Origin of the sequence: Lacisediminihabitans sp. (genome assembly GCF_036569425.1) — a bacterium.
GTDB lineage: Bacteria > Actinomycetota > Actinomycetes > Actinomycetales > Microbacteriaceae > Lacisediminihabitans.
This window is the reverse complement of the sequence record NZ_DATCQQ010000091.1, coordinates 1-48,824: the sequence shown is the minus strand read 5'-3', so window position 1 is coordinate 48,824 and position 48,824 is coordinate 1. Positions and strand designations below refer to the sequence as shown.

Sequence of the window (48,824 nt, the reverse complement as noted above, 5' to 3'; positions counted from 1 at the left end):
GATGCCGAGCACCAGGGCGGCCAGCGCGGAGCGTTCGGGCAGCGGACAGCTCCTGCGGGCCCCGCCCCGGCGAACCGGGCAGAGCGCCGTGCGCAGGAGAAGCGCAAGAGCAACTAGAGCACGTTGATGGCCGCTGCCCGCCAGCGGTTATCGAGGCCCTCGAGCCGGATGGCGACCGCGCGCGTGCGCGCCCGGCCGTGCACAATCACGACCGCTTCGACGACCCCGTCACGCGGCTCGCTGATCGTCGTCGAGCCGATCGTGAACGTGGGCCGCGCCACGGCCCGCCCCCGGGCGTCCCGGGCGCGCGCCGACAGCACGACGCGCTTGAGAAGGTGCCGGTAGACGTCATCCGTCACCCAGCGGGAGATCTGTTCGAGTTCCCGGGCGCCGGACAGGATCTCGATCACGCACCGGGTGAGGTTGACGAGCAGGGGTTCGGGGTTGGGCAGCTCGGTGCGGGAGGCCGGCTGCTGACCGAAGAATTCGTCGGGCTGGAATCGCGACCGGATGACCTTGCTCGGCAGGATCTCGTGCTGCGGGCTGGTCGGGCTGCTGGCAGGGACCGCATCACTCATAGTTCGCTCCGAAACCCTGAGAGGGAATGCGGGCACCGTTGCTCTCATCCCCCATTCGGGGGTCTTCCCTTGGCAGATCACTAAAGCAGCAGGTGCGCTCGGATGTCCACGCCCCAACGCGGGGGTGTGGATAACCGGAGCCGACCCGACGGCTCGGGCGGTGTGGATAACACCGGGCCGCGTGCTGCCGGTGACGTAGCATCGCTGCAACGATCGACATCGACACCTCAGGCGGTTACCGACTATGCGCTGGGACAACCTCTTCGACGACCTGGAAGGTCAACTCGAACAGGAGCTCAGCGCCGAGGAGATCGACCTCCGGGCGGAGGAGGAACGGTTGCGCCTCGCCAGGATGAGCCTGCGCGACCGCATCGTCGCGATCCGCGAGCACGGGCAGGCCGGGCCAGGAGCGCCGATCCGACTGCTGCTCGGCGCCGGCCGGGTGGTCTCGGTGGCCCCGATGACCTTCGGGCGTGATTGGTTCTCCGCCGACCTCGTGGACGAGTCGCCTCGCCGGGTGCAGTGCATCGTGCCCCTCGCGGCGATTGCGGGCCTGCTGCTCACCCGCGACCAGGTCGCACCTAGCCTCGGGGTGGCATCCGTCGCCGAGTCGGGGAGGGGGCTCTCCGGCCGACTCGGGTTCGGCTTCGTGCTGCGCGACCTGTGCCGTCGCCGACGGGAGATCGACCTCGACATCGCGGCCGGCACGCAGCACGGCACCATCGACCGGGTGGGCCGCGACCACCTCGACCTCGCCGTGCACGATTCGGGAACCCCGCGGCGGGAGTCGGCGGTGCGGCAGTTGCGCGTCGTGCCGTTCGCTCAGGTGGAGCTAGTGCGGTTGTGATCCCTGGCGCCGGAGTCGAACGAATACTCCGGCGCGCTCGCCCACTCGGACTGGTGCCAGAGGCTCAGGCGTCTGGCCTCCTCGTATTTAGCCTCGATGTACGTCTCGAGCATCGCCCGTTCGATGCGCCAGTGGCCGTGGCCGCCGATCTTGATGGCCGGAAGCTCTCCCGAGCGCACGAGCGCGTAGGCCTGGCTCGCCGAGATGTTGAGAATCTCCGCGGTGTCGGCGAGGGTGAGGAAGCGCGCGAGGGCGCCGCCATGGCCGTTCGGGGGATCCACGCTGTTCATGCCTCGATTATGGGGGCGCGCCCACCAAGCCGACGGCGGTGTGGATAACTTTCCCGGGCACGGCGGAACGCCGTGACCATGGAGCAACGCACTGCACGATCACGAGCCGGGAGGTGGCGGATGCGCGCCCGAAGCATGTCGAAACCGCGGGAGCGCACCCCGCGGTCGTTCTGGTTCGACCCCCGGTTCGCGATCGGCATCGTGCTGGTGTTCGGGTCCGTCGCGGGGGTGTTCGCCGTCGTCTCGGCCGCCGACAGCAGCGTGCAGGTGTATGCCGCGCGGTCGGCGCTCACGCCGGGGGACCGAGTGGCCGTCGGGGACCTGAGCGTGAAGAGCGTGCGTCTCGGCGATCTGCGCGCCAAATACCTGGGAGCGGGGGAGATACCGGGATCCGGCTTCGTGGTCACCCGCGCCGTGGCGGCGGGGGAGTTGGTGCCGGCCTCCTCCGTGGGCAAGGCCTCCGGCCTGCGCGTCGCGTCGGTGGTGGTGACCGTGCGGGGAGAGCTCGCCAGGTCGATCGCCGCGGTCTCGGTGGTGGACGTGTGGTCGGCGACGGCCACCGACAACAACTCCTTCGGGCCTCCGTCGGTGCTGGTCGCGTCCGCGACCGTGGTGCGGGTGATCGAACCGAGCGGGCTCGTCGCGGACCGGGGTGGGCGCTCCGTCGAGTTGCTGGTGCCCCGGTCGAAGACCGCCAGGGTGCTCGAGGCGATCGCCAACCAGGACGCCATCTCCCTCGTGCCCGCGGGCATCCCGGCGAGGGGCTGACCGATGGTGCGCGTGGCGCTGGCCCTTCCCATCGACCTCGAGGACCGGCTGGCGGGCGAGCTGCTTCGCCACGGCCACGACGTGGTCGCCCGCTGTTCGAGCGCCGACGAACTCGCGTCAGTGCTGCACGGCGCGACCGCCGACGTGGCGATCGTTGCCGCATCGCCCCGGTACCTCAACCGCCGGCTGCTCACCGAGTCGGATGCCTCGGGCGTGCGGATCGTGGCGATGGCTGCCGCCGACGACGAGCGTCGCAACGCGGCGACGCTCGACCTGCGCGAGGTCGTGGCGGCGTCGGCGGCGTGGCCGGAGATCGAGGACGTCATGCTCGGCTCCGGGCCGACCGTCGGCGAGGCGAACGGCAGCCAGCGTCGCGGGCAGGTGGTCGCGGTCTGGGGTCCGGCCGGCTCGCCGGGGCGCACCACGCTCGCGATCGCCCTCGCCGCGGAGATCGCCGCCGAGGGGCACACGGTGGCCCTCGCCGACGTGGACACTCACAGCGGCTCGGTGGCGCCGGCCCTCGGCCTTCTCGATGAGGCGCCCGGGTTTGCCGCGGCATGCCGCCTGGCCGGGGCCGACAGTCTCACCCAGCGCGAGCTCGAGCGGATAGGCCAACGCTACCTCTCGCCGCGAGGAAGCTTCTGGGTACTCACGGGCATCGGACGCCCCAGCCGCTGGCCCGAACTATCGGCCGAGCGCGTGGTCGGCACGATCGGTGCCTGCCGCGAGTGGGTGGACTTCACCATCGTCGACACGGGGTCCAGCCTCGAGAACGACGAGGAGATCAGCAGCGACCTCTTCGCCCCTCGCCGCAACGCCGCCACGATCGCCGCCCTCCGCGAGGCGGACCAGGTGGTCGCGATCGGCTCGGCCGATCCGGTGGGCCTCTCCCGATTCCTGCGGGCCCACGTCGACCTGGTGGAGACGATCGCGACCGACCGGGTCGCGGTCGTGATGAACAAGATCCGCGCGAGCGCTATCGGGCTCAATGCGTCGTCCCAGGTGCGACAGACCCTGCAGCGATTCGGCGGTATCTCGGACCCCGCGCTTGTGCCGTACGACCGTGCGGCGCTCGACGCGGCGGTGCTCAGCGGCAGAACCCTGTGCGATGTCGCGCCGAAGTCGGCGGCGCGGGTCGCCATCCGCCAACTCGCCCGCGAACGCGTGCTTGCGAAGCCGGCGCCGGCCAGGGGGCGGTTTGGCCGCGGGGCCGACCGTCGCGGGCTGGCCGCCGGCTAGCCAGACTGGGTCATCCGGTTGGGCTCAGCGCGCTCCGAGCCAGTTCAGCAGGTCGGCCTTTCTCAGCCGCGACCAGCCCCGTTTGCCGGACTCGCGGGCTCGGGCGCGCAGCGCGACCATCGTCCACCCCGCCGAGGGCTCCCCGGTGGGTGTCGTCGCGGCCCGGGGCTTGCGCGTACGCGGCGCGACAACGCTCTTCCGGCGAGCGAGGGCCGGGCGTGACGGGGCCTTCTTCGCCGCCCCGTCCTTCGTGGCCACGGCATCCTTCTTGGCCGAGGCGGCCTTCTGGGGTGTCTTGTCCGGCTTGGCCTTCTTGCCTGGCTTGGCCTTGTTGTCCGGGTTGGCTGACTTGCCCGGCGCCTTCGCCTCCTTTGCGAGCTTCTTCGCCCACTCCTTGTCCTTTACCCGCTGGATCTTGGCGTGCTCCTTCTCGCGGGCGAGTGCGGCCTTCGACTTCTTGCTGCTCGGGATCTCGGGCTTGTCGGCCTTCGATTTCTTGTCGGCCTTGGATTTCTTGTCGGCCTTCGATGCCATGACATTCTCCTCGGGTCGGGCGCGACGCGGCCCATGGTGTCCCATTCTGCCCCGCCCCGCCCCGCAGAGGGGAGGATTTCGCCTACAACGGGCGTCGCGCCGCCCTCTCGCGGATCTCGGTCAGCCTAGGAGGAGGATGACCTCGAGCCGTCCGTCCGGTCCGGCGACGAGAAGCACGCGCGTGCCGCTCACGCCGGCCAGGGCCGCGGTGACCTGCCGGGCCGTGGGCGCCGGGGAGGGGTCGGCCCGAATCCAGAGCGAGACCGCGGCGCCGGTGGCGTCTTCGATTACGTGTCGGAGCGGCTCGGCATCCGGCCCGCCCACGAGGATCACCCGGCCGATCGAGCGCGCCGCGCGCTGCACCGCCGGCACGGCGGCGCGGTCCAGTCGCCACACCGTGAAGTGGTAGCCGGCGGCGAGCCCGGTCGCCAGGAGCAGGCCGAGCGGCGTGCGCACCCGGTCGAGGAGGCTCTGCCCGGTGACGCTGTCGAGGGTGAACTCGAAGATGCGGAAGCCGATCACGAGGAGGGTGATGAGGGCGACGACCGCGCTCGCCCCGAACACCGCGACGAGGTACACCCGGCGGCCCGTCGACGCGCTCTCGGCGGCGCTCACCCGGGATGCGGGGCGCCAGACGAACCACCAGACCGGCGCACCGACGACGAGGGCGCTGATGCCGCCGAGCAGCAGGCTGCGTGCGCCGGACTCGGTGAGCGGTGTGCCGATCGCCGCCAGAATAGAGTTGACGATCACCCCGAATCCGGATGCCGACGCGGCCAGTGCGACGCCCGACCTGACGAGGCGGCTGGCGGTGCGAGTCGCTCCGGATGCGGTCGCCACGCGGCCCCGATAGTAGGCCAAGACGAGCGCGCCCACGGAGGCCGCGGCGACGGCGGTGCCGAAACGGTCGAGAATGGCGGCCACCGGTTCCGTGCGATCGAATGCCACCCGCAGGAGCAGGAAGAGGGCGGTGGCGACACCGCCGAGGGTCAGCACGACCGCTCCGAACCCGTTGACGATCACGAGCACGACGGGGCCGAGTCCGGTCCGCCGGGAGCGCGCGTCGTCCCGCATCCAGTGCCACCACCAGATGGCGGCGCCCCCTGCGGCCCAGACGAGCGCCTGCAGGGCGGGTCGCCACCACGGATTCCCGACCACGACCGAGGCATCGAAACCGTGCACCACGGCGTCGAGCAGCGCGCCGAGGGCGGTGACGGCGCCGCCGACCCCGATCACGAGGCCGTAGAACGCACCCAGAACCGGGGCCACGCCCTCGAGCCTCGTCGGCCCCTTGTTGGCGCGGGCGGACATCCAGCGATGCCACACCCAGACCGCGCCCCAGGCGATCGCGGTGCTGAGCGCGAAGGGCTGCCAGTTGCCGCGCACGAGCGCGCTCAGGGTCTGGAGTAGTGCGGCGGTGAAGGTGATGAGAGCCACCGTGGACATGCCGGCCAGGTAGAGGCCCCAGGAGAGCGACGACCGCTCGGTGGCGAGCGCCATCCGACGCCAGAGAAGCCACCAGAGCACCGCCGCAAGCGGGCCGGAGACGAGACTGAAGGCGAGCGAGAGGGCGAGGCCGGCGACATCGTTCGAGGCAAGCCGGTAGTTGGCGGTGTCGAAGAGCCTGCCGAGAAGGCCGCTCACCCCGCTCGCAGTGATGGCGACCATGGCGAAGAGGAGGGCGAACACGATCACCCGGCGCACCGACTGCTGCGGGCCGACCGCCCCCGTCGTCGGCTGCTGCACTGTCACTGGTTTTTCCCCGCAGGGCTGCAGACAGTGAGGATGGACGGCGCGGATTCGATGAGCCAGTTGCCGCCCCGCTTCACGAGATTGAATACATCCTCGTATTCGGACTCGGAGGTGCCAAACGGGCCGTTGTCGAAGGATTGGGCGATGGAGACCCTGACGTCGGCCGAATCCGCGCGCACCGTGGTGGACACGAGCGTCACCCGGATGTTGTCGGTGAGGGTGGCGTCGAACCTCGCGCAGCCGTCCCGGGTGGCCTGCACGAGGTATCCGGCGGCCTTCTCCTCGTCGCCCTCGATGACGGCGGTCGAGTACCGCTGGACGACACCCTCGGGGCTCGACGCGTCGAGCAGTTTCGGCGCTCCGCGCGAAAACACGACCACGAGGGCGATGACCACGATGACGGCGACGACGGCAAGCACGACAATGAGGGCGCGATCGGGTCTCGCCGGGGAAGGCTCCATGCGCTCAGCCTCACGGAGTGCGACCGATAGTGCAATGGCGGGCCACCACGACGGAACCGTGGGCATTCGGCCGTAGGCTATTCAGCGTGTCGACCCTCTCTGACCTCGTGCTCGCCCAGGGACGCTCCGACGAAGCCGACGTCGAATGGCTTCACCTGCTCGTCGGCGACTGGCAGTTGCTCGCCGACCTCGCGTTCGCCGACATCGTGCTCTGGGTTCCGACGCACGAGGGCAGCTTCGTGGCGGTGGCCCACGCGCGTCCGTCCAGCTCGGCGACGCTGTTCTACCGCGACTTCGTGGGGCAGCAGATCAAGCCGGAGTGGAAGAGCCAGGTGACCGACGCCTTCGAGTCGGCTCAAATCGTGGACTCGGCGAGCCCCGACTGGTACGAGGAGACCCCGACACGAGTGCGCGCCGTACCGGTGTTGCGCAGGCTCGCGGCGACGGGAATCGAGACCACGAAGCATCCGATTGCCGTGATCAGCCGCCACACCAACCTCAGCGAGGCGCGCACGCCCAGCCGGCAGGAGCTCACGTTCAACGAGTGCGCCAACGATCTCTTCGCGATGATCTGCGCCGGCGATTTTCCCGATCTCGGTGCGCCGACCGGCCCCCGACGAGGCGCGCCCCGCGCGAACGACGGGTTGCTGCGGCTCGACGTGGACGGCACGGTCACGTTCGCGAGCCCGAACGGTCTCTCGGCGTTCAATCGCATGGGCTTCGCCGGCGAGCTCGAGGGGGAGTCTCTCGCGGAGGTAACCACGTCGCTGCTCAAAGGCCGTCTCATCATCGACGAGTCGCTGCCGCTCGTCGTGACCGGACGCGCGCCGTGGCGCACGGACATCGAGGCCAAGGGAGTCACGGTGTCGTTGCGCGCCATACCGATCCGGGATCGGGGCGAGCGCATCGGGGCGATCGTGCTGTGCCGCGACGTGACCGAGCTGCGCCACCAGGAACGCGAACTGATCACCAAGGATGCGACCATCCGGGAGATCCATCACCGGGTGAAGAACAACCTGCAGACGGTGGCCTCCCTACTGAGGATCCAGGCCCGCCGATCGCACTCGGACGAGGCCCGCGAGTCGCTCAACCAGGCGATGCGCCGGGTCGCGGCGATCGCCGTGGTGCACGACACCCTGAGCGAGGGGCTCAACCAGAACGTGGACTTCGACGTGGTATTCGACCGCGTTCTCAAGCTCATCGCCGAGGTCGCCTCGACGCACAACACCAAGGCTCACCCCACCTTCACAGGAAGCTTCGGGGTGCTGCCGAGCGAATACGCGACTCCGCTCTCCCTCGCCCTTACCGAACTCGTGACGAATGCGGTCGAACACGGCCTCGCCGGTCGCGAGGGCAACGTGGAGATCATCGCGGAGCGCACCGCCGAGACGCTGAGCGTTCAGGTGCGGGACGACGGCACCGGCCTGCCGGAGGGCAAGGTCGGCTCGGGCCTCGGAACCCAGATCGTGCGCACCCTCATCCAGGGCGAGCTCGGTGGCACGATCGACTGGCACACCATGGTGGGCAGCGGAACCGAGGTCACGATCGAGATCCCGCTCGCCTGGCTCACCAAGAGTTAGCGTTTGGCCGCTCGTGCCGCCGGATGGGCCACCGCGCGCAACATGGGCCGACACGTTGGCCCCGATTGCGCGTTGTGGCCCCGTTAGCGACCGCGCATCCGTTCTTCGCCTCGCCCAGCGCATGCGAACGCGCCACGCTTGGAGGAAGCGCGGCGCGGTCGGGTGTGTTCTAGGAGGCGCGGCGGGCGCGAGCGGCGCGGCGCTTGAGCGCGCGGCGCTCATCTTCGCTCAGGCCACCCCAGACTCCGGAATCCTGGCTGGTCTCGAGGGCGTACTGCAGGCACATTTCCGTGACGCTGCAGCGGGCGCAGACCGCCTTGGCCTTGTCGATTTGGTCGACCGCCGGACCAGTGTTTCCTACCGGGAAGAAGAGTTCGGGGTCTGCCGTGAGACAAGCGGCTTTGTCGCGCCAATCCATCGTGGGGTGCTCCTTTTGTTGCGTACACAGGGCAAGACAGCCCAATGCGAAGGTCCTGAGACCCAAGATTCGAGGGGATGAGATGAGAATTTGGGATGCGCCCCACGGCCCTGTGAGTGCAAATCAACCTCACATAGAATCTCATATTGGTTGTAGCAAATCAATAGTCGGATGGGGAAAAAAGCTGTGAGCGAACCCAGAATGTTGCGCAGGCCGCCCCTGTTGGTGCTGCTTGCCGTGGTGATCCTGCTCGAGTGCGCGCTTCTCGCGGCGGCGACCGTCTACCTCGTGGTCGAGTTGCTCACCGCGCGGGCGGACTCACTCGCGAGTGCGGTCGCGATCCTCGTTCTCACCGCCCTCGCCGCGGTCTGGCTCGGGGTGATGGGCGTGCACACGCTTCGCGGCAGGCCGTGGATCCGCGGCGGAGCCGTCGTCTGGCAGGTGCTGCAGATCGCCGTCGCCATCGGCAGCTTCCAGGGCGGCTACTTCTCCCGCGCCGACATCGGCTGGTGGCTCATCCTGCCGGCCGTGCTCGTGCTCGTGCTGCTCTTCACGCCGTCGGTCATCGCCGCGACGCGTCGCACAGAAGAGGGTTAGTCGAGCCCGAGCTTCTTGCGCAGCGACGCCACGTGGCCGGTCGCCTTCACGTTGTACAGGGGTAGCTGGATGTCGCCGGTCTCGTCGACGACGAAAGTGGACCGCAGCGTTCCGGTGACGATCTTGCCGTAGAGCGACTTCTCGCCATACGCGCCGTAGGCGTTGTGAACCGCGAGATCCGGGTCGCTCAGCAGGGGGAAGTTGAGGCCCTGCTCTGACTGGAACTTCTTGAGCGCGGGCGTCTCATCCTTAGATACCCCGAGCACCTGGTAGCCGGCGGACTTGAGCGAGTTGATGTTGTCGCGAAAGTCGCACGCCTCTGTCGTGCAGCCCGGCGTGCTCGCCGCCGGGTAGAAGTAGACGATCACTCTCTTGCCCGCGTAGTCGGCGAGGGAGACGGCCGCGCCATCCTGGTCGTTGAGGGTGAACGCCGGGGCGGTGTCGCCCGCTTCGAGCTTGACGGATGTCGACATTGATACTCCTCGAGAGGGCCGGATGGGTGCTCACAATTCTACGGATCCGCGGCGACTTCAGGACACCGCCCCGGTTCTGGCGGCATGCCGGGGCCTCGGTTGGCGAGGCTGGCCCAGGCAATGCTAATGTTGACCTTCGGCTCGCCCCTTAGCGTGCGGGCCGCGCGCACCTCTAGCTCAATTGGCAGAGCAACTGACTCTTAATCAGTGGGTTCCCGGTTCAAGTCCGGGGGGGTGCACCAAAAATCCCGATCAGGCTATGGGCTTCAATGTGGTGGCGGGCGATCATTCGGTAGCGGCCAGGATTTGGTCATGATGAGCGCCGGCCGAGCTCTCCTCTGCGCTCTACGGACTCGGCAACCTCAGCCGATCGGCCCGGCCGCGGATCCGCGCAAGTATTGGGGGCCATCGACCGCGCCGGCTGCGATCGCGATGTTCGCGTCGCTGTGACCGACAGCCCTCGGAGTGGGGCCTCGCTCCGTGGTTCGGATGGTCAGAGTCTCCCTGTCGATCGACAGCCATTGACGTGAAATCGTGCCCCTGAGGAACGCCGCGCACAGCGCCGACGGCATGATCCCGCATGTCTCAGGCCGTGGGAATGACGTCCGTAAATCAACTCGAAACAAACCAGAAGCTACCGAAACACAGAATTAACGAGTGTGAAACGGCGCAGCAACTCCGTCACACCACCATGAGAATATCGCCTGTCAATCGACAGGTATTGGATGTCTGCCCGCGGAAGGCCGTGCCCATGAGTGCCCAGGAACCACCCTCGCTCCACCCCGCTCCAATCCCGTCGACCACAAAGCTTTACCGCCAAGAACTTCACAGGGGAGTCGGCTCGTTTGCGTCGTTCGCCGCAGGATTCTCCTTCGTCTCGATTCTCACCACCGTCTTCCAGCTCTTCGGGCTGGGCTTCGGAATCGGCGGCGCCGCGTTCTTCTGGACGTGGCCCATCGTCTTCGTGGGCCAGCTGCTCGTCGCACTCAACTTCGCCCAGCTCGCCGCAAGTTGGCCGATCGCCGGGTCGATCTTCCAATGGGCGAGCCGACTCGCCGGAACCACGTTCGGCTGGTTCACCGGTTGGGTGATGATCGTCGCCCAGACCCTCACCGTCGCCGTCGCCGCGATCGCGGTACAGGCCGTGCTCCCCGCCATCTGGGCCGGATTCCAGATCGTCGGCGGACCGACCGCCGACCCCTCGCTCGCCTCTCCCACCGGAGCGCAGAATGCCGTCGTCCTTGGCATGATCCTCCTCGCGGTCACGACCACCGTTAACATCCTCAACGTGCGCATCATGGCTCTCGCAACGAGCGTCGGCGTCATGATCGAGATAGTCGGAGTGGTCGTACTGGTGACCGCGCTCATGCTTCTGCCTGAGCGGAGCCCTTCTGCTGTCTTCACTACGGTCGGTGCTGCGCCGACCAACGATCCGTACATCTGGGCGTTCCTGGCCTCGTCGCTCATGGCCGCATACGTGCTCGTCGGCTTCGACTCGGCTGGCGAGCTGGCTGAGGAGACCCACGCTCCCCGCAAGACGATTCCGAAGACGATCGTGCGCGCCGTCGTGGTCTCGGGCCTCGGCGGAGCGTTGCTGATCATCGCTGCGATTGTGGCGGCGCCGAGCCTCAGCGACGGCAGTCTCGCTTCGGGCGGTATCGCCTACGTGGTGACCGAGCGCCTTGGCCCGGTCTTCGGGAGACTGCTGCTGGTCGCCGTGGCCGTCGCGGTGTTCGCCTGCACCCTGGCTGTGCAGACTTCCGGCTCGCGGATGATGTTCTCGATGGCCAGGGAGCGTGCCCTCCCGTTCTGGCGCGCCCTGGCGAAGGTATCGTCGCGTACCGGCACCCCGATCGCCACCAGCGTCGTGGTCGGCGTGGGTGCTGCGCTCGCTCTCGCTGTCAACTTCGGACAGAGTGCGATCTTCACCGCCCTCTCGAGCTTGTGCATCGCCATGCTCTATCTGGCCTACCTCGGGGTCACGGTGCCGCTGCTCGTGCGCCGGATCACCCTGCGTGGCCAGGGATTCCCGCCCGGCGTGGATGAGGACGGCAAGCGGCTGTTCACGCTCGGACGGTGGGGGATCCCGCTGAACGTGATCGCGGTCGCCTTTCAGATCGGCATGGTCACGAACCTGGTCTGGCCGCGTGCCGAGATATACGACCTCACCGGCCACACCTGGTGGCTGCAGTGGAGCGCACTACTGTTCATCGGCGGGACGCTTGTTGCCGGCTTTCTCGTCCACCGCCGCAACCACGCCCGTGACGGCGCCATCGAACTCGGCCACCTTCCCGTCACCGCCGCGGTCACGGTGGTGACGGACGCCGCTTCGGGCGCCCCGATGGCCACGATCGCCTGACGGTTCCACCACCCGTGCCGCCCGTCGTCCGACGGGCGGCACACCAACAGAAAGCGATGGCGCCATGCCCTCGATAGCCGACGGCCACCGAACCGACAGCGTGCTGGCGGCACGCGCCGACGCCCGCGCGCAGGCTGAGCGCACAGCGGCCTACATGCCGTACCGGCCGGCGTCCTCATCCCCGTTCGTTCCGGCCGATGTCGATCCTGCCGTCTTGACGTGGGCGGAGACCGTTGCTCCCGGCGGATACACGCACAAGGTCGTCGCCCGCGGGACCCGTGTGCGCCTCGACGACCCGACCGGTCATGCCTGCGCCAACGTGATCCTCTACAACGCCCTCGAGCCGAGCGAACGGCTCAACGTCGCGGACACGATCAAGATCCCCTGGCAGGCGTACCTCGGTGCCGGCCACCCGCTGCTCTCCGGCGACGGGAGGGCGCTGGCCACCATCTCGGCCGACTCGTCCGGCCGGCACGACACCTTCTGTGGCACCAGCACGGACGAATTCACCGTCGCGAAATTCGGGTCCGCCGCCCCGGAAGGGCCGTCGCCATCCGGCCGGTCCCGTTTCATCCTCGCGGCATCCAAGCACGGCCTTACCGGTCGCGACCTCCCGCCCAGCATCTCCTTTTTCCAAGGAGTCCGCGTCGAAGCCGACGGCGCGCTGACATTCCAGGGGAGCGCCGGGGCAGGGACCCATGTCGAGCTGGTCGCCGAGATCCCCCTTCTGATCCTCATCGTGAACGTGCCCCACCCGCTCGACCCTGCGGACGATTACCTGGTCGGACCGCTCCGAGTGCACGCCTGGCCGGGGACGCCAACCGGCCCCGCCGACAGCCGGTTCACCGCCTCGCCGGAACTGAACCGCGCATACCTCAACTCGATCGATTACGCGGAGGCGCGAGGACTGTGACCACCACCACCCACAGAACCGGACCGCGCACTATCCGGACGACTGTCCCCGTCGGCGCCCGCTACACCGAAGACACGCCGCTGAACCCGGCCGGCCCTCTCGCCACTGGGCCGGTCTTCAGCGACGAGACGGTGGCCCCGCTCGCCCCGTGGTCCGCGCTGCTGCGTGCCGGCCAGACCCTCACGATCGTCGATGTCGGCGGCAACCAATCCGCGGATTTCCTCGTCTTCAACGCCCACGACACGGACGAACGCTACTCGGTGCCCGATACCCTCGCCTGGCAGGGCAACGCGTACCTCCGCGAAGGATCGGTCCTCCGCTCCAACCTCGGACGACCGCTGATGACAGTCAGCGGCAACGAGATCGACCGGCAAGACACCATCGGGGGCGCCTGCTCGAAAGAATCCAACACCCTCCGGTACGGATTTCACACCGAGCACCAGCACGGCTGCCGAGAGAACTTTCTCGCCGAGGCCGCCCGGCACGGGCTGGGCGCCCGCGACCTGGTCTCCAACATCAACTGGTTCATGAACGTGCCCATCGAAGCCGACGGCACCCTGGGCATCGTCGACGGCATCTCCGCGCCCGGCAAACGCGTCGCGGTCCGAGCCGACGTGGACGTGCTCGTCATCGTCTCCAACTGCCCCCAGATGAACAATCCGTGCAACGACTTCAACTGCACCCCCCTGCGGATGATCGTTACCGACGCTTTCCCCACCACCGGATCGGACAGTGCATGAACCCCGCCTTCGACACCCTGCTTGTCGCCAACCGGGGGGAGATCGCACGGCGCATCATCCGCTCCGCGAAGTTGCTTGGACTGCGGACCGTGGCGGTGTACTCCGACGCCGACCGCGCCGCGCCACACGTGCGGGAAGCGGACGAGGCTGTACGCCTCGGACCGGCGCCCGCCCGCGAGTCCTACCTCGACATCGACAAGATCATCGACGCATCCCGCCGTCTGGGCGCTGGCGCCATCCACCCCGGATACGGCTTTCTCTCCGAAAATCTCGACTTCGCCCGCAGGATCGAAGCCGAGGGCATCAGCTTCATCGGCCCCACCGTGAACCAGATCGCTTCCTTCGGCGAGAAGCACACCGCTCGAGAGCTCGCCGCCCTCGCGGGTGTTCCCCTGCTCGCCGGCACGGGTCTGCTGTCGTCGGCCGAAGAGGCGGTCGCCGCAGCAGACCGTATTGGACTGCCCGTCATGCTCAAAGCCACCGGCGGCGGTGGCGGCATCGGCATGCAGGCCTGCGCCACCGTGGACGAGGTGCGCGAGGCTTACGACCGCGTGGCACGACTGGGCGAGAAGAACTTCGGCTCCGCCGGGGTGTTCCTTGAACGTCTCGTCCGTCCGGCCCGCCACGTCGAAGTTCAGCTCTTCGGCGCTGGCGACGGGCGCGTCGCTGTCATCGGAGACCGGGACTGTTCCCTCCAGCGCCGCAACCAGAAGGTGATCGAGGAAGCCCCTGCCCCGGCGCTCCCGGATGCCGTGCGCCGCCAGCTGCACGAGTCCGCGCGATCCCTCGCCGCATCGGTGAACTACCGTTCCGCCGGCACCGTCGAGTTCGTCTATGACCCGATCCGCGAGGAGGCCTCGTTCCTCGAGGTGAACACGCGGCTCCAGGTGGAGCATCCGGTGACCGAAGAGGTCTACGGCGTCGATCTGGTCGCCATGATGCTCCTCCTCGCCCGCGACGGCGCGGAGGGCATCGACCCGACCGTATTCAGCGACCCGTTTGAACCCACTGGGCACGCGTTTGAAGCCCGGGTCTATGCCGAAGACCCGGACAAGAACGGCCTGCCCAGCTCCGGACTGGTCACCCAGGCGATCTTTCCCGGCTTCGGATCCCCTGCCATCAGCGGGGTACGCATCGACGGGTGGATCGAGACAGGACTGGAGGTGTCCCCCTACTACGACCCGATGCTCGCAAAGGTGATCGCCACTGCCCCCACCCGGGATGCCGCACTCGACCTGCTGCGCGAAGGGCTCGACGCCAGCCGCCTCGACGGGGTCGTCACCAACCTCGGACTCCTGCGCTCGCTCACCGACGAGACGACACTCCGCGCATCGGCCCACTCCACATCAACACTCGACGGGACGGCCGACCCTGATCCCCGCATCGACGTCGTCAACGCCGGCGCCATGACCACCGTGCAGGACATCCCCGGCCGCACCGGATACTGGCAGATCGGCGTCCCGCCGAGCGGCCCCATGGACGCAGTCTCCCTCACGGAGGCCAACCTCGCCGTCGGCAACCCGGCCGGAGCGCCCGGTCTGGAGATCACCGCCACCGGCCCCACCCTGCGGTTCAGCGCGCCGACACTGATCGCGCTCACAGGTGCGCCCGCCGACGCGACCCTCGACGGAGAAGACGTACCGATGTGGGAACCGGTCGAAGCCGCCGCGGGGAGCGTCCTCACCATCGGGACGCTGCATGGCCCGGGCCAGCGCGCCTATCTCGCCGTGCGAGGCGGCCTCGACGTACCCCTGTATTTGGGAAGCGCATCCACCTTCACCCTTGGCGGCTTCGGCGGCCACGCCGGCCGGGCGCTGCTGCCCGGGGACGTGCTGCGACCGGGATCGCCAGACTCGGACGCCGCCCACCCCGCCTTTCCTGTCGGCACTCGCCTGGGCCGCGTCGGGGGCCCCACCCCGACCGAGCGACGCCCCGCACTCACCACGACGTGGCAGATCGGCGTCACCGAAGGACCGCACGGCGCCCCGGACTTCTTCACCCGCGCCGACATGGACGTCTTCTACGCCACCGACTATGAAGTGCACTACAACTCCGCCCGCACCGGCGTGCGCCTCAACGGCCCCCGGCCGGAATGGGCGCGCGAGGACGGCGGAGAGGCGGGCCTCCACCCGTCCAACATCCACGACAACCCCTACGCGGTCGGTGCGATCGACTTCACCGGCGACACCCCGATCATCCTCGGCCCGGACGGTCCCAGCCTCGGCGGCTTCGTCTGCCCCGCCGTCGTCGGCAGCGGCGAGCTCTGGAAACTCGGGCAGCTCCGCCCCGGCGACACCATCCGCTTCGTCCCGGTCCGCGAGGCGGACGCCGCCGACCTCGTCCACACTCGCGCATCGCTCACTGTCCTCAGCTCTGGGGGTGATGGCGACGACGGGGTCATCGAACGACTCGAGGAGAACGAGAAGCGCCCCTCGGTGACCTACCGCCGCGATGGCGACGACAACCTCCTCGTCGAATATGGCGACCTCACCCTCGACCTCGGACTGCGCATGCGCGTCCACGCGTTGATGGCGAAACTGAAGGAGGAGTCGCCCAGGGGTGTGCTCGAGCTGACGCCCGGCATCCGCTCGCTCCAGATCCACACCGACTCTTCCGAGCTGAAAGCCACCGCCCTGGCCGGGTTGCTGCGCGAAATAGAGGAGGAGATCCCGGCGACGCATGAGCTGGTCGTGCCGTCGCGCTCGGTGCGCCTCCCGCTCTCCTGGGACGACCCGGCCACGCACCTGGCCATCGAGCGGTACATGAACGGCGTGCGCGCCGACGCTCCGTGGACCCCGTCGAACATCGACTTCATCCGTCGCATCAACGGTCTCGACTCCGTCGACGACGTGCTGAGGACCGTCTTCGACGCCACGTACCTCGTGCTGGGCCTGGGCGATGTCTACCTCGGTGCGCCGGTCGCCACCCCGCTCGACCCGCGACATCGTCTCGTCACCACGAAATACAATCCCGCACGCACCTGGACCGCCGAGAACTCCGTCGGCATCGGGGGCGCCTACATGTGCATTTACGGGATGGAAGGGCCCGGCGGCTACCAGTTCGTCGGCCGCACTGTCCAGGTCTGGAACCGTTTCCGCCGCGGCGGGCTATTCCAAGACAACCCGTGGGCGCTCCGATTCTTCGACAGGATCGAGTGGTACCCCGTCGGTGCCGACGAACTGCTCGAACTCCGTGCCGAAACCGACGCTGGCCGCGGGCACTTCGAGACAGTCGATGGCACCTTCGCAATCGCCGACTACCAGCAGTTCCTCGCCGAGAATGCAGCATCCATCTCGGACTTCCGCGCCGTGCAGGCGCGCGCGTTCGGCGAAGAGAAGGACCGCTGGCGCGAATCCGGCGAGTTCGACGTGCGTCCGGACGCGAAAGAGTCGGCGCCCGCCGACGCGGTGGTGCTCGCCGAGGGAGCCACGGGGGTCTTCGCACCTTTCACTTCGACCGTCTGGCAGGTGGCGGCGGAGCCAGGACAGACGGTCAGTGCCGGCGAGAAGCTGATGTCGCTCGAGGCGATGAAGATGGAATCCTCCGTGCTCGCTTCCGTGGCCGGTGTCGTCGGGGAAATCTACGTCCGTCCCGGAGACCAGGTCGCTCCCGGCCAGATTCTCTTCTCGATCATCGGAGCCGCATCATGACCGCCCCAACCGCCGTCGACCGTGTGTGTGCAGCGTACAGGCGCATCCGGGAGGTCGACCGCCCCGAGATATGGATCAGCCTGCGAGACGAGCGCGAAGCACTCGACTGCGCCGCAGCCATCGACGCCCGCGTGGCAGTCGGCGAGAGGCTGCCCCTCGCGGGGACGGTGGCCGGCGTCAAGGACAACATCGACGTCGCCGGGATGGACACCACTGCGGCGGCTCCCAGCTTCCGCTACCGGCCGGGCGCCGACGCTACGGCGGTGCGTCGCCTGCGCGAAGCCGGGGCGATCATCATCGGCAAGACCAACCTCGACCAGTTCGCCACCGGCCTCGTCGGAACCCGCAGCCCGTACGGTGCCGTGCGCAACGCCTGGAATCCGGGCCGCATCTCCGGCGGTTCGAGCTCGGGTTCCGCTGTCGCTGTCGCCCTCGGGATCGTGGATCTCGCCCTCGGTACCGATACCGCGGGGTCTGGCCGGGTGCCGGCGGCGCTCAACGGGATTGTCGGCGTCAAGCTCACGCGGGGCCGCATCCCGGCCACGGGCGTCGTCCCGGCCTGCCGCACCTTGGATTGCGTCACCGTTCTAGCCCGGGAGATCGGCCTCGCCGGCCGTGCCGCAGAACTGCTTGCCGGCCCCGACGGCCGTGACCCGCTCGCGCGCACCGAGGCGGAGGCCGATTCCCATGCCGCGGCCTCGATGCTGCGCGCCGTCCCGCGCGTCGGTATCCCCACCGCGGAGCACCTCGCCGGACTCGCCGACGGGTGGGTCGAGGCGTTCCGCTCCGCCGTGCAGCGCCTCGTCGCGACCGGGGTCGAGATCGTCGAAGTCGACATCGCCCCGCTGCTGGAGGCAGCGACGATGTTGTACAACGGAGCGTTCGTCGCCGAGCGCTACGCCGCTGTGGGGACGCACATCGACCGGCACCGCGATCTGATCGGCACAGACCTCGATCGATCCGTCGCATCGATCGTGCTCGGCGGAGCGGAGCACACCGCCGTGGACCTGTTCAACGACCGGGAGGAGTTGGATCGACTGGCCGTGGCAGCACGGGATGCGCTCGACGGATGCGACGCGCTCCTCACGCCGACGACCACCTGGCATCCCACGTTCGAGCAACTCGCTGCCGATCCGATCGGCGGCAACAGCCGCCTGGGCCGGTACACGAACTTCGCGAATCTGCTGGACATGACGTCGATAGCCGTGCCGGCCGGTACCGTCGATGGGCTTCCGTTCGGCGTGATGTTCACCGGCCCCGCTTTCCATGATCGCGCCGTGCAGCAGCTTGCGGAACGGCTGCTGGCACCCTTCCTCGAGATCCTCGTGGTCGGCGCCCACCTCTCCGGTCAGCCGCTCAACCATCAGCTCGTCGCCGCAGGCGGTTCCTTCGGGAGGAGGGTGGCAACCAGCGCCGACTACGCCCTCTACGCCCTCGACACGACGCCAGCGAAGCCGGGTCTGCTGCGGGTCGAGTCGGGCGGCGTCGCGATCGCGGGCGAAGTGTGGTCGCTGCCCGCCGCCGGCTTCGGCAGTTTCGTGGCCGCTCTCCCCTCGCCGATGACCATCGGAAGTGTGACTCTCGCCGACGGGCAAAGCGTGCCCGGATTCCTCTGCCAGGCACTCGCTACCGTCGGCGCAGAGGACATCAGTAGCTACGGGGGCTGGCTGGCATGGAAGCGTGACTGAACCCGTTCCACCTTCCGCAGCCGCGCCGATGAGATCTCCTCAAGGAGTGAGATCATGGAATCCATGAGCTCCGTTCCGACTCCCAACAGGCCCGGTCGTCCACGCGCCAGCAACGACGTGCCGCGCTCGCCTCTGTCGTCCCGGGAGCAGATCCTGGACGCCGCTGCAGCACTGTTCTCCGAGGCAGGGTTCTCGGGGTCGTCGACCCGCGCGATCGCCGACAAGGTGGGCATTCGCCAGCAATCCCTCTATTACCACTTCGCGGGAAAAGACGAAATCCTCGCGGAACTTCTCAGCGGGTCCGTGCGCCCCAGCATCGACTTTGTGCAAGCGATCGAGGCGCGGGTTCCCGACGAGGTGAGCCCGGCGGGCGCACTGTTCGCCCTGGCCAGTATGGACGCGCGGACCCTCCGCCGGACCCCACACAACATCGGCACGCTTTACCTCCTGCCCGAGATCCAAGACCCGCGCTACGATGCCTTCCGCGAGCAGCGGGTTCTGCTGCGGGCGATCTACGGACGTCTCGGTGCCGCCGCCGCGCATGCCGACGTCGCATCGGTGATGAGCGAGGAACGAATCGGCGTCATTCTGATCCAGCTGGCCGAGGTGGTCATTCAATTGCGGCGTGACGACGACAATGCCGCTGCAGACGAGGACGACGCCACGATCGCGGCATCCTGTCTCCGAGTACTTGGGCTCTCCACCGCGGAGATCGCGGCGGCGCGTGAGGAAGCCTTCGCCGTCACGGCTGCAGCACAACGGACGCCGCAGTCTGCCTGATATCGCCGCCCTGATTTCGACGCGGAGTCCAGCGTCGAGTCCCGATGTCCCGTTCCGGGAGCGCCGCTCTCCTAAGCTCATTACGTGGCATTCCCTCAGTCGGACCGGCTTACATTCCGAAACATGACCGATGACGACCTCGACGACATGGCCGGCATGCTGGGTGATCCCGAGGTCATGACCTACTACCCGCGGCCCAAGAGTATCGCAGAGACTCGAGTCTGGATCGACTGGAACAAGGCAAACTACGAGGAATACGGCTACGGACTGTGGATCGTCGAGACCACGTCGGGCCAGTTCGTCGGCGACTGCGGTCTGACCTGGCAGGCCGTGAACGGGCGGCTCGAACTCGAGGTGGGTTATCACGTCCGGTCGGCAATGCAGGGCCGCGGCTACGCTACCGAAGCGGCCGCAGCGTGCCGCGACTTTGCCCGTGATGTTCTGAACGCCCCGCACCTGGTGGCGATCATCCACCCCGACAACGATGCCTCTCGACGCGTGGCAGAAAAGATCGGCCTCCACTTCGAGGAAGACGATCACGGCGGATCCATCGACGTGCGATCGGTGTACGGCTTAGTTCTCTGACGCCGCCCGAGGGTCCCGCACGCGCACGTCGGCGAAGATGGGGTGTGCCCGATTCCCGTGAAGTACTCGACGCCGTGGAGGAGCAGTTCCGGGCCTGGCATGCCGTGGATCCGACCTGGCCTGTGCGTTTCGTGGCCGGCCGGCCCGTGGACGGCGACTGTCTGATCCTCCTGTTCCAGTGGAATCAACTACCGGAAATCTTCGGATGCCGCATCAACCTGACTCGGTACGCGGCTTTGTTCGGACCGAGTGACGCGAAATCGCTGGCGACGAACTTCGTCACCAACGATCTTGCGGGACCTCCGGGCGAGGGGGTCTTCCTGGATGTGGACTGGGCACGCGGCCTTGTTCCGGCAAGCGATGCCGTGCGGTGGGTGTGGGTGGAACGCCACGAGCAGACCGATCCTGACGAGTAGCCGCGACTCGGATCGGAGCGTCACCGCCACGCGGCTATGACTGGGCGCCAGAGGTTGCGTCATCCTCGCCTCGTGTTAGTCCGCCACTTGCTGCAGGGCGGCTTCAGCCTCTCGCTGTCGCTGGTCGCGTTCCCAGGTCCGAAAGTGGGGCATAGCCACCAGGCAGACCAGGCCCGCTGCGATGAAGAGGCAGCCGGCGACGAAGAACGGCAGCTGGAGACCGAACAGCCCTGCGAGGCTGCCACCCAGGAATGCGCCAAGCGCTAAGCCCAGAAGGCCCAGAAGGCGACTCATCGAGTTCACCCGTCCCATGATTGCGTTCGGTGTCGCCTTGTGGCGGACCGAGGATGCGAGCACGTTCCAGACCATCGAATGGCAGATGTAGGCGGCCAACGCGATGGCGACGACGATGATGTTGCGGGAGAGCGAGATCGTGATGAATGCGGCCGCGCCCAACGACAGCGCCCCCAGAATCGACCACCCGTAACCCAGTCGTTTCTTGAGCTTTCCGGCCACCCAGGTGCCGGCGAGTCCGCCGACTGCCGAGAAGGACAGGAGCAGTCCGTACCCGGTGGCGTCGAGGCCGAGGGTGTCGTTTGCGTAGAGCACCAGATAGGAGAAGGGGATCATGTAGCCGATGCTCGCCAAGGTGCCGACGATGATGAGGGTCCGGAGAACGACGTGGCTGAGAGTCCACTCTGCGCCTTCCCTGATATCGGCCAGGATGCTGGTTCGCGGCGCGGTCGCGTCGATCGGCCGCGTGTAGTCGCCGCGAAGCAGGAAATAGCTGATGCCCGCCGCGAGGAAAGCTATTGCGTTGAGACCGGTCGGCGCGAAGGCGGCCAGACCGAACAGGAGCCCGCCCAGGGGAGGCCCGACAAACTCATCGACAATGATCTGCGTGCCGGCGATCTGTGCATTCGCCCGATCAAGTCCTCCCGGGGCGACGGCTTGCGGCAGTACTGCGAATGTCGAACTGTCGGACAGGGACTCGATGACCCCCATCGCGGCGTAGATGATGTAGAGGGCCGCCAAGGGCGCGGCGTGAAGGATCACCAATACGGTCACGAGGGCGAACAGTAGTGCCCTGGAGAAATTGGCCAGGTAGAGCAGACGTCTACGGTCGCCGCGGTCGACGAGCGCCCCGATGCCGAGTACGGCACTGAGCCAGCGTGGACGCTGACGAGCTGGCAGGTCGTCTGCATGGTCCGGGGCCGGTAGCGTGACAGGTATGAACTGGGTTGCGGGGAGCGTGCCTGCCTACCTGCAGCGGTGGGGCGTGCGCCCCGACGGTGAGGCGACGTCGACCGCGTCGAGCTGGCTGGTTCCCGGCGTCTGGCACGACAGGCGCGTGATGCTCAAGGTGGCCCGGGTGGAGGAGGAGGCGCGGGCTGGACTCGTGCTGGGCTGGTGGGCGGGTTCCGCCGCGGTCGCGGTGCACGAGGTCGACGACCACGCCGTGCTCATGGACCTCGCCACCGGTGGTCGGGACCTCGTACGGATGAGCCAGGACGGCCTCGACGACGACGCCACCGTCATCCTGTGCCAGACGGTCGCCGCCCTGCACGCGATGTCCGGGACGAAGACACCGCCGGACGCGGTCGTGCCCCTGACGCGGTGGTTTCGCGGCCTGATCGAACCGGCAACGCGGGCGCCGCGAGACCCCGGCATCGAGCGGGCCGCCGCGGTCGCGCGGGAACTGCTCGAGGCGCCGGGCGACGACGGCGCGGGATGCGGCGCGGCGGGAATCGATCACGGGGTCGTGCTGCACGGCGACATTCATCACGCCAACGTTCTCGACTTCGACGGACGGTGGCTCGTCATCGATCCGAAGGGCCTCATCGGCGACCGCGCGTTCGACTACGCCAACATCTTCTGCAATCCGGACACCGAGACGGCCGTCGCGAACTTCCCGCGGAGGCTCGCTATCGTGAGCGAGCAATCCGGGATCGATCGGCAGACCATGCGGGCATGGATCACCGTCTGGTGCGCCCTGTCGACGAGCTGGACCGCGGAGACTTGGACCGCGGAGACTTGGACCGCGGAGCGCGGCGGCACACCGTGGACTGCGCAGGTCATCCTGGCCGAGTTCGGCTAGTTGCAGCTGGGGCATCCTCGTAAATTGCGGGAATGCCAACTAGGGTGAAAAACGTGGAGTCGTCGCACGGGTGACCGCAAGGATGCGGAGATTGCAGCTGACATGTTCATTCTCGACGAAGAGCAGCAGGACCTGGTCGACGCCGTTCGGGACTTCGCGAACCGGCAGCTCGCCCCGCATGCCGTGGAGTGGGATCAGGCCAAGTTCTTTCCGGTGGACGTGCTGCGCGAGGCCGGCGGACTGGGGCTCGGCGCGATCTACGCGCACGAGGATGTCGGCGGGTCCGGCCTGACGCGCAGCGATGCGGCCCTCATCTTCGAGGAGCTCGCGAGGGGCGACACGACCATCGCCGCCTACATCTCCATCCACAACATGGTGGTCTGGATGATCGACCAGTTCGGCACGGACGAGCAGCGCCGGCGCTGGATCCCGGCGCTGGCCACCATGGAGCAGCTCGGCAGCTACTGCCTCACCGAACCGGATGCCGGATCCGACGCAGCGGCGCTGCGCACGACCGCGGTTCTCGACGGCGACCACTACGTGCTCAATGGCGTGAAGCAGTTCATCTCCGGGGCCGGAGCGTCGAGCGTCTACCTGGTGATGGCGCGGACCGGCGAGCCGGGCCCGCACGGCATCACCGCGTTCGTGGTGCCCGCGGGTACGCCCGGCCTGTCGTTCGGCCCGAACGAGCGGAAGATGGGCTGGAACGCCCAGCCGACCCGCCAGGTGATCTTCGACGACGTTCGAGTGCCGGTTGACCACCGCCTCGGCGAGGAGGGCGGCGGTTTCGTCATCGCGATGAGGGGGCTCGACGGCGGTCGCCTCAACATGGCCGCGTGCTCCCTGGGCGGCGCGCAGTGGGCGCTCGAGCGTACGGTCGAGCACCTGCGCACCCGCACGGCGTTCGGCGGGCCGCTCATCGACCAGCAGGCGCTGCTGTTCCAGCTTGCCGACATGGCCACGGAGCTCGAGGCGGCGCGGTCCCTGCTGCGCCACGCAGCGAGTTCGCTCGACCGGGGCGACGCGGATGCGGTGAGCCTGTGCGCCATGGCCAAGCGCTTCGTCACCGACGTGAGTTTCACCGCCGCGAACACCGCGCTGCAGCTGCACGGCGGCTACGGCTATCTCGCGGACTACGGCATCGAGAAGGTGGTGCGCGACCTGCGGGTGCACCAGATCCTCGAGGGTACGAACGAGATCATGCGACTGATCGTCGGACGGGCGATCGTGGAGGAGACCCCGTGAGCCCCGGTAGTCCCGTTCAGCCTGCCGAGGCGCCGGTGCTCATCGAGAAGCGCGGCAGGCTCGCACACCTCACCCTCAACCGGCCGCGCGCGATCAACGCCCTCAATCACGACATGGTGAGAACGCTCCAGCGCGTGCTCGACGAGTGGGCGCAGGACGACGACGTGGAGACGGTGCTGCTCACCGGAAGCGGTGAGCGCGGCCTGTGCGCCGGCGGCGACATTGTCTCCATCTATCGTGACGCGCTCGACGGCGGATCGGAATCGGTGCAGTTCTGGCGTGACGAGTACCGCCTCAATCTGACCATCGCCAACTACTCCAAGCCGTACGTGGCGATCATGGACGGCATCGTGCTCGGCGGCGGCATCGGACTCTCGGCGCACGGCAGGTTCCGCGTGGTCACCGAGCGGTCCTCGGTGGGACTCCCCGAGACCTCGATCGGCTTCACCCCGGATGTCGGGGGAACCTGGCTGCTCTCCCACGCCCCGGGGGAGACGGGCACCCACCTCGCGCTCACGGCCGGGTCGGTGGGAGCCGCCGACGCGATCGCGATCGGGCTCGCCGATCACTTCGTGCCGGCCGATCGACTCCCGGAGCTCGTGGAGGCCCTCGAGCGCGTCGATGCGCGGTCCGCGATCGACGAGGCCTCCGCCGCCCCTGGGGCCTCGGCCCTGCTCGCCGGCCGCGAATGGATCGACGAGGCGTACTCGGCAGACGACATCGAGGAGATCCTGCGGCGGCTGCTCGCCTCGCCCGTGCCGGCGGCCCGGGAGGCCGCCGCCACGATCTCCTCGAAGTCGCCGACCGCGCTCGCGGTGACTCTCGCCTCGCTGCGGGCCGCCCGCCGGCTGCCCGACCTGAAGGCGACCCTCGTGCAGGAGTTCCGCGCATCCGTGCACGCCCTCCGGTCCCACGATCTCGCCGAGGGGATTCGCGCCCAGGTGGTGGACAAGGACCGCACCCCGCACTGGCAGCCGGCGCACCTTGCCGATGTCGACCGGTCGGCGGTCGCCGCCTACTTCACCGAGCCCGCCGAGGGCGATCTTCTCCTCGGCCCGCCCGGCGCACACGCCAACGCGTCGAAGCCTCGACGCACCGGAAAGGAACACGCATGAGTGCTTCAATCGCCTTCATCGGCCTCGGGAACATGGGCGGGCCCATGGCCGCCAACCTCGTGGCTGCCGGCCACCACGTGACCGGGTTCGACCTGGTGCCCGCCGCCCTCGAGGCCGCCGCGGCGCACGGGGTGGCCATCGCGGCATCGGCCGCCGAGGCCGTCGCGACCGCCGACGTGGTGATCACGATGCTGCCGAGCGGCCGGCACGTGCTCGAGGCCTACCGGGGCGGCGGACCGGGCGGGGGACTTCTCGCCGCGGCCGGGGCCGGAACCCTCTTCATCGAGTCGTCGACGATCGCCGTCGACGATGCCCGAGTGGCTCACGCCCTCGCTATCGAGGCAGGCCACCGCAACATCGACGCCCCCGTCTCCGGCGGCGTCATCGGAGCGATCGCGGGCACGCTCACCTTCATGGTGGGGGCGTCGCCCGCCGACTTCGAGTCCGCGCGGGGGATCCTCGACCGGATGGGCGGCCGCGTCGTGCTGTGCGGTGAACCGGGTTCCGGGCAGGCCGCGAAGATCTGCAACAACCTGATCCTCGGCGTCTCGATGATCGCGGTGAGCGAGGCGTTCGTGCTCGGCGAGAAGCTCGGCCTCACCCACCAGGCCCTGTTCGACGTCGCCTCGGCCGCCTCCGGGCAGTGCTGGGCCCTCACCACCAACTGCCCCGTTCCGGGGCCGGTGCCCGCGAGCCCGGCGAACCGGGACTACCAGCCCGGTTTCGCCGGGGCCCTCATGGCCAAGGATCTCGGGCTCGCCGTCGAGGCTCTGCACTCGACCGGGGTGGATGCCGAGGTTGGTTCGCTCGCCGCGGGCATCTACCGGAAGTTCGCCGACGAGGGCGGAGCCGGGCTCGACTTCTCCGCCATCATCACCGTGATCCGCGCACGGTCCGAGGGAGCGGCGGCATGAGCGACTACGAGAACATCCTCGTCGAGGTCACCGGCCGCGTGGCGCTCATCACCCTGAACCGCCCGAAGGCGCTCAACGCGCTCAACGAGGCGCTCATGAACGAGGTCGTGCACGCGGCGGAGTCCTTCGACCGCGATCCTGCCGTCGGGGTCATCGTCATCACCGGGTCGGAGCGCGCCTTCGCGGCCGGCGCGGACATCCGGGAGATGGCGTCCCAGTCCTACCAGGACGTCTATCTGGCCGACTGGTTCGCGGGCTGGGACCGGTTCGCCGCGGTGCGCAAGCCGATCATCGCGGCGGTGGCCGGCTACGCGCTCGGCGGCGGGTGCGAACTGGCGATGCTCTGCGACACCGTGTTCGCCGCGGACACCGCCAGCTTCGGGCAGCCGGAGATCAACCTCAGCGTGATCCCCGGCATCGGCGGATCGCAGAGATTGACCAGGGCGATCGGCAAGGCGAAGGCGATGGACCTCATTCTCACCGGCCGTACGATCGGCGCGGCGGAGGCGGAGAGCTGGGGGATAGTCGCGCGGGTGATCCCGGCCGACCGGCTCCTCGAGGAGACCATGGCCGTGGCGAAGACGATCTCCGAGAAGTCGTTGCCGGTCGTGATCGCGGCCAAGGAGGCGGTGAACCGGGCGTTCGAGAGTTCCCTCGCCGAGGGCGTGCGGTTCGAACGCCGGAGCTTTCACGCCACTTTCGCCCTCGACGACCAGAAGGAGGGCATGGCGGCGTTCCTGGAGAAGCGGCAGCCGGTATTCCGGCACCGCTGACCAGCACCGCTGACCGCCGCCGCCTCTACCGCGTGACCGAGCCGGTGAGGGAGGCGATCGAGCGCAGCACGACGGGCTGCGCCGCGAACCACGCCAGGATCATCAGCACGACCGTCCCCGCGAAGATGCCGAACCCGAGCCAGCTCTCGTCGTTGCGCACCGCGTACATGTGGTTGAGGTTGCGCAAGATACCGGTCGCGAACACGAGAACCACGTGCACGATGATGAACGCCACGAAGAAGAGCATCACCGGGTAGTGCAGGGCCCGCGCCACACGGATGGGGTAGGCGGCGCTCAGCCGCTTCGACCGCCAGGCCGGCGACATCCGCAGCCCGCTGAGGAGGGCGAGCGGTGCGGCGATGAAGACGACGACGAAATAGGTGATCGTCTGCAGCGCGTTGTAGTTCACCCAGCCGTTCTCCACCGGCCAGTCGAACGAGCCGTACTGGATCGCGGCCGACACGGCGTTGGGGAAGATGCTCCAGCTCACCGGCACGATCCGCAGCCACTGTCCGGTGGAGAAGATCAGCACGTAGAACAGCACGCCGTTGAGCACCCAGAGAGTGTCGAAGCTGAGGTGCAGCCAGAGGCTCAGGCTGATCCTGGTCGGCGCGTTCTTGGTGCGGATGAGTCCCGCGTTGTTGCGCTTCCAGAACGTCGTGGGGCGCTTGATGGTTCGCGCCTGCCAGCCGGAGCGGATGATGAACAGGATGAAGAAGGCGTTAAGCCCGTGCTGCCAGGCCAGCCACGCCGGGAAGCCGACTGGCGCGCCGGCCGGAAGCGTGGTCGCCCCGGGGAAGTCGGTCATGAACGACTGGACGGCAGGCAGTCCGCGGATGCCCCGCATCGCGAGCACGAGCAGGAAGAGTGCCACGAGCACGGCGGGGACCATCCAGACGAGCTTGAACCACCGGCTCCTGGCGAACGCGGAGAGCCGGCCACTGGTGGCCGTCACCTGGTGCCGCTTCGCTTGCCGATGGCGTCGATGAGCTGCGGGACGACGGTGAACACGTCACCGACGATACCGAAGTCGGCGATCTCGAAGATAGGGGCGTCGGCATCGGTGTTGATGGCGACGATCGTCTTCGCCGTCTGCATGCCCGCCCGGTGCTGGATCGCCCCCGAGATGCCGAGCGCGACGTAGAGCTGGGGCGAGACGGTCACGCCGGTCTGGCCCACCTGGGAGGTCTGGGGCACGTAGCCGGCGTCCACCGCGGCGCGGGAGGCGCCCACCGCCGCGCCCAGGGCATCGGCCAGCTGCTCCACGAGCACGAACTTCTCCTTGGACTGCAGGCCGCGCCCGCCGGACACGACCGTTGCCGCCCCACGCAGATCGGGGCGGTCGGAGGCGGCGGGCAACGGATGCGTCGCCTCGATCACTGTCGACCCGCTCGCGTCGATGTCGAGGGCCACCGACTCGAGGACCGCCGCCTTCGGCTCCGCGCGCCCCTCCATCGCGCCCTGGCGCACGGTGATGACGACCGGGCCGCCCTCGACTGTCGACTCGACTGTGTACGACCCGCCGAACACGGAGTGGGAGGCGACGATGCGGTCGGCGTCTGCGCGCACATCCACGGCGTCGACCAGGAGGCCGGCGCCCACCCGGGCCGCGACGCGGGCGCCCACCTCGCGCCCGTCGATCGAATTGGCGACCAGGATCGCCGAGGGCTCGAGGGCGTTGAACGCCGACACGAGCGCCTCGACCTGGGGGGTGAGCAGCAGCGACGACACGCTGTCGGTCTCCGCGACGTACACCCGTTCGGCGCCGAGCGAGCCGAGGCTCTCGGCCAGGGCGGCGGATCCCGGCGCGGCAGCGAGCACCGCGACAGGGGTGCCGAGGCGGGACGCTGCACCCAGCAGCATCGCGGCGCTCGCACCGACGGGGGCATCGGGCGCGGGCTCGATCATGACCAGAATATTCGACATGGAGTTTGCTTTCCTAGATCAGGTGCCGGGCGGCGAGGAAGTCGGCGAGCTCGACGCCGGCGGTGCCGTCGTCGACGATCCTGGTGCCGGCCGAGCGGGCGGGCCGTTCACTCGTGGCGAGAACGACGGAGTGGGCGGGGGATGCCGCGGCATCCGGACCCAGGTCGTCGAGCGACCACACCGTGACGGGCTTCTTCTTGGCGCGCAGGATGCCCTTGAAGTTGGGGAATCGCGCCTCGGCGGTGCGTTCGGTGACGGAGATAACCGCGGGAAGAGGCGCTCGCACCGACATCGTCCCCAGCTCGGTCGACCGTTCCCCGGCAACCGAGTCGGCGGTGATGGCCACCGAGTCGAGGTAGCTGGCCAGCGGCACGCCGAGGTGCTCGGCGACCAGGGCCGGGAGCACGCCGCCGCGACCGTCGGTCGACTCGTTGCCCGCAATGACCAGGTCGTAGCCCAGTTTCGTCAGTGCTGCCGCGATCACCCTGGCGGTCCAGGCGAGATCGGCTCCGGCAAGCCGGCCGTCGAGGATGTGGACTGCGGAATCGGCGCCCATCGCGAGGGACTTTCGCAGCATGTCCTTGGCCGAGTCTGGCCCCATCGTGAGGGCCACCACCTCCGCGTCGCTCGAGTCCTGGTAGGCGAGCGCCGCCTCGAGGGCGCGCTCGTCGATCTCGTCGATCACCGCTTCGCTGCCACCGCGGTCGAGCCAGCCCGTGTCGAGGTTGAGCTTGCGTTCGCCCCAGGTGTCTGGCACCTGCTTCACCAATACGACGATCTTCACGACGTGTCTCCTGCTCCTTTACTGGGGGGGGCCGCGCTCAGCGACCCTCATTCTTTCAGTAGTAGTCGCGTTCGGCCATAATCGGTGCCCCGTAGTCGATATCCGATTGTGGTTCGAGGCTGCCGCAACGCTACACGTGAGACTAGGTACAACGTCCTTTGGCTCCGTACGGTGTCGGAGGTACTCTGACGAACGTGAGCAATTACCGACCTCCAGTCTCCGATCTTGCCTTCGTTCTCGAACACGTCGTCGGGTATCCCGACGTCGCCCGGTTGCCGGGCTACGAGCATGCCGACCTGGAAACCGTGGTCGAGCTGCTTGAGCAGTGCGGCGACTTCATGGCGAGCGTCGTCGCGCCGACGAACCAGCCCGGCGACGTGGAGGGTGCGCGGCGCCAGCCGGACGGCTCGGTCACGACCCCCGCGTCGTTCAAGGCCGCCTACCGCCAGTACGTCGACGCCGGATGGGGCTCCGTGCCGTTCCCGGAGGAGTTCGGCGGCGGCGGGTTCCCCTGGTCGGTGGGCCTGGCCATCCAGGAGATGCTCGCCTCCTCGAACATGGCCTTCGCGCTGTGTCCGCTGCTCACCCAGGGTGCCATCGACGCGCTGCTGCACCACGGCGACGAGGCGCAGAAGCTCCGCTACCTGCCAAAGATGATCAGCGGCGAGTGGACGGGCACGATGAACCTCACCGAGCCGCAGGCCGGATCGGATGTCGGGGCGCTCACCACGCGCGCCGTGCCTCGCGCAGACGGCACGTACGCCATCACCGGCCAGAAGATCTACATCACCTACGGCGAGCACGACATGGCCGAGCAGATCGTGCACCTCGTGCTGGCCCGCACGCCGAACGCCCCGGCCGGCACCAGGGGGATCTCCTGCTTCATCGTTCCCAAGTTCCTCGTGAACGACGACGGGTCGCTCGGCGAGCACAATGGGGTCAACTGCCTCTCGATCGAACACAAGCTCGGCATCCACGGCGCTCCCACCTGCGTGCTGTCCTACGAGGATGCGACGGGGTACCTCATCGGCGAGGAGAACCTGGGCATGCGGATCATGTTCGTCATGATGAACAGCGCCAGGCTCTCCGTGGGCACGCAGGGCCTCGCCATCGCGGAACGCGCGTACCAGCAGGCGCTCGACTTCGCCCATGAACGGCGGCAGGGCCTCGCCATCGGGGCGACCGGCGCCAACTCGGCCATCATCGACCACCCCGACGTGCGTCGCATGCTGTTGACCCAGAAGGCCTACCTGGCGGCGCTGCGACGCCTCATGCTCTTCAACGCGGTGCACATGGACCGCAGCACCCACGACCCGGACGAGAAGGCCCGCGCGCGGGCGAACGAGATCGTGGGGCTGCTCACCCCGATCTGCAAGTCGTTCGGCACCGACCTCGGCGTGGAACTCACCTCGGTGGCGCTCCAGGTCTACGGCGGCATGGGGTACATCGAGGAAACCGGCGCTTCCCAGCACTACCGGGACGTGCGCATCACCCCGATCTACGAGGGCACCAACGGCATCCAGGCCGCCGACCTCGTCGGCCGCAAGCTCGGAGTTCGTGACGGCGCATCCGTGACCGAGTTCCTTGCGACGATGCGCGAGGTCGAGGCGGAGCTTGCCGACGCCGGCGACGAGTTCGACTCGATCCGACTCGAGCTCGGCCGCCAGTTCGACACGCTCGAGGCCGCGACCCTGTGGATGCTCCGCACCGGCCGCGCGGATCCGAACGCCGTGCTCTCCGGATCGACGCCGTACCTGCGGATGTGGGGGCTCTGCACCGGGGGCTGGCTGTTGGCGCGGTCGGCACTCGCGGCGCGCGCGATTGACGACGCGGAACTCGCGGAGACCCAGCTCGTGCTCGCCCGCTTCTACGCCGAGCAGCTGCTGCCGCAGTCGGGCGGCCTGTTCGGGGCGGCGACCGCCGGCTCCCGCGACCTGTTCGCCCTCGACGCCGCGGCGCTGTCCGACTCGGCGCGGCTCAGGCAGAACGCGCCGGCGAACTAGCGCGGGTTCGCGTCCGCTGCCTCTCCCCGTCTCGCGGCGGGAGTCGTGTCGTCGCGGCAGGGAAATGTGCTCGCGGCGGGCTGTGACTCTCTCCGCGAGGCGGGGGCAGCGCGGCAGGTCTCTCTCCGCGAGGCGGGGGCAGCGCGGCAGGTCTCCTGCGAAGGGCCAGTGCGTGCACTATGGGCCGACGCGTTGGCCCCGATTGCCCGGGAATGCCCATTTTTAGACAGCGAGACAGCGAGACAGCGAGACAGCGCGGCGGCCGGGGCGCGGCCCGCAACGCCCGCTAACCCTCCGGGACCTCCGCGACCGTGATCGGCATGGACTTCGTCACCGCCAGGAGTTCGATGCCGCCCTCGTGCAGCAGCGGCACGAGCTCCGAGCCATCCGAGGCGATCACCTCCCCGGATCGCCTGAGGAAGATCGTCGCCATGCTGATTCTGGTGAGGAACTCGCGGCCCACGCATCGGATCACCACGAGCCCCTCGGCGCGCGCGGGAGTTTCAACGGGGGAGGCCGACGAGTGGATGCCGGCCCGACGCGGGACCGGGGGCCGCCCCCTCAGGCGGGCGAGGACATCCACGACACCACGATCTCGTAGACGGAAGTGCTCCGGACCGATATCGTCATGTCGTTCCCCTCGAGGCCGCAATGCTAGAGATGCTCACAGAATAAGCACGACGGGGTTACCGGTGACAGACGCACCCGGTAAACATCGTGTTAACTCGCCGGTGCGGAGTAGCATCGGCCCGTGACGGATCAACTCGAACCCACCACCCGCCGGCGCATCGGAGTCATGCTGCCGCGTGACATCGCCGCGCAGGACTTCGTTCCGTTCGCCCGCGCGGCCGACGACGCGGGGTTCGACGACCTCTGGGTGGTCGAAGACTGCTTCTACCGCGGTGGGTTCAGCCAGGCGGCCGTGGCGCTCGCTGCGACGACGCGCATCCACGTGGGGATCGGCATCCTGCCGGCGGCAGTGCGCAACGCGTCGTTCACCGCGATCGAGTCCGCCACCCTCGCCGAGCTCTTCCCCGGGCGGGTCTCGGTCGGCATCGGGCACGGCATGCCGGCGTGGATGAGGCAGGTCGGCGCGTGGCCCGCGAGCATCCTGAACCTGCTCGCCGAGCACCTCGACGTGACCAGGGCGCTGCTGCGCGGCGAAAGCGTGATGGTGTCCGGACACTACGTGAACGCGGATGACGTGGAGCTGAACGCGACGCTCGAACGGGTTCCGCCCGTGCTCGCCGGGGTGCGCGGGGTGAAATCCCTCGCCGTGTCCGGACGCCACGCCGACGGCACGATCCTCGCAGAACCGGTGACGCCCGAATACCTGGCCGCCGCGCTGGCGGCCATCGGCGTGGGCAGGGAGGCGCCGGACGGCCGGGGCTTCGCCGAGCTGGAGAACCTGCCGGTGGAGCACCAGGTGGTGGCCTACAACGTCGCAGCGGTGCGTGACGATGCCGGCGCCGCGAGGCTCCTGGCCCGACCCGCCCTCGAGTGGATCGGCGAACCGGACTGGCTCCCGCACATTGTGCCGCTGCCGTTCGCCGACGACTTCATCGCCCTGAGGGCGGCCAGCCGCTCGCGCGCGGAGTTCGCGGCAGCGATGCCGGACGAGTGGATCGACCAGCTCGCGATCGTCGGGACTCCGGAATCCGCCCGCCGCCGCATCGACGAACTGCACGATGCGGGGGCCACGAGCGTCGTGCTCATCCCGGTGGGCGGCGACCCGCTCGTCGAGTTGGGTTCGCTGGCGCGGCTGCTCTAAGCCGGCCCTTCGGGCCTCGGGGCGTCCCGAAGGAGTTCGATCTCCTCGCGGTTGACCTCGGCCGCGCGGGCGAACAACTCGTTGGCGAAGTCGGTCTGCTCGTCGCTGAGGGTGTCGAGGTATTCGGCCCATCGGGTTCCCACCCGCCCGTAGATCGGGCCGACCTGCTCCAGCATCGAGGGCGAACGGCAGCGTCCGTGGCAGCACTCGAAGGGCGACGACGCCCACGATCTCGGCCGTGAGAAGCGCGAGAAGGGGGAGCGCCGGCGGGGAGACGTAACCGCTCGAGAAATAGGTCCGCGCGACGAACATGAGCAGGCGAAGCCCTCTTCCCCGAGGCCGAGCACGATCGGCTGGGCGAGCGGTGTCGAACCGGCAAGCAGTTCTGCCACCAGGCGGGCGATCAACACGAGGGCAAGGGGCGGCAGGAATCTGCGCACGGGATCATTCAGATGGGTCGGTGAGCGAATTGCCCACCTCGAGGCTCCCCCTCAGCACTCCCGATCGGCCACGACCCCCGTCACGACCCCCGTCACGACCCCCGTCACGACAAGGTCGTGACAAATGTCAGGACTCGTCTGTCGGTGCTCGTCTGTCAGTGCTCGTCGGCCCTGATCTCGTCGAACCAGCGGGCGACGCCGTTTGCGCTGTGCGCGTGGCGGAGGGCGTCGGCGGCGGCCGTGCTGCTGTCAGCGGCCCGCCGCAGCGACCGCTCGGCATCGACCCATCCCGGGTTGTCCGGGTCGTCGCCGCCGTCACCGGCGTGATGCACCCCCTCGACAACCTGGCCGTGCCAGTCCGCGAGCCGCTCGAAGGCCAGGGTGAGCGCCTCCTGCACCCGGGCGAGGTCGCCCAGGATGGCGTAGGAGTCCGAGGGCCGCGGGATATGCGCGACGGAATCCGCGACGTCGCTGGCGGCCGCCAGGAGCGCCTCGGTGATGAGCAGCTGACTCGATTTCTCGCTCGTGGTCACGGTAATCCTCACTCTCGATCGCCGGCCGGAATCGGTCGGGCCGACCCCTCCATCGAAGGACAGACGGCGCACGCCCGATAGAGCCGAAAGCCCCAAGGCGGCTTGCCGGCTCGGAGTAGCGTGGCGCCCAACGAGGTGCCCAACGAGGTGGGAGAAGAGCATGGACGAGCGATACGTGGTGCGGTTCGACGAGATCGGGATGGCGGACATTCCCCAGGTCGGAGGCAAGAATGCCTCCCTCGGGGAAATGGTCAGCACCCTGGGGAGCGAGGGAGTGCGGGTGCCGGATGGTTTCGCCACGACCTCCGCCGCGTACCGGGCCTTCGTCAAGTCCAACGGGCTCGAGCCGGCCATCCGCGCCGCGCTCGACCGCTACCACTCCGGGGATGCGACCCTGCGGGTCACCGGTGAGGCCGTGCGCGAACTCTTCCTGGCCGGCGAATTCCCTGAGCAGATCGCCGCGACCATCCGAACCTTCTATGCCGCGCTCTCCACGGGCGCCGGCCGCGGCCCGTTGTCGGTAGCCGTGCGCAGCAGCGCCACCGCCGAAGACCTGCCGGACGCCAGCTTTGCCGGGCAGCAGGAGACCTTCCTCAACGTGACCGGCGAACGAGAACTGCTCGACGCGTGCCGGCGCTGCTACGCCTCGCTCTTCACCGACCGGGCGATCAGCTACCGGGAGGTGAAGGAGTTCGACCATCTCGAGGTCGCGCTCTCGATCGGCATCCAGCACATGGTGCGTTCGGATGTCGGCGGTTCTGGGGTGATGTTCTCGATCGACACCGAGACCGGATTTCCGGAGGCCGCCGTGATCAGCGCCGCCTGGGGACTCGGCGAAACCGTGGTGCAGGGCACCGTCAACCCCGACAAGTACCTCGTGTTCAAACCGCTCCTCGACGACCCGGCATGCTCGCCGATCATCGAGAAGACCCTCGGCCCCAAGGAACGGAAGATGATCTACGCCGAGGGGGGCAGCGCGCGCACCCGCATGGTCGACACGACGGTGCGCGAGCGGGAATCCTTCGTGCTGCAGGACGAGGAGATCGTGCGGCTCGGCCGTTGGGCGGCCCTCGTCGAGGCGCATTACGGGCACCCCATGGACATGGAGTGGGCCAAGGACGGCGTCACCGGGGAGCTCTTCATGGTGCAGGCCCGCCCGGAGACCGTGCAGTCCCGCAAGAGCGGCACACGGTTCACCATCCACCGCCTCACCGAGACGGGTACCGTGCTCGTCTCCGGCGCCGCGATCGGCGATTCGATCGCCTCGGCCCCGGCCTGTGTGATCCGCAACCCCGCCGACATCGAGAGCTTCCAGGATGGCGCGATCCTCGTCACCGAAATGACCGACCCCGACTGGGTGCCGATCATGATGCGGGCCGCCGGAATCGTCACCGACCACGGTGGACCCACGAGCCACGCCGCGATCATCAGCCGGGAGCTCGGGGTGCCCGCTGTCGTCGGCACCGGAAACGCCACCGACGCGATCAGGGACGGGCAGACCATCACGCTCTCCTGCGCGGAGGGCGACCAGGGCCACGTCTACGACGGAGCGCTCGCCTTCGAGGCGGAGGAGGTGGACCTGGGATCGTTGCCGAAGACCCGTACGGCCGTGATGGTGAACATCGCGAGCCCGGCGGCGGCCTTCCAGTGGTGGCGCCTGCCCGCCGACGGCGTCGGCCTCGCCCGCATGGAGTTCATCATCAACAACCTGATCGCCGTGCACCCGATGGCGCTCGTTCACCCCGAGCGGGTGACCGACGAGGACGACCGGCGCCGGATCGCCGAACTCACCCGCGGCTACAGCGACCCGAAGGACTACTTCGTTCAGTCTCTCGCGCTCGGCATCGCCAAGCTGACCGCGCCGTACTACCCGAACCCGGTGATCGTGCGGCTCAGCGACTTCAAGACCAACGAGTACGCGCATCTCGTCGGCGGTTCGGCGTTCGAGCACCTGGAGGAGAACCCCATGCTCGGGTTCCGCGGCGCGTCACGCTACTACGACGAACGCTACCGGGAGGGTTTCGCGCTCGAGTGCAGCGCGCTCAAGAGGGTGCGGGAGCACATCGGCTTCACCAATGTGATCGTGATGGTGCCGTTCTGCCGCACCCCGGCCGAGGCGGACCGGGTGCTCGCCGTGATGGCCGAGAACGGCCTGGTGCGTGGCGAGAACGGGCTGCAGGTCTACATGATGTGCGAGATCCCCTCCAACGTGATCCTCGGCGAGGTGTTCGCCGCCAAGTTCGACGGTTTCTCGATCGGGTCCAACGACCTCACCCAGCTCGTTCTCGGGGTCGACCGTGACTCGGAGGAACTCGCCGCGCTCTTCGACGAGCGCGACGAGGCCGTCGAACGGATGATCAGCGAGGCGATCCACAAGGCGCACGCGGCCGGGATCAAGATCGGTATCTGCGGACAGGCGCCCAGCAACTACCCGGACTTCGCCGCCTTCCTGGTGAGCGAGGGAATCGACTCGATCTCGCTCAACCCGGACAGCTTCCTCAAGACCGTCGGCCGCATCGCGGAGGCCGAGAAGCGCCTCGAAGCCGTGCGGCCCGTCGTGCCGGCGCGGGTGTGATCGCGCCGCGGTGAGAGCGTCGGAGTGACGATGGAGCAGACGATCGGCCGGATGCGCGAGAACACCGCGCGAGCGCGCGCGCTCATGACGCGCAGCCGTCGGGAGCACTTCGCGGTCGGCGCGTTCAACATCGACAACCAGGAGACGCTCATCGCCGTGGCGCACGCCGCGCAGAAGCTCTCCGCGCCGGTGCTGGTGGAGGCGAGCGACGGCGAGGTCGCCTCGATGGGCCTGGCGAACATCCGCGACCTCGTGGACAACTACCGAGACGAGCTCGGCATCGAGATGTACCTCAACCTGGACCACTGTCCGACGGTGGCCGGCTGCAAGCGGGCCATCGACGTCGGCTACGAGTTCATCCACCTCGACATCTCGCAGGCCAACCACGACGCCTCGCTCGACGAGATCATCGAGGGCACGAGGGAGGTCGTGGCCTACGCGCGATTCACCGGGGCGCAGGTCGAGAGCGAGCCGCACTACTTCGCCGGGTCGAGCACAGTGCACTCCGAGGACTTCGACTACGAGGAGATCAAGAAGACCCTCAGCACGCCGCAGACGGCGCGTGCGTTCGTCGACGCGACCGGTATCGACACCTTCGCCGCCGCCGTCGGTAACCTCCATGGGCGGTACCCCGCGCCGAAGATCCTCGACCTGGGGCTGCTCGCCGGCATCCGCGAGGCCATCGACTGCCAGATCAGCCTGCACGGCGGCAGCGGCACACCGCTGCACTACTTCGAGGAGGCGGCGCGCATCGGGGTGAGCAAGGTCAATGTGAACAGCGACCTGCGGTTTGCCTTTCGCACGACACTCGATCGGGTGCTCGCCGAGAACCCCTCGGAGTACTCGGTACCGAAGCTCATGCCGGCCGTGTGCGACGCCGTGGAGGCGGTGGTGGAGGAGAAGATCGTGGCCCTCGGGAGCGCGGGCAAGGCCGTTCGCTGACCCGAGCGCGCCGCACCGCGGTCGCGTCCGTTTCCGTTCGACCTGTTTGTGCCTCGGCGACCGGGCACTGTCGTGTCAGGCGGGAACTGTCACGGGCCGGTCAGCCGAGGGAGGGCGCGGCGCTACGGACCGAGGCCGAGCTGCGAATCGCCCACCTCATCCACAGCCCCGGCTCGTATTGCCGTGCGGGGAGCGTGGCAGAACGCCACACTGGTCACTTCAGCAACACTGGTACCTCCCGTTCTAGCCCCGTAGTGGGGCAAGAAGTGCTCACTGCCCTCTGGTAATTTTCTAAACAGATGACGGGGGTTACCTCAGCTTCTCCTGGTCGCCGAGCGGAAACGCGGGGGCGTTGAATCGCACGGCGGGTCCAGGCGTGTCTCGATTCGGGAAAATAGAGACCGACTCGATCGCCGCCGCTCCATCGGAGCGGCGGCGATCTACGGTTAAGCGCCTGGCGCGCTGACGTCGAGGCCCGGCGGTGCGAAGCGGCTGCGGCCGGAGGGTGCTGCGCGACGAGCCTGCAGTGCTGTGCGACGAGACTGCGGTGCTACGCGACGAGCCTGCGGTGCTGGCGCTCGGCTTCGGCTTCCGTCTCGGCGCTCGCAGCGGCCGCCCTATCGATGGTTCGCGCCTCGGCGAACTCGGCGACCCAGGCCACCTGGGATGGTTCGGCGACCCACACGACGCGCTCGACGCTCTCGGTAACGGGCGCGGCCTCCGGCGCGACGGTCGGGAGCACGATCTCGCTTGTGCTCAGCTCGATCTCGGCGGAGGCGGTGGAGGCAACGGACGGAGAAACCGTGGGGGCCACGTAGTAGGAGCCGACGACCGGCGCGTGATCGGCCAGTTCTCCGGTCTGCGGTGCGATCTGCGCGGCGACGTCCCTGGCGATCCGTTCGGCGACGGTCACGCCGAAGAAGGCGTCGGTGTCACCGGCCTTGCGAAAGTCGATGCTCCACATTCCGCCGACGCCGATGGCCGCGAGCACGCGTTCGCGCACGAGGTCGAAGACGAGCTCCTGGAGCTCTTCGTAATCGGCTGGACTCACGCTGCTGTTGGGCCTGACTGTCTGGGACATGCTTCTCGAACCTTCCACCACGAGGGACGATGGTGTGCTCATTATCACCGACCAACGCGCCTGCGCCCCTGATGACACGCCACACGGCGACGGCGGGGCCCGAAACAGTTCCGGACCCCGCCGTGGTGGTGTGGGTCTATTTCGTGCCGAACACCTCGGTCTCCATGGCGTCGTAGCCTTCCTCCTGCGGGTCACCGTGCAGGCCGCCGCTCAGCGCGTACTCCTCCTCCGGCGAGAGCACGAGCTGCTTGCGGCCGAAGAGCGCGAAGAGGGCGAGCATCACGACGTAGACGACCGCGATGGCCACGATGGCGGGAAGGAACGGTGGGTTGAGCAGGAAGCCGACGAAGGTCGCCGCGGCGATCACGCCGGCGACCGCCGCCCCAGCCACCCCGACCGGGCTCTTGTACGGCCGGTGCGCCCGGGGGAACTTGCGGCGCAGCACCACGAACGAGATCATCTGCAGCAGGTAGGAGAGCACGGCGCCCCAAACCGCGATGTTGAGCACGATCGCCCCGCCGGATCCGGCGGCTCCGCCGGTGAGGTCGACGATGATCATGGCGATGAATCCGATGACCGCGCCGACGATGAGTGCGAGCCACGGCGTCTGGCGCTTGCCGGTGAGGGACAGCACCTTCGGGTAGTAGCCCGCGCGGGAGAGCGAGTACATGTTTCGACCGTAGGCAAACATGATCCCCTGCAGTGAGGCGAGCAGGCCGATCAGTGCGAAGGCCGACAGGATCGCCGCCAGGCCGTCTGGGAGGATCGCGCGGAAGCCGTCGAGCAGCGGCTCGCCGGATGCCGAGAGCTTCGTCGACCCGTTGACGCCCGGGTTGAGCACCAGCACGACCGCGCCGCAGATCACCAGGGTGATCATGCCCACGATGCCCGCCTTCGGGATGTCCTTGGCCGGATTGTGGGCCTCCTCGGCTGCCAGCGGCAGCTCTTCGATACCGAGGAAGAACCACATCGCGAACGGCAACACGAGCAGGATCGGGAAGACCCCGTGCGGGAGGAACGTGCTCTGGCCGGCATCCGGCTTCACGTCGAACAGGTGCTCAACGCTGAAGGCGCCGGACGCGAGGGCGGCGACCGCGAACACGGCCAGGATCGCGATCGAGATGATCGAGACCACGACGGCGAACTTGAAGGAGATCGATGCGCCGGCGGTGTTCAGGGCAATGAAGACGATGTAGAGGATGATCCACCACACCCAGGTCGGCAGCTCGAGACCGAACGTGGCGGTGATCCCGTTCGCGTAGCCGGCCGAAAAGTAGACGATCACGGCAGTAGTCGCGACGTATTCGATCGTCTCGGCGAGTCCGGTGACGAACCCTCCCCACGGTCCCATCGCGGCCCGGGCGAAGGAATACGCCCCGCCGGTGTGCGGCATCGCCGCCGACATTTCTCCGATGCTGAACAGCATCGCGAAGTACATGATGACGACGATGATGAAGGCGATCAGCATGCCGCCCCAGCCCGACGTGGCCAGTCCGAGGTTCCAGCCGGAGAAGTCGCCGGAGATGACCGCGGCGATGCCGAGCCCCCAGAGTCCCCAGACGCCCGCCGACCGCTTGAGCGTGCGCTTCTCGAAGTAGCCATCCTCCGCCCTCGTGTACGTCACCCCGGAAACGCTGGTGTTGCCGTGATCTGTCATTCGTTTTCTCTCCCATGGGTCGAACGAGTTGTTCGCGCGCTCCATTGCGCGCGAGGTGGATCAGAGTGCTCCGAGCGTACTGGCCTATTGGTACCCCGTGTCTACCTTTGGGTGTAAATATCTTGTTACGACTTCTCTTACGACTGCCCACCGCGCGGCGAAGGAGCGTGGTGTAATGGTCGGCAGGACTCTCACCGACCGAGGAGAACGCGCATGACAAAACGCTCCGGAATGCTCACCACCAACGAGCTCAACGGACTCATCGACCGGCAGGAGATCGACACGGTGATCGTGGCGTTCACCGATATGCAGGGTCGTCTCGTCGGCAAACGCACCTCCGCCAGGCTCTTCAAGGAGGAGGTCAGCCAGCACGGTGCCGAGTGCTGCAACTACCTCCTCGCCGTCGACGTAGAGATGAACACCGTCGACGGGTACCGCATCTCCTCGTGGGAGAAGGGGTACGGCGACATGGCCATGATCCCCGACCTGTCGACGCTTCGGCTGGTGCCCTGGTTGCCGGGCGCCGCCCTCGTGATGGCCGACCTCACCTGGCTCGACGAGACCCCGGTCGCCCCGGCGCCGCGGGAGATCCTCAAGCGCCAGATGGCGCGCCTGGCCGAGAAGGGGCTCGTGCCGTACGTGGGCACCGAGCTCGAGTTCATCGTCTTCGACAACAGCTACCGCGACGCATGGGCGAAGGGCTACCGGGACCTCACGCCGGCAAGCGACTACAACATCGACTACGCCCTGCTCGCCTCGACGCGCATGGAGCCCCTGTTGCGCGACATCCGCGTCTCGATGGAGGGCGCCGGGATGTACTGCGAGGGGGTGAAGGGCGAGTGCAACTTCGGCCAGCAGGAGATCGCCTTCCGCTACGAGGACGCCCTCACGACCTGCGACAACCACTCGATCTACAAGAACGGGTCGAAGGAGATCGCGGACAAGCACGGCAAGGCGATCACCTTCATGGCCAAGTTCAACGAGCGCGAGGGCAACAGCTGCCACATCCACATCTCGTTCCGCGGCGCGGACGGCGACCCGGTGTTCGCCGACAAGGACGACGAGCTCGGGATGTCGAAGATGTTCCGCCACTTCCTGGCCGGGCAACTGAAGACGATGCGGGAACTCACCCTCTTCTTCGCCCCCAACATCAACTCGTACAAGCGCTACGTCGACGGCAGCTTCGCGCCGACCGCCGTGGCCTGGGGCCTCGACAACCGCACCTGCAGCCTGCGCGTCGTGGGGCACGGCCTCGGACTGCGCGTGGAGAACCGGGTGCCCGGCGGCGACGTCAACCAGTACCTCGCGGTCTCGGCCCTCATCGCCGGCGGACTGTACGGCATCGAGAACGAGCTCGAGCTCGAGCCGATGTTCGAGGGCAACGCGTACGGCAGCGACGCTCCCCGGGTGCCCGCGACGCTGCGCGAGGCGGCCGAGCTGTTCGGCCGGTCCGAGATCGCGCGGGCCGCCTTCGGCGACGACGTCGTCGAGCACTACCTCAACAACGCGCGCATCGAGGTCGCGGCCTACGACGCCGCGGTCACCGACTGGGAGAGGGTGCGCGGCTTTGAGCGGTTCTGACCCTGTGGTGATCGGCCTCACCACCTACCTCGAGCAGGCGCAGACCGGCGTCTGGGACGTGCCGGCGGCCTTCCTGCCCCGGGTGTACTTCGACTCGGTCACCCGTGCCGGCGGCATCGCGGTGCTGCTGCCACCGCAACCGGTGTCCAGGGAGATTGCCAACCGTGTGCTCGACTCCCTCGACGGCCTCATCGTGACGGGCGGCAAGGACGTCGACCCCAGGCGCTACGGCCAGGATCCCCATGAGGCGACCGACGAGCCGCGCACCGACCGCGACGCCTGGGAGGACGCGCTGCTCACCGCGGCAATCGAGCGCGGACTGCCCTTTCTCGGCATCTGCCGCGGCGCGCAGATGCTCAACGTCGCCCTCGGCGGCAGCCTGCACCAGCACCTGCCCGAGGTGATCGGCAATTCGAGGTACCAGCTCGGGGGCGGCACCTTCAACCGGGTGCCGATCGAGGCGGAGCCGGGCAGCGCGGTGGCGACCCTCATCGGGGCCGAGCCCCTGCACGTGGAGGTCTACCACCACCAGGCCATCGACCGGGTCGCGGACGGCCTGGTCGTCACCGCGCGAAGCGACGACGGCATCGTGCAGGCCGTCGAGGTGACCGGGATGCCGTTCGGCGTGGCCGTGCAGTGGCATCCGGAGCAGAACCAGGACGACCTGAGACTCTTCGCCGGGCTCGTGGATGCGGCACGAGAGGCAAAGAAGTGACCGTCACGACCATCATCAACCCGGCGAACGAGCGCATGCTGCAGACGGTCGAGCACTCGACGCGGGAGCGCGTGGACGAGGCGATCGCGGACGCCGTCGCCGCCCAGCGACTCTGGGCGGCGCTCGCCCCGACCGATCGGGCCGCAGCGCTGCGCCGCTTCGCGGCCGCGGTCGGCAACGACATCGAGACGCTCGCCGGTCTCGAGGTCTCGAACTCCGGACATCCGATCTCCCAGGCGCGCTGGGAGGCCGGCCACGTGCGCGACGTGCTCGACTACTACGCCGCGGCGCCGGAGCGGATGATCGGCAAGACCATCCCGGTGGCCGGTGGCATCGACGTGACCTTCCTCGAACCCCTCGGCGTCGTCGGCGTGATCGTGCCGTGGAACTTCCCGATGACCATCGCGAGTTGGGGCTTCGCGCCCGCGCTCGCCGCCGGAAACGCGGTCGTGCTGAAGCCCGCCGAGTGGACCCCGCTCACCGCCATCCGGCTCGGCGAACTCGCGGTCGAGGCCGGGCTCCCACCCGCGCTCTTCCAGGTTCTGCCGGGGCGCGGCGATGTTGTTGGCGACCGGTTCGTGACCCACCCTGACGTGCGCAAGGTCGTGTTCACCGGGTCGACCGCCGTCGGAAAGCGGGTGATGGCCGGTTGCGCCGACCAGGTCAAGGCCGTGACGCTCGAGCTCGGCGGCAAGTCGGCGAACGTGGTGTTCGCGGATTCCGACCTCGAGAGGGCTGCGGCCACCGCGCCGTACGCCGTGTTCGAGAACGCCGGCCAGGACTGCTGCGCCCGCAGCCGCATCCTCGTGGAGCGCAGCGTGCTCGATCGCTTCCTCGAGCTGCTCGAACCGGCGGTGAAGGGCGTGCGGGTCGGTTCGCCCACCGATGAGGCGACCGAGATGGGGCCGCTCGTCTCCGCCGCGCACCGGGAGAAGGTGCGGTCGTACGTGACCGACGAGTCCCGCGTCGCCTTCCGCGGGAGCGCGCCGGAGGGTGCAGGATTCTGGTTCCCGCCCACCGTGCTGCTGCCGGGATCCCGCACCGACCGGGCCGTGACCGAAGAGATCTTCGGACCCGTCGTGACCGTGCTGCCCTTCGACGGCGAGGCCGACGCGATCGCCCTCGCCAACGCGAGCGAGTACGGACTCTCCGGCTCGATCTGGACCCGTGACGTGGGCCGCGCCCTCCGCGTCTCCCGCGGCATCGAGAGCGGCAACCTCTCGGTCAACTCGCACTCCTCGGTGCGCTACTCGACCCCGTTCGGCGGTTTCAAGCAGAGCGGCCTCGGGCGCGAGCTCGGGCCGGATGCCGCGGCGGCGTTCACCGAGACCAAGAACGTCTTCATCAGCACCGACTAGGAGAAATCGCCATGGCAGTACCGAAGATCGACCTCACCCAGCGGCTCGCGGGCAAGGTCGCCGTCGTCACCGGCGGCGCGAGCGGCATTGGCCTCGCGACTGCGCGCCGATTCGCGGCCGAGGGCGCGACGGTCGTGATCGGCGACTTCAACCCGGAGACGGGGGCCGCCGCGGCGGGCGAGGTGGACGGCCTCTTCGTGCAGGTGGATGTGACGGACGAGCAGCAGGTCGACCGCCTGTTCGCGATCGCCAACGAGACCTACGGCTCGGTCGACATCGCCTTCAACAATGCCGGCATCTCGCCGCCCGACGACGACTCGATCGAGACCACCGAGCTCCCGGCCTGGCAGCGCGTGCAGGACGTCAACCTCAAGTCGGTCTACCTGTGCTGCCGGGCGGCGCTGCGCTACATGGTGGTGCAGCAGTCCGGCTCCATCATCAACACGGCGTCCTTCGTCGCCGTGCTCGGTTCGGCGACAAGCCAGATCTCCTACACCGCCTCGAAGGGCGGCGTGCTCGCGATGAGCCGTGAGCTGGGCGTGCAGTTCGCCCGGCAGGGCATCCGGGTGAACGCGCTCTGCCCCGGCCCGGTGAACACTCCGCTGCTGCAGGAGCTCTTCGCGAAGGACGAGGAGCGCGCCCAGCGTCGCCTCGTGCACATTCCGAAGGGCCGCTTCGCCGAGCCGGAGGAGCTCGCGGCGGCCGTCGCCTTCCTCGCGAGCGACGACTCGTCGTTCATCACCGGCTCGACCTTCCTGGTCGACGGCGGCATCAGCGCCGCCTACGTCACGCCACTGTGATGGCTGTTGCCGTGACCGACCCGGGGGAGGATGCCGGCCGCTTGGGCGTGGCGGGGGATGCGCTGTTCCGGCCTGTCAGGGCCGGCAACGCGTTCGAGGAGACAGTCTCGCGGCTGCTGCAGACGATCCGGCTCGGTATCGTCGCGCCCGGCGAGGCCCTCCCGGCCGAGCGGGACCTCGCCTCGCGGTTCTCCGTGAGCCGGGACACCGTGCGCGACGCGATCCGTTCGCTCGCCGACGCCGGCTACCTGGTCTCCCGCCGCGGCCGGTACGGTGGCACCTTCGTGGTCGACGAGCTGCCGGCGAGGAGTGCCGGTGTCGCGATCGAGGGACTCGCGCCTTCTGCGCCGCCGACCGTCGAGCAGATCGACGACATCCTGGGCCTGCGCGAGATCCTCGAGGTGGGGGCGGCCCGGGCGGCCGCGGCCCGCTCGCTCTCGGCCGAGGAGCGGGAGGCCCTGTGGACACGGCTCGGCGAGACGGCGGAGGCGTCCATTGTCGACTACCGTCGGCTCGACTCCCGGCTGCACCTCACGATCGGCGAGCTCGCCGGCGCGCCGTCGCTCGTGCCGCTCATCGCCGACAACCGGATGCGGGTGAACGAACTGCTCGAGAACATCCCGCTGCTGCAGCCCAACATCGAGCACTCGAACCAACAGCACGAGGCGATCGTGATCGCGATCCTCACCGGCGACGGCGCGCGCGCGGCCTCGGCGATGCAGGAGCATCTCGAGGGATCGGCCGCCCTGCTGCGGGGCTTTCTCGTCTAGGAGAGGTGGGCTGCCGCCGCGCGAGCGACCGCGTCGGCGATCGCCTCGAGCGCCGGGGAGTCTAGCGACCACTGCTGCCAGTAGAGCGGCACGTCGACGGGAGTCTCGGCATCGAGCAGCAGGAGGCGCCCATCTTCCAGGAGGTCCGTGCTCTGGGCGTCGGGCAGCATCGCCCAGCCGAGCCCGAGAGTCGTGGCCGTGACGAATTCTGTCGACGCCGGGATGAAGTGCCTGGGCGGGGCGAGGACGTTGCCGCTGCGCGCGAGCAGGTAGCGGTCCTGCAGGCTGTCCGCGCGATCGAAGACCAGCATCGGGGCGACCGCGAGGGAATCGACTGTCGGTCCCTGGGGCATCCACCGAGCGGCGAATCCGGGACTGGCCACCGCGCGATAGCGCATCGATCCCAGGCGGGAAACGGTGCAGCCCTGCACGGGATCCGGCTCGGAGGTCACCGCGGCCATCACCGTCCCCGCGCGCAGCAGCGCGGCGGAGTGGTCCTGGTCGGCCAGGTAGAGGTCGAATGAGACACCGGCCAGCTCCGCGAGGGCGGGGAGCAGCCAGGTGGCGAGGGAGTCCGCGTTGATCGCCAGGGGAACGCTCGTGAAGGCCATCTCGGCCGGGTTCAGCGCCGCGACCGTGTCGTGCTCGAGCAGTTGCACCTGTCGTGCGAGCTTCATGACCACGAGGCCCGAGTCGGTGAGGCTCGCGGGTTTCGATCGCTGCACCAGCACCCGACCCACCTGCTGTTCGAGCGACTTGATGCGCTGGCTCACCGCGGACGGGGTCACGCGCATGGCGCGGGCGGCCGATTCGAAGCTCCCGGTGTCGATGACGGCGGTGAGCGTCCTGAGCTGGTCGAGGTGGAGATCCATATGAAGCAATGCTAATGAATCATAAGAAAGTTTAGTTGGATTAGTCGGCTTGGCCTTCGTAGGGTTCGAGGATGCCCTTCCTCCCCGTGCTGGCCGGGTTCGCCTCCGGCGGCTCCCTCATCGTCGTGATCGGCGCACAAAATGCCTTCGTGCTGAGGATCGGTCTGCGCCGGCAACACGTGCTGCCCGTCGTGGCGATCTGCGCGCTCTCCGACGCCGTGCTCATCTTCGCGGGAGTCGCGGGGGTCGGCGCCCTCGTGCGCGCGGCACCCGTCGCCCTCGAGATCGCGCGGTGGGCCGGCGCCGCCTTCCTCTTCGGCTATGCGTCGATCGCGGCCAAGCGGGCATTCGGGCGAAGCGCGCTGGAGGCGGCCGTGGCAACCGAGATGTCGCGTGCGGTCGCGGCGCTCGGCTGCCTCGCGCTGACCTGGCTCAATCCGCACGTGTACCTGGACACCGTCGTGCTGCTCGGCTCGCTGGCCGCCACTCACGGTGACGGCGGGCGCTGGTTGTTCGGTGTGGGGGCCGCGGCAGCCAGTGCCGCCTGGTTCTCGGCGCTCGGCTTCGGCGCCCGGTTTCTCGCCCCGCTGTTCGCGAGGCCCGTGGCGTGGCGGGTGCTCGACGGCGCCATCGCCGTTCTCATGCTGACGCTCGGCGTGAGCCTGCTCGTCAACCGGTGACCCGTTGTGGCTAGGCCGTGGGCGGGGTCTTCGCGCGGCGCGGCACCCGCGGTGTCCTGGTAGCGGGGGTCGCGGGCGGCAGGACCTCGGTCGCATCGTTCGTGGACGCGGCCGGCGTCGCTGCCGTCGGCTTCGTCGCGGTCGGCGTCCCGGTCGGCTTCGACGCGGCCGGTGTCGCGGCAGGAGGGGAGGTCACGATCGGCTTGGTCGCCGGCTTGGCCGCGGCCGTCGTCGCGGGCTTGGTCGCGGAGGCCGCCGGCATGACCCTGGTGGCCGTCGCGGTCTGCGCAGCCTCGGGCGCGGTACTCGCGGGGGGAGTGGCGGCATCCGGGGTCTTCGGTGCCGGGGTCTTCGAGGCCGGCGCCTTCGCCTCGGGCTCAGGCGTGACCGTTGCCGGTACGACCGTTGCCGGTGCGGTGGCGGCGGGCGTGCCGGACGCCGGGGTCTCGCCCCAAGGCCCGACCGATGGCCCGGCAGACGGATCGGCCGGCGGGGTCGTCGCCACCGGCTTCGCGGGCTTCGGCGGCTCGTGCCGGGCCACGTAGAGCTGGGCGGCGTGAGTGGCCACGAGCAGGAAGCGAACGAGGAGGAAGATCAGCCCGATTGCCACGGAGAAGAAGAGCAGCATGAAGAACGCCCACACCGCCACGCCGAGCAGCCCCGCGAAGCCAAAGCCCATGTCCTGGATGTTGGGGATTAAGGGGTTGTGCATGCCTACTCCTCTAGCTCGTGAGCATCACGAGACTGTTCGATTACGGTGCCGACGGCGATCGCGACGGTCGCCGCCCAGCTGATCCACATGAGGATGAGCCGCCAGTCGCGGGGGCCGCGCCTCGTGGTCTGGACAGTGCTCCAGCCTCCGAGAATCGCGCTGATCAGGGTGCCGCTGAAAATGAACTTGCGCATGACCGCCTCCCCGCTGTGGTGAGTTCAACGCTACCCCGTCACCGGGAATGCGCACACCCGGGCATAAAAGCGCACACCCGGGCATAGAGGTGACTGCCGAGCAGCGGCGAGCCGGTCGAAGGGGTGCGATGCGAACAGCCATCCTGGGCGCGGCTCTCGTGGTTGTGGGCCTGGTCGCGGTGGCCGTGGGAATTCTCCCCGTGCCGGTCGCCCTGGTGATCGCCGACCGGGTCTGGCCGATCCTGCTCTTCGTGATCGTGATCACCGTCGTCACCGAGCTCGCGGCGGCCGCCGGGCTCTTTCGCGCTTTCGGCCCGTCACCGCCGCAGCGCGATCGGCGGCCCGTGTTCCGGTGGCCCGTCCCTCACTGGTCCGTGTTCCGGTGGCCCGTCTCTCGGTGGTGTGTTTCTTTGTGGTGTGGTCGGTACTGGTGGTCGTCCTCCGCGGCGGGGTCGCTGTTGGGTGTCGATTGTCGGGGGTGGGATGAACCAGGGGACGTTGTTGATGACGTGGATTTGCCAGCCGTCCCGGTGGATGCTGTGGTGGTGGGCGGAGCAGAGCAGGATTCCGTTGGCCAGGTTTGTTTCCTGGGTGTGGGACCACCATCGGATGTGGTG

The 48,824-nt window shown here is 68.5% G+C and carries 47 protein-coding genes, 1 tRNA gene and 1 pseudogene; 30 read left to right on the top strand and 19 right to left on the bottom strand.

Annotated features, from left to right (window positions below; translation table 11 throughout):
* Positions 1-113: 113 nt before the first annotated feature.
* Positions 114-578 (bottom strand): Rv3235 family protein, encoded by a 465-nt coding sequence (locus tag VIM54_RS15375; protein ID WP_331902611.1) that lies wholly within the window; start codon positions 576-578, stop codon positions 114-116.
* A 244-nt stretch (positions 579-822) separates the two neighbouring features.
* Between VIM54_RS15375 and VIM54_RS15370 the strand changes: the two genes are divergently transcribed.
* Positions 823-1,425, top strand: coding sequence for a hypothetical protein (locus tag VIM54_RS15370; RefSeq protein ID WP_331902610.1), 603 nt, complete (start codon positions 823-825; stop codon positions 1,423-1,425).
* On the opposite strand, the gene VIM54_RS15365 is transcribed toward VIM54_RS15370, so the two are convergent.
* Positions 1,401-1,715: a helix-turn-helix domain-containing protein gene (locus VIM54_RS15365; RefSeq protein ID WP_331902609.1), complete on the bottom strand. Its 315-nt coding sequence runs from the start codon at positions 1,713-1,715 to the stop codon at positions 1,401-1,403. The genes VIM54_RS15370 and VIM54_RS15365 overlap by 25 nt on opposite strands.
* Positions 1,716-1,850: 135 nt before the next feature.
* Here VIM54_RS15365 and VIM54_RS15360 point away from each other — a divergent pair, with 135 nt between their 5' ends.
* Together VIM54_RS15360 and VIM54_RS15355 are read left to right on the top strand one after the other, a co-directional pair.
* Positions 1,851-2,483 carry a hypothetical protein gene (locus VIM54_RS15360; protein WP_331902608.1) on the top strand — a complete coding sequence of 211 codons (633 nt, stop codon included), beginning with the start codon at positions 1,851-1,853 and terminating at the stop codon, positions 2,481-2,483.
* Between the two features lie 3 nt (positions 2,484-2,486).
* Entirely contained in the window at positions 2,487-3,722 is a 1,236-nt protein-coding gene (locus VIM54_RS15355; protein WP_331902607.1) for a regulator, read from the top strand.
* A gap of 24 nt (positions 3,723-3,746) precedes the next feature.
* On the opposite strand, the gene VIM54_RS15350 is transcribed toward VIM54_RS15355, so the two are convergent.
* The 3 genes from VIM54_RS15350 to VIM54_RS15340 all read right to left on the bottom strand — a co-directional run bounded on the left by VIM54_RS15350 (position 3,747) and on the right by VIM54_RS15340 (position 6,469).
* On the bottom strand, positions 3,747-4,256 hold the full coding sequence (locus VIM54_RS15350) for a hypothetical protein (protein ID WP_331902606.1): 510 nt from the start codon (positions 4,254-4,256) through the stop codon (positions 3,747-3,749).
* A gap of 120 nt (positions 4,257-4,376) precedes the next feature.
* The gene (locus VIM54_RS15345) at positions 4,377-6,008 is read right to left on the bottom strand and encodes a DUF5671 domain-containing protein (RefSeq protein ID WP_331902605.1); all 1,632 of its coding nucleotides are present in this window, start codon (positions 6,006-6,008) and stop codon (positions 4,377-4,379) included.
* Positions 6,005-6,469: a hypothetical protein gene (locus tag VIM54_RS15340; RefSeq protein WP_331902604.1), complete on the bottom strand. Its 465-nt coding sequence runs from the start codon at positions 6,467-6,469 to the stop codon at positions 6,005-6,007. Before VIM54_RS15340 ends, VIM54_RS15345 begins: the two co-directional genes overlap by 4 nt.
* An 86-nt stretch (positions 6,470-6,555) precedes the next feature.
* Here VIM54_RS15340 and VIM54_RS15335 point away from each other — a divergent pair, with 86 nt between their 5' ends.
* Positions 6,556-8,049 (top strand): PAS domain-containing sensor histidine kinase, encoded by a 1,494-nt coding sequence (locus VIM54_RS15335; protein WP_331902603.1) that lies wholly within the window; start codon positions 6,556-6,558, stop codon positions 8,047-8,049.
* A gap of 169 nt (positions 8,050-8,218) precedes the next feature.
* Here the strand turns inward: VIM54_RS15335 and VIM54_RS15330 are convergent, their stop codons facing one another.
* Complete coding sequence (locus VIM54_RS15330) at positions 8,219-8,467, bottom strand: WhiB family transcriptional regulator (protein WP_147784762.1); 249 nt, start codon at positions 8,465-8,467, stop codon at positions 8,219-8,221.
* Positions 8,468-8,653: 186 nt separating this feature from the next.
* Here VIM54_RS15330 and VIM54_RS15325 point away from each other — a divergent pair, with 186 nt between their 5' ends.
* The gene (locus tag VIM54_RS15325) at positions 8,654-9,064 is read left to right on the top strand and encodes a hypothetical protein (protein ID WP_331902602.1); all 411 of its coding nucleotides are present in this window, start codon (positions 8,654-8,656) and stop codon (positions 9,062-9,064) included.
* On the opposite strand, the gene bcp is transcribed toward VIM54_RS15325, so the two are convergent.
* Positions 9,061-9,537, bottom strand: a complete 477-nt coding sequence (gene bcp / locus VIM54_RS15320) for a thioredoxin-dependent thiol peroxidase (protein ID WP_331902601.1) — start codon at positions 9,535-9,537, stop codon at positions 9,061-9,063. The genes VIM54_RS15325 and bcp overlap by 4 nt on opposite strands.
* A 166-nt stretch (positions 9,538-9,703) precedes the next feature.
* On the opposite strand from bcp, the gene VIM54_RS15315 reads away from it, so the two are divergent.
* From VIM54_RS15315 to VIM54_RS15275, 9 genes are all read left to right on the top strand, one after another.
* Positions 9,704-9,779, top strand: a tRNA-Lys gene (locus VIM54_RS15315).
* Between the two features lie 509 nt (positions 9,780-10,288).
* Entirely contained in the window at positions 10,289-11,896 is a 1,608-nt protein-coding gene (locus VIM54_RS15310; RefSeq protein ID WP_331902600.1) for an APC family permease, read from the top strand.
* Positions 11,897-11,960: 64 nt separating this feature from the next.
* On the top strand, positions 11,961-12,809 hold the full coding sequence (locus tag VIM54_RS15305) for an urea amidolyase associated protein UAAP1 (protein ID WP_331902599.1): 849 nt from the start codon (positions 11,961-11,963) through the stop codon (positions 12,807-12,809).
* An 80-nt stretch (positions 12,810-12,889) separates the two neighbouring features.
* On the top strand, positions 12,890-13,549 hold the full coding sequence (locus VIM54_RS15300) for an urea amidolyase associated protein UAAP2 (protein ID WP_331902615.1): 660 nt from the start codon (positions 12,890-12,892) through the stop codon (positions 13,547-13,549).
* Positions 13,546-17,199, top strand: a complete 3,654-nt coding sequence (uca, locus tag VIM54_RS15295; RefSeq protein ID WP_331902598.1) for an urea carboxylase — start codon at positions 13,546-13,548, stop codon at positions 17,197-17,199. The genes VIM54_RS15300 and uca overlap by 4 nt, the downstream gene beginning before the upstream one ends.
* A complete protein-coding gene (gene atzF / locus VIM54_RS15290; RefSeq protein ID WP_331902597.1) occupies positions 17,196-18,887 on the top strand; it encodes an allophanate hydrolase in 1,692 nt (563 codons plus the stop codon). Before uca ends, atzF begins: the two co-directional genes overlap by 4 nt.
* 54 nt (positions 18,888-18,941) lie before the next feature.
* A complete protein-coding gene (locus VIM54_RS15285; protein ID WP_331902596.1) occupies positions 18,942-19,667 on the top strand; it encodes a helix-turn-helix domain-containing protein in 726 nt (241 codons plus the stop codon).
* Positions 19,668-19,751: 84 nt separating this feature from the next.
* Positions 19,752-20,252: a GNAT family N-acetyltransferase gene (locus VIM54_RS15280; RefSeq protein WP_331902595.1), complete on the top strand. Its 501-nt coding sequence runs from the start codon at positions 19,752-19,754 to the stop codon at positions 20,250-20,252.
* A 44-nt stretch (positions 20,253-20,296) separates the two neighbouring features.
* The gene (locus VIM54_RS15275; RefSeq protein WP_331902594.1) at positions 20,297-20,668 is read left to right on the top strand and encodes a hypothetical protein; all 372 of its coding nucleotides are present in this window, start codon (positions 20,297-20,299) and stop codon (positions 20,666-20,668) included.
* Between the two features lie 75 nt (positions 20,669-20,743).
* On the opposite strand, the gene VIM54_RS15270 is transcribed toward VIM54_RS15275, so the two are convergent.
* Positions 20,744-21,817: an MFS transporter gene (locus VIM54_RS15270; protein WP_331902614.1), complete on the bottom strand. Its 1,074-nt coding sequence runs from the start codon at positions 21,815-21,817 to the stop codon at positions 20,744-20,746.
* Positions 21,818-21,899: 82 nt separating this feature from the next.
* On the opposite strand from VIM54_RS15270, the gene VIM54_RS15265 reads away from it, so the two are divergent.
* The 5 genes from VIM54_RS15265 (at position 21,900) to VIM54_RS15245 (ending at position 26,813) form a co-directional block, all read left to right on the top strand.
* Positions 21,900-22,766 carry an aminoglycoside phosphotransferase family protein gene (locus tag VIM54_RS15265; protein ID WP_331902593.1) on the top strand — a complete coding sequence of 289 codons (867 nt, stop codon included), beginning with the start codon at positions 21,900-21,902 and terminating at the stop codon, positions 22,764-22,766.
* A 102-nt stretch (positions 22,767-22,868) separates the two neighbouring features.
* A complete protein-coding gene (locus tag VIM54_RS15260) occupies positions 22,869-24,011 on the top strand; it encodes an acyl-CoA dehydrogenase family protein (protein WP_331902592.1) in 1,143 nt (380 codons plus the stop codon).
* Positions 24,008-25,126: an enoyl-CoA hydratase/isomerase family protein gene (locus tag VIM54_RS15255; protein ID WP_331902591.1), complete on the top strand. Its 1,119-nt coding sequence runs from the start codon at positions 24,008-24,010 to the stop codon at positions 25,124-25,126. Before VIM54_RS15260 ends, VIM54_RS15255 begins: the two co-directional genes overlap by 4 nt.
* On the top strand, positions 25,123-26,040 hold the full coding sequence (gene mmsB / locus VIM54_RS15250; protein WP_331902590.1) for a 3-hydroxyisobutyrate dehydrogenase: 918 nt from the start codon (positions 25,123-25,125) through the stop codon (positions 26,038-26,040). The genes VIM54_RS15255 and mmsB overlap by 4 nt, the downstream gene beginning before the upstream one ends.
* The gene (locus VIM54_RS15245; RefSeq protein WP_331902589.1) at positions 26,037-26,813 is read left to right on the top strand and encodes an enoyl-CoA hydratase; all 777 of its coding nucleotides are present in this window, start codon (positions 26,037-26,039) and stop codon (positions 26,811-26,813) included. Before mmsB ends, VIM54_RS15245 begins: the two co-directional genes overlap by 4 nt.
* 25 nt (positions 26,814-26,838) lie before the next feature.
* Here the strand turns inward: VIM54_RS15245 and VIM54_RS15240 are convergent, their stop codons facing one another.
* The 3 genes from VIM54_RS15240 to VIM54_RS15230 are packed head-to-tail and all read right to left on the bottom strand — an operon-like array spanning position 26,839 to position 29,523.
* The gene (locus VIM54_RS15240) at positions 26,839-27,705 is read right to left on the bottom strand and encodes a hypothetical protein (protein ID WP_331902613.1); all 867 of its coding nucleotides are present in this window, start codon (positions 27,703-27,705) and stop codon (positions 26,839-26,841) included.
* Between the two features lie 59 nt (positions 27,706-27,764).
* Complete coding sequence (locus VIM54_RS15235; RefSeq protein WP_331902588.1) at positions 27,765-28,739, bottom strand: electron transfer flavoprotein subunit alpha/FixB family protein; 975 nt, start codon at positions 28,737-28,739, stop codon at positions 27,765-27,767.
* 13 nt (positions 28,740-28,752) lie between these two features.
* Positions 28,753-29,523 (bottom strand): electron transfer flavoprotein subunit beta/FixA family protein, encoded by a 771-nt coding sequence (locus VIM54_RS15230; RefSeq protein ID WP_331902587.1) that lies wholly within the window; start codon positions 29,521-29,523, stop codon positions 28,753-28,755.
* Between the two features lie 194 nt (positions 29,524-29,717).
* Here VIM54_RS15230 and VIM54_RS15225 point away from each other — a divergent pair, with 194 nt between their 5' ends.
* Positions 29,718-31,526, top strand: a complete 1,809-nt coding sequence (locus VIM54_RS15225; protein ID WP_331902586.1) for an acyl-CoA dehydrogenase — start codon at positions 29,718-29,720, stop codon at positions 31,524-31,526.
* 286 nt (positions 31,527-31,812) lie between these two features.
* Here VIM54_RS15225 and VIM54_RS15220 read toward each other — a convergent pair whose 3' ends face one another.
* Complete coding sequence (locus tag VIM54_RS15220; RefSeq protein WP_331902585.1) at positions 31,813-32,109, bottom strand: hypothetical protein; 297 nt, start codon at positions 32,107-32,109, stop codon at positions 31,813-31,815.
* 168 nt (positions 32,110-32,277) lie between these two features.
* On the opposite strand from VIM54_RS15220, the gene VIM54_RS15215 reads away from it, so the two are divergent.
* Positions 32,278-33,297, top strand: coding sequence for an LLM class flavin-dependent oxidoreductase (locus tag VIM54_RS15215; RefSeq protein WP_331902584.1), 1,020 nt, complete (start codon positions 32,278-32,280; stop codon positions 33,295-33,297).
* Here the strand turns inward: VIM54_RS15215 and VIM54_RS15210 are convergent.
* Both VIM54_RS15210 and VIM54_RS15205 read right to left on the bottom strand, forming a co-directional pair.
* Complete coding sequence (locus VIM54_RS15210; protein WP_331902583.1) at positions 33,294-33,473, bottom strand: hypothetical protein; 180 nt, start codon at positions 33,471-33,473, stop codon at positions 33,294-33,296. The two genes, VIM54_RS15215 and VIM54_RS15210, sit on opposite strands and share 4 nt — an antisense overlap.
* A 419-nt stretch (positions 33,474-33,892) precedes the next feature.
* On the bottom strand, positions 33,893-34,270 hold the full coding sequence (locus VIM54_RS15205) for a hypothetical protein (protein ID WP_331902582.1): 378 nt from the start codon (positions 34,268-34,270) through the stop codon (positions 33,893-33,895).
* Positions 34,271-34,430: 160 nt separating this feature from the next.
* Here VIM54_RS15205 and ppsA point away from each other — a divergent pair, with 160 nt between their 5' ends.
* Positions 34,431-36,845 carry a phosphoenolpyruvate synthase gene (gene ppsA, locus VIM54_RS15200; protein WP_331902581.1) on the top strand — a complete coding sequence of 805 codons (2,415 nt, stop codon included), beginning with the start codon at positions 34,431-34,433 and terminating at the stop codon, positions 36,843-36,845.
* Positions 36,846-36,875: 30 nt separating this feature from the next.
* Entirely contained in the window at positions 36,876-37,787 is a 912-nt protein-coding gene (locus tag VIM54_RS15195) for a class II fructose-bisphosphate aldolase (protein ID WP_331902612.1), read from the top strand.
* 550 nt (positions 37,788-38,337) lie between these two features.
* On the opposite strand, the gene VIM54_RS15190 is transcribed toward VIM54_RS15195, so the two are convergent.
* Positions 38,338-38,868, bottom strand: coding sequence for a hypothetical protein (locus VIM54_RS15190; protein WP_331902580.1), 531 nt, complete (start codon positions 38,866-38,868; stop codon positions 38,338-38,340).
* 136 nt (positions 38,869-39,004) lie between these two features.
* Entirely contained in the window at positions 39,005-40,525 is a 1,521-nt protein-coding gene (locus tag VIM54_RS15185; RefSeq protein WP_331902579.1) for an amino acid permease, read from the bottom strand.
* Between the two features lie 213 nt (positions 40,526-40,738).
* Here VIM54_RS15185 and VIM54_RS15180 point away from each other — a divergent pair, with 213 nt between their 5' ends.
* Genes VIM54_RS15180 through VIM54_RS15160 form a run of 5 tightly spaced genes read left to right on the top strand, consistent with a single transcriptional unit; the run spans position 40,739 to position 45,749 of the window.
* Entirely contained in the window at positions 40,739-42,106 is a 1,368-nt protein-coding gene (locus VIM54_RS15180; protein ID WP_331902578.1) for a glutamine synthetase family protein, read from the top strand.
* Positions 42,093-42,821, top strand: a complete 729-nt coding sequence (locus VIM54_RS15175) for a gamma-glutamyl-gamma-aminobutyrate hydrolase family protein (RefSeq protein ID WP_331902577.1) — start codon at positions 42,093-42,095, stop codon at positions 42,819-42,821. The genes VIM54_RS15180 and VIM54_RS15175 overlap by 14 nt, the downstream gene beginning before the upstream one ends.
* A gap of 14 nt (positions 42,822-42,835) precedes the next feature.
* Positions 42,836-44,179: an aldehyde dehydrogenase family protein gene (locus VIM54_RS15170; RefSeq protein WP_414673233.1), complete on the top strand. Its 1,344-nt coding sequence runs from the start codon at positions 42,836-42,838 to the stop codon at positions 44,177-44,179.
* 11 nt (positions 44,180-44,190) lie between these two features.
* Positions 44,191-44,979, top strand: a complete 789-nt coding sequence (locus VIM54_RS15165) for a 3-oxoacyl-ACP reductase (RefSeq protein WP_331902575.1) — start codon at positions 44,191-44,193, stop codon at positions 44,977-44,979.
* Between the two features lie 11 nt (positions 44,980-44,990).
* Positions 44,991-45,749, top strand: coding sequence for a FadR/GntR family transcriptional regulator (locus tag VIM54_RS15160; protein WP_331902574.1), 759 nt, complete (start codon positions 44,991-44,993; stop codon positions 45,747-45,749).
* Here the strand turns inward: VIM54_RS15160 and VIM54_RS15155 are convergent.
* A complete protein-coding gene (locus VIM54_RS15155) occupies positions 45,746-46,621 on the bottom strand; it encodes a LysR family transcriptional regulator ArgP (protein ID WP_331902573.1) in 876 nt (291 codons plus the stop codon). The two genes, VIM54_RS15160 and VIM54_RS15155, sit on opposite strands and share 4 nt — an antisense overlap.
* Positions 46,622-46,692: 71 nt before the next feature.
* Here VIM54_RS15155 and VIM54_RS15150 point away from each other — a divergent pair, with 71 nt between their 5' ends.
* Complete coding sequence (locus tag VIM54_RS15150; protein ID WP_331902572.1) at positions 46,693-47,301, top strand: LysE/ArgO family amino acid transporter; 609 nt, start codon at positions 46,693-46,695, stop codon at positions 47,299-47,301.
* 10 nt (positions 47,302-47,311) lie between these two features.
* Here the strand turns inward: VIM54_RS15150 and VIM54_RS15145 are convergent, their stop codons facing one another.
* On the bottom strand, positions 47,312-48,013 hold the full coding sequence (locus VIM54_RS15145) for a hypothetical protein (RefSeq protein WP_331902571.1): 702 nt from the start codon (positions 48,011-48,013) through the stop codon (positions 47,312-47,314).
* 2 nt (positions 48,014-48,015) lie between these two features.
* A complete protein-coding gene (locus VIM54_RS15140; RefSeq protein ID WP_331902570.1) occupies positions 48,016-48,207 on the bottom strand; it encodes a hypothetical protein in 192 nt (63 codons plus the stop codon).
* Between the two features lie 128 nt (positions 48,208-48,335).
* Between VIM54_RS15140 and VIM54_RS15135 the strand changes: the two are divergent.
* A pseudogene (locus VIM54_RS15135) lies at positions 48,336-48,824 on the top strand (hypothetical protein); the annotation flags it as partial.

Coding starts and splice junctions, on each gene's coding strand:
- VIM54_RS15185 (WP_331902579.1), bottom strand. CDS start 40,525: ATGACAGATCACGGCAACACCAGCGTTTCCGGGGTGACGTACACGAGG.
- VIM54_RS15350 (WP_331902606.1), bottom strand. CDS start 4,256: ATGGCATCGAAGGCCGACAAGAAATCCAAGGCCGACAAGAAATCGAAG.
- VIM54_RS15355 (WP_331902607.1), top strand. CDS start 2,487: ATGGTGCGCGTGGCGCTGGCCCTTCCCATCGACCTCGAGGACCGGCTG.
- VIM54_RS15245 (WP_331902589.1), top strand. CDS start 26,037: ATGAGCGACTACGAGAACATCCTCGTCGAGGTCACCGGCCGCGTGGCG.
- atzF (WP_331902597.1), top strand. CDS start 17,196: ATGACCGCCCCAACCGCCGTCGACCGTGTGTGTGCAGCGTACAGGCGC.
- VIM54_RS15240 (WP_331902613.1), bottom strand. CDS start 27,705: ATGGTCCCCGCCGTGCTCGTGGCACTCTTCCTGCTCGTGCTCGCGATG.
- VIM54_RS15265 (WP_331902593.1), top strand. CDS start 21,900: ATGAACTGGGTTGCGGGGAGCGTGCCTGCCTACCTGCAGCGGTGGGGC.
- VIM54_RS15330 (WP_147784762.1), bottom strand. CDS start 8,467: ATGGATTGGCGCGACAAAGCCGCTTGTCTCACGGCAGACCCCGAACTC.
- uca (WP_331902598.1), top strand. CDS start 13,546: ATGAACCCCGCCTTCGACACCCTGCTTGTCGCCAACCGGGGGGAGATC.
- VIM54_RS15305 (WP_331902599.1), top strand. CDS start 11,961: ATGCCCTCGATAGCCGACGGCCACCGAACCGACAGCGTGCTGGCGGCA.
- VIM54_RS15260 (WP_331902592.1), top strand. CDS start 22,869: ATGTTCATTCTCGACGAAGAGCAGCAGGACCTGGTCGACGCCGTTCGG.
- VIM54_RS15165 (WP_331902575.1), top strand. CDS start 44,191: ATGGCAGTACCGAAGATCGACCTCACCCAGCGGCTCGCGGGCAAGGTC.
- mmsB (WP_331902590.1), top strand. CDS start 25,123: ATGAGTGCTTCAATCGCCTTCATCGGCCTCGGGAACATGGGCGGGCCC.
- VIM54_RS15180 (WP_331902578.1), top strand. CDS start 40,739: ATGACAAAACGCTCCGGAATGCTCACCACCAACGAGCTCAACGGACTC.
- VIM54_RS15155 (WP_331902573.1), bottom strand. CDS start 46,621: ATGGATCTCCACCTCGACCAGCTCAGGACGCTCACCGCCGTCATCGAC.
- VIM54_RS15370 (WP_331902610.1), top strand. CDS start 823: ATGCGCTGGGACAACCTCTTCGACGACCTGGAAGGTCAACTCGAACAG.
- VIM54_RS15360 (WP_331902608.1), top strand. CDS start 1,851: ATGTCGAAACCGCGGGAGCGCACCCCGCGGTCGTTCTGGTTCGACCCC.
- VIM54_RS15190 (WP_331902580.1), bottom strand. CDS start 38,868: ATGTCCCAGACAGTCAGGCCCAACAGCAGCGTGAGTCCAGCCGATTAC.
- VIM54_RS15375 (WP_331902611.1), bottom strand. CDS start 578: ATGAGTGATGCGGTCCCTGCCAGCAGCCCGACCAGCCCGCAGCACGAG.
- ppsA (WP_331902581.1), top strand. CDS start 34,431: ATGGACGAGCGATACGTGGTGCGGTTCGACGAGATCGGGATGGCGGAC.
- VIM54_RS15140 (WP_331902570.1), bottom strand. CDS start 48,207: ATGCGCAAGTTCATTTTCAGCGGCACCCTGATCAGCGCGATTCTCGGA.
- VIM54_RS15365 (WP_331902609.1), bottom strand. CDS start 1,715: ATGAACAGCGTGGATCCCCCGAACGGCCATGGCGGCGCCCTCGCGCGC.
- VIM54_RS15195 (WP_331902612.1), top strand. CDS start 36,876: ATGGAGCAGACGATCGGCCGGATGCGCGAGAACACCGCGCGAGCGCGC.
- bcp (WP_331902601.1), bottom strand. CDS start 9,537: ATGTCGACATCCGTCAAGCTCGAAGCGGGCGACACCGCCCCGGCGTTC.
- VIM54_RS15210 (WP_331902583.1), bottom strand. CDS start 33,473: ATGCTGGAGCAGGTCGGCCCGATCTACGGGCGGGTGGGAACCCGATGG.
- VIM54_RS15150 (WP_331902572.1), top strand. CDS start 46,693: ATGCCCTTCCTCCCCGTGCTGGCCGGGTTCGCCTCCGGCGGCTCCCTC.
- VIM54_RS15340 (WP_331902604.1), bottom strand. CDS start 6,469: ATGGAGCCTTCCCCGGCGAGACCCGATCGCGCCCTCATTGTCGTGCTT.
- VIM54_RS15235 (WP_331902588.1), bottom strand. CDS start 28,739: ATGTCGAATATTCTGGTCATGATCGAGCCCGCGCCCGATGCCCCCGTC.
- VIM54_RS15145 (WP_331902571.1), bottom strand. CDS start 48,013: ATGCACAACCCCTTAATCCCCAACATCCAGGACATGGGCTTTGGCTTC.
- VIM54_RS15285 (WP_331902596.1), top strand. CDS start 18,942: ATGGAATCCATGAGCTCCGTTCCGACTCCCAACAGGCCCGGTCGTCCA.
- VIM54_RS15310 (WP_331902600.1), top strand. CDS start 10,289: ATGAGTGCCCAGGAACCACCCTCGCTCCACCCCGCTCCAATCCCGTCG.